At 67.0% G+C, this 40,558-nt stretch carries 41 protein-coding genes, 2 tRNA genes and 3 pseudogenes; 18 read left to right on the top strand and 28 right to left on the bottom strand.

Annotation, left to right across the window (positions count from 1 at the left end):
* Positions 1-120 precede the first annotated feature (120 nt).
* Positions 121-624, top strand: a pseudogene (locus FV242_RS18470) (IS630 family transposase); the annotation flags it as partial.
* Positions 621-872 (top strand): annotated as a pseudogene (locus tag FV242_RS35570) (transposase); the annotation flags it as partial. The pseudogenes FV242_RS18470 and FV242_RS35570, both read left to right, overlap by 4 nt.
* Positions 873-1,017: 145 nt before the next feature.
* Here FV242_RS35570 and FV242_RS18460 read toward each other — a convergent pair.
* The 5 genes from FV242_RS18460 to FV242_RS18440 all read right to left on the bottom strand — a co-directional run bounded on the left by FV242_RS18460 (position 1,018) and on the right by FV242_RS18440 (position 5,073).
* Positions 1,018-1,197 (bottom strand): hypothetical protein, encoded by a 180-nt coding sequence (locus FV242_RS18460; RefSeq protein ID WP_147939929.1) that lies wholly within the window; start codon positions 1,195-1,197, stop codon positions 1,018-1,020.
* A 226-nt stretch (positions 1,198-1,423) separates the two neighbouring features.
* A tRNA-Ile gene (locus FV242_RS18455) sits at positions 1,424-1,499 on the bottom strand.
* 75 nt (positions 1,500-1,574) lie between these two features.
* The gene (locus FV242_RS18450) at positions 1,575-2,099 is read right to left on the bottom strand and encodes a hypothetical protein (protein WP_147939928.1); all 525 of its coding nucleotides are present in this window, start codon (positions 2,097-2,099) and stop codon (positions 1,575-1,577) included.
* Positions 2,100-2,826: 727 nt separating this feature from the next.
* On the bottom strand, positions 2,827-3,642 hold the full coding sequence (locus FV242_RS18445) for a hypothetical protein (protein ID WP_147939927.1): 816 nt from the start codon (positions 3,640-3,642) through the stop codon (positions 2,827-2,829).
* A 777-nt stretch (positions 3,643-4,419) separates the two neighbouring features.
* Positions 4,420-5,073, bottom strand: coding sequence for a protein-L-isoaspartate O-methyltransferase (locus tag FV242_RS18440; protein ID WP_147905978.1), 654 nt, complete (start codon positions 5,071-5,073; stop codon positions 4,420-4,422).
* A gap of 314 nt (positions 5,074-5,387) precedes the next feature.
* On the opposite strand from FV242_RS18440, the gene FV242_RS18435 reads away from it, so the two are divergent.
* Both FV242_RS18435 and FV242_RS18430 read left to right on the top strand, forming a co-directional pair.
* Positions 5,388-6,662: a sorbosone dehydrogenase family protein gene (locus tag FV242_RS18435; protein ID WP_187278476.1), complete on the top strand. Its 1,275-nt coding sequence runs from the start codon at positions 5,388-5,390 to the stop codon at positions 6,660-6,662.
* Positions 6,662-7,270, top strand: a complete 609-nt coding sequence (locus FV242_RS18430) for a c-type cytochrome (protein ID WP_147905977.1) — start codon at positions 6,662-6,664, stop codon at positions 7,268-7,270. The genes FV242_RS18435 and FV242_RS18430 overlap by 1 nt, the downstream gene beginning before the upstream one ends.
* Before the next feature lie 10 nt (positions 7,271-7,280).
* On the opposite strand, the gene FV242_RS18425 is transcribed toward FV242_RS18430, so the two are convergent.
* Positions 7,281-8,057 (bottom strand): MOSC domain-containing protein, encoded by a 777-nt coding sequence (locus FV242_RS18425; RefSeq protein WP_147939926.1) that lies wholly within the window; start codon positions 8,055-8,057, stop codon positions 7,281-7,283.
* A gap of 194 nt (positions 8,058-8,251) precedes the next feature.
* On the opposite strand from FV242_RS18425, the gene clpB reads away from it, so the two are divergent.
* Entirely contained in the window at positions 8,252-10,876 is a 2,625-nt protein-coding gene (clpB, locus tag FV242_RS18420) for an ATP-dependent chaperone ClpB (protein ID WP_147939925.1), read from the top strand.
* 73 nt (positions 10,877-10,949) lie between these two features.
* Here the strand turns inward: clpB and FV242_RS34660 are convergent, their stop codons facing one another.
* From FV242_RS34660 to FV242_RS18410, 3 genes are all read right to left on the bottom strand, one after another.
* A complete protein-coding gene (locus tag FV242_RS34660; RefSeq protein WP_187193544.1) occupies positions 10,950-11,120 on the bottom strand; it encodes a hypothetical protein in 171 nt (56 codons plus the stop codon).
* A gap of 124 nt (positions 11,121-11,244) precedes the next feature.
* Positions 11,245-11,514, bottom strand: coding sequence for a hypothetical protein (locus tag FV242_RS18415; RefSeq protein ID WP_147939924.1), 270 nt, complete (start codon positions 11,512-11,514; stop codon positions 11,245-11,247).
* 170 nt (positions 11,515-11,684) lie between these two features.
* A complete protein-coding gene (locus tag FV242_RS18410; protein ID WP_147939923.1) occupies positions 11,685-12,833 on the bottom strand; it encodes an MFS transporter in 1,149 nt (382 codons plus the stop codon).
* Between the two features lie 51 nt (positions 12,834-12,884).
* Between FV242_RS18410 and FV242_RS18405 the strand changes: the two genes are divergently transcribed.
* Positions 12,885-13,205 carry a helix-turn-helix transcriptional regulator gene (locus FV242_RS18405; RefSeq protein WP_147939922.1) on the top strand — a complete coding sequence of 107 codons (321 nt, stop codon included), beginning with the start codon at positions 12,885-12,887 and terminating at the stop codon, positions 13,203-13,205.
* Positions 13,206-13,335: 130 nt separating this feature from the next.
* Here FV242_RS18405 and FV242_RS18400 read toward each other — a convergent pair whose 3' ends face one another.
* The 4 genes from FV242_RS18400 to FV242_RS18385 all read right to left on the bottom strand — a co-directional run bounded on the left by FV242_RS18400 (position 13,336) and on the right by FV242_RS18385 (position 16,642).
* Positions 13,336-14,229: an inositol monophosphatase family protein gene (locus tag FV242_RS18400; RefSeq protein WP_147939921.1), complete on the bottom strand. Its 894-nt coding sequence runs from the start codon at positions 14,227-14,229 to the stop codon at positions 13,336-13,338.
* Positions 14,226-14,801, bottom strand: a complete 576-nt coding sequence (locus tag FV242_RS18395) for an NUDIX domain-containing protein (RefSeq protein ID WP_147905970.1) — start codon at positions 14,799-14,801, stop codon at positions 14,226-14,228. Before FV242_RS18395 ends, FV242_RS18400 begins: the two co-directional genes overlap by 4 nt.
* 7 nt (positions 14,802-14,808) lie before the next feature.
* Complete coding sequence (locus FV242_RS18390; protein WP_147939920.1) at positions 14,809-15,516, bottom strand: glutathione binding-like protein; 708 nt, start codon at positions 15,514-15,516, stop codon at positions 14,809-14,811.
* A gap of 187 nt (positions 15,517-15,703) precedes the next feature.
* A complete protein-coding gene (locus FV242_RS18385) occupies positions 15,704-16,642 on the bottom strand; it encodes an SMP-30/gluconolactonase/LRE family protein (RefSeq protein WP_147939919.1) in 939 nt (312 codons plus the stop codon).
* Between the two features lie 471 nt (positions 16,643-17,113).
* Here FV242_RS18385 and FV242_RS18380 point away from each other — a divergent pair.
* Together FV242_RS18380 and FV242_RS18375 are read left to right on the top strand one after the other, a co-directional pair.
* Positions 17,114-17,190 (top strand) — tRNA-Pro (locus FV242_RS18380).
* 26 nt (positions 17,191-17,216) lie between these two features.
* Positions 17,217-17,528, top strand: a complete 312-nt coding sequence (locus tag FV242_RS18375) for an ETC complex I subunit (protein ID WP_147905967.1) — start codon at positions 17,217-17,219, stop codon at positions 17,526-17,528.
* 37 nt (positions 17,529-17,565) lie between these two features.
* Here FV242_RS18375 and FV242_RS18370 read toward each other — a convergent pair whose 3' ends face one another.
* Positions 17,566-18,024, bottom strand: coding sequence for a nucleoside deaminase (locus tag FV242_RS18370; RefSeq protein ID WP_147905966.1), 459 nt, complete (start codon positions 18,022-18,024; stop codon positions 17,566-17,568).
* A 51-nt stretch (positions 18,025-18,075) separates the two neighbouring features.
* Positions 18,076-19,143: a spore photoproduct lyase family protein gene (locus tag FV242_RS18365; RefSeq protein WP_147905965.1), complete on the bottom strand. Its 1,068-nt coding sequence runs from the start codon at positions 19,141-19,143 to the stop codon at positions 18,076-18,078.
* A gap of 176 nt (positions 19,144-19,319) precedes the next feature.
* Between FV242_RS18365 and FV242_RS18360 the strand changes: the two genes are divergently transcribed.
* Complete coding sequence (locus FV242_RS18360; RefSeq protein ID WP_147939931.1) at positions 19,320-21,377, top strand: bifunctional diguanylate cyclase/phosphodiesterase; 2,058 nt, start codon at positions 19,320-19,322, stop codon at positions 21,375-21,377.
* 54 nt (positions 21,378-21,431) lie between these two features.
* Here FV242_RS18360 and FV242_RS18355 read toward each other — a convergent pair whose 3' ends face one another.
* From FV242_RS18355 to FV242_RS18345, 3 genes are read right to left on the bottom strand one after another with little or no spacing between them, the layout of a single operon-like run.
* A complete protein-coding gene (locus FV242_RS18355) occupies positions 21,432-22,910 on the bottom strand; it encodes an NAD(P)/FAD-dependent oxidoreductase (RefSeq protein ID WP_147939918.1) in 1,479 nt (492 codons plus the stop codon).
* Positions 22,907-23,815, bottom strand: coding sequence for an alpha/beta hydrolase (locus FV242_RS18350; RefSeq protein WP_147905962.1), 909 nt, complete (start codon positions 23,813-23,815; stop codon positions 22,907-22,909). The genes FV242_RS18355 and FV242_RS18350 overlap by 4 nt, the downstream gene beginning before the upstream one ends.
* A 1-nt stretch (position 23,816) precedes the next feature.
* Positions 23,817-24,668: an SDR family oxidoreductase gene (locus tag FV242_RS18345; RefSeq protein WP_147906011.1), complete on the bottom strand. Its 852-nt coding sequence runs from the start codon at positions 24,666-24,668 to the stop codon at positions 23,817-23,819.
* Positions 24,669-24,773: 105 nt separating this feature from the next.
* On the opposite strand from FV242_RS18345, the gene FV242_RS18340 reads away from it, so the two are divergent.
* Together FV242_RS18340 and FV242_RS18335 are read left to right on the top strand one after the other, a co-directional pair.
* A complete protein-coding gene (locus FV242_RS18340) occupies positions 24,774-25,412 on the top strand; it encodes a TetR/AcrR family transcriptional regulator (protein WP_147939917.1) in 639 nt (212 codons plus the stop codon).
* Positions 25,413-25,469: 57 nt separating this feature from the next.
* Entirely contained in the window at positions 25,470-26,717 is a 1,248-nt protein-coding gene (locus FV242_RS18335; protein WP_147905960.1) for a NupC/NupG family nucleoside CNT transporter, read from the top strand.
* 356 nt (positions 26,718-27,073) lie between these two features.
* Here FV242_RS18335 and FV242_RS18330 read toward each other — a convergent pair whose 3' ends face one another.
* Positions 27,074-27,316 carry a hypothetical protein gene (locus FV242_RS18330; protein ID WP_147939916.1) on the bottom strand — a complete coding sequence of 81 codons (243 nt, stop codon included), beginning with the start codon at positions 27,314-27,316 and terminating at the stop codon, positions 27,074-27,076.
* A gap of 168 nt (positions 27,317-27,484) precedes the next feature.
* Between FV242_RS18330 and flaF the strand changes: the two genes are divergently transcribed.
* The gene (flaF, locus tag FV242_RS18325) at positions 27,485-27,856 is read left to right on the top strand and encodes a flagellar biosynthesis regulator FlaF (protein ID WP_147939915.1); all 372 of its coding nucleotides are present in this window, start codon (positions 27,485-27,487) and stop codon (positions 27,854-27,856) included.
* Positions 27,857-27,887: 31 nt separating this feature from the next.
* Here flaF and FV242_RS18320 read toward each other — a convergent pair whose 3' ends face one another.
* Positions 27,888-28,307, bottom strand: a complete 420-nt coding sequence (locus FV242_RS18320) for a flagellar biosynthesis repressor FlbT (RefSeq protein WP_147939914.1) — start codon at positions 28,305-28,307, stop codon at positions 27,888-27,890.
* Positions 28,308-28,487: 180 nt separating this feature from the next.
* Here FV242_RS18320 and FV242_RS18315 point away from each other — a divergent pair, with 180 nt between their 5' ends.
* Positions 28,488-29,261 (top strand): SDR family NAD(P)-dependent oxidoreductase, encoded by a 774-nt coding sequence (locus FV242_RS18315; RefSeq protein WP_147939913.1) that lies wholly within the window; start codon positions 28,488-28,490, stop codon positions 29,259-29,261.
* A 37-nt stretch (positions 29,262-29,298) separates the two neighbouring features.
* Here the strand turns inward: FV242_RS18315 and FV242_RS18310 are convergent, their stop codons facing one another.
* Together FV242_RS18310 and FV242_RS18305 are read right to left on the bottom strand one after the other, a co-directional pair.
* Positions 29,299-30,225, bottom strand: coding sequence for a DMT family transporter (locus tag FV242_RS18310; protein ID WP_147939912.1), 927 nt, complete (start codon positions 30,223-30,225; stop codon positions 29,299-29,301).
* Positions 30,226-30,549: 324 nt separating this feature from the next.
* Complete coding sequence (locus tag FV242_RS18305) at positions 30,550-31,137, bottom strand: TetR/AcrR family transcriptional regulator (protein ID WP_246692768.1); 588 nt, start codon at positions 31,135-31,137, stop codon at positions 30,550-30,552.
* 268 nt (positions 31,138-31,405) lie between these two features.
* Between FV242_RS18305 and FV242_RS18295 the strand changes: the two genes are divergently transcribed.
* The gene (locus FV242_RS18295; protein ID WP_147939911.1) at positions 31,406-32,428 is read left to right on the top strand and encodes an NADP-dependent oxidoreductase; all 1,023 of its coding nucleotides are present in this window, start codon (positions 31,406-31,408) and stop codon (positions 32,426-32,428) included.
* 77 nt (positions 32,429-32,505) lie between these two features.
* Here the strand turns inward: FV242_RS18295 and FV242_RS18290 are convergent, their stop codons facing one another.
* From FV242_RS18290 to FV242_RS18265, 6 genes are all read right to left on the bottom strand, one after another.
* A complete protein-coding gene (locus tag FV242_RS18290; RefSeq protein WP_147939910.1) occupies positions 32,506-33,204 on the bottom strand; it encodes a ribonuclease activity regulator RraA in 699 nt (232 codons plus the stop codon).
* 174 nt (positions 33,205-33,378) lie between these two features.
* Positions 33,379-33,609, bottom strand: coding sequence for a hypothetical protein (locus FV242_RS18285; RefSeq protein ID WP_147905954.1), 231 nt, complete (start codon positions 33,607-33,609; stop codon positions 33,379-33,381).
* A 266-nt stretch (positions 33,610-33,875) separates the two neighbouring features.
* Positions 33,876-34,127, bottom strand: coding sequence for a molybdopterin converting factor subunit 1 (gene moaD / locus FV242_RS18280; RefSeq protein WP_147853871.1), 252 nt, complete (start codon positions 34,125-34,127; stop codon positions 33,876-33,878).
* A gap of 38 nt (positions 34,128-34,165) precedes the next feature.
* Entirely contained in the window at positions 34,166-34,765 is a 600-nt protein-coding gene (gene pgsA, locus FV242_RS18275; RefSeq protein ID WP_187193748.1) for a CDP-diacylglycerol--glycerol-3-phosphate 3-phosphatidyltransferase, read from the bottom strand.
* A gap of 73 nt (positions 34,766-34,838) precedes the next feature.
* On the bottom strand, positions 34,839-36,905 hold the full coding sequence (uvrC, locus tag FV242_RS18270) for an excinuclease ABC subunit UvrC (RefSeq protein ID WP_147905953.1): 2,067 nt from the start codon (positions 36,903-36,905) through the stop codon (positions 34,839-34,841).
* Positions 36,906-37,150: 245 nt separating this feature from the next.
* Entirely contained in the window at positions 37,151-37,867 is a 717-nt protein-coding gene (locus FV242_RS18265; RefSeq protein ID WP_147905952.1) for a protein phosphatase CheZ, read from the bottom strand.
* A 290-nt stretch (positions 37,868-38,157) separates the two neighbouring features.
* On the opposite strand from FV242_RS18265, the gene FV242_RS18260 reads away from it, so the two are divergent.
* From FV242_RS18260 to FV242_RS18250, 4 genes and pseudogenes are all read left to right on the top strand, one after another.
* On the top strand, positions 38,158-38,922 hold the full coding sequence (locus FV242_RS18260; RefSeq protein WP_147905951.1) for a L,D-transpeptidase: 765 nt from the start codon (positions 38,158-38,160) through the stop codon (positions 38,920-38,922).
* A 444-nt stretch (positions 38,923-39,366) separates the two neighbouring features.
* On the top strand, positions 39,367-39,540 hold the full coding sequence (locus tag FV242_RS34655; RefSeq protein ID WP_187278475.1) for a hypothetical protein: 174 nt from the start codon (positions 39,367-39,369) through the stop codon (positions 39,538-39,540).
* 217 nt (positions 39,541-39,757) lie between these two features.
* Positions 39,758-39,985: pseudogene (locus tag FV242_RS18255) on the top strand (integrase core domain-containing protein); the annotation flags it as partial.
* Positions 39,986-40,199: 214 nt separating this feature from the next.
* Positions 40,200-40,558: hypothetical protein (locus FV242_RS18250; protein WP_147939908.1), on the top strand; the 359-nt coding region annotated here is incomplete at its 3' end.

Raw genomic sequence — 40,558 nt, 5'->3', positions numbered from 1 at the left:
TCGGATCGGCCCCGGCCAGGAGCTGGTCCAGGATCGCGTCAGGGACGTGGGGTGCTTTGCGTCGTGCCATCGGGAACCTCCTTCGGATCCACTATGGCCGCCCCCACACGAAATTCCTGACAGTCCCCCGCTACGACGAAGATGGTCCGCAGCTATGGTCGTGCTCCGTGCGGTCAGCGCTGCCGGATCGCCGTGCCTCACGGGCACTACAAGACCACCACCATCACCGCCGCCCTGCGCGCCACGGGACTGATCGCCAGGAGCGTCTTCGATGGAGCCACGAATGGTATGCGCTTCCGCGCCTACGTCACCGACATCTTGGCTCCGGTGCTGAGGCCCGGTGACACCGTCATCCTCGACAATCTGAACGCCCACAAGGTCGCCGGGGTGCGCGAGGCCATCGAGGCGGTCGGCGCACGGGTTCTCTACCTCCCGCCCTACAGTCCCGACTTCAATCCGATCGAGCAGGTCTTTGCCAAGGTCAAAGCCCTCCTCCGGACGGCTGCAGCACGGACCGCCGCCGACCTGACCATCGCCATCGAGGACGCGTTCGCCGCCGTTCGACCGGATGAGTGCCGAAACTACCTCACTGCAGCTGGATACGATGCCTATGAGCCAACCTGAAAGGGCACGGCTCTAGCGCCACGGATCTCGACCCTTGGATCGCGAAAACGAGAGTTTGCGGCGCTCCTGCTATCGCGACCTTCGCCTCGGGACTGGACGGTGACGCAACCGCGGTTAAGGCTGCCCTGACCGAGCCCCGGAGCAGCGGTCAGGCCGAAGGCCAAATCAACCGGCTCAAGCTGATCAAGCGCCAAAGCTACGGCCGGGCAGGTCTCGTTCTCCTCCAGCGCCGCATGGTCCTCGCCACCCGATTCACGCAAAGTGAGGAAGAGCCACAGAAACGGGGCAATCCCAATTCAGTTGCCCAATGGGTCACATCCCAACGACGTTCCGCAATCAAACAGATAGGCAACTCAGACGCGAATGCTTTGCATCTCTGGCTGCACAATCGTCCTATTGCCGGTTCAGAGAAAAAATCGAAGTTCCCAACGCCGTCACTAATCCGCTAAGCACTAGTAACATCAGCACGGCGTCCCGCACGTCGTGGCCATACTCGCCGCCCTGACGGATCGCATAGACGCTCAAGGCCAGCGCAAACGACACCAGGAGCACAATGATGAGGTCTGGCAGCATCAATGCCTCCTGATCGCCACACAACGGCGATCCGGACCGGCAGTTGCGGTTAGTACCGCTCCCTCGCGGTAGGCGAATTACGCGCAGACGTGAAAGGCTGTGCGGACTGGATAGGGCCATCCGGCCGAACAGAGCGCTACCCAACTTCTTCGAACCTAAAAGCAGCTTGGTAGTCACAGTGCCCTTAATCGACGGCGCCTCTTCCATGAGGCGGCGGATGACACGATGGTGGGCCCGGCAGGACTCGAACCTGCAACCAGACCGTTATGAGCGGTCGGCTCTAACCATTGAGCTACAGGCCCTGCGCCCGCATAGCCCTCGCAGGCCTGCGGTTGCAATCTGTGTCCCATCTGCAAGCGGCGTAGCGGAGGGCGATCCTATTCGGCCGCCTCCGTCTTACCGGTACCCTCCTGATCGTCCTCAGCCTCGCCCTCGGCCTGATCGTCCGAGCCTTGGTTCTCCATGGTCGCAGCAGGAGCGCCGGCACGGTAGATATCGCCATGGCGTTCGAGTTCGCCGCTCGTCGACATCACACTGAGGTATGTGGCCAGGGTGTTGGCCGCTACGTCGGTCAGGCGCTCCGTGATCTGGGCGTGCGTCAGGCCATCGGTGCCGGCATCCTCCAGGAGCGCCTTGAGTCGACCCTTGGCAGAGTTCGCCCGGGGGCCTCGGGGTCCGCGGCCAGCGCGAGGCTGATCATCGATGTTGGACGCACGGCGGCGCTTCGGCTGATCGTCAGCCAGCTCAATCATCGCCGTGCCTTCAACGATCGACGCCAGCGACCGCTCGGCCATGCGGAGCTTCGCCAACTCGCCGCTCACCCGCTCGTACTCAGCCTCAAGGGTCTCGCGCTGATGCCTCACGTTGGCCAGGGCCCTTGCGAGCGTGTCGTCATTTGCCATTGGTCGATCGACTTCTTCGGTTTTGGGGTGTGGGCTTACAGGCGTAGTCGCTAAGCGTATCATTTGGCCATCTCATGATCGTTGCGATGACGGAAGCTCGCGCCTGCAGCCTGCAGAGCCTGCATGAAAGTGTTGAGCTGGGCAATCGTGACTGTCGGGTCGGCGAGGCTGCTCTCGGCCCGCGCCACAACGCTCACAGCACCTTGGCGTGCTGAGCCAGATCTCTGGGCGCCCAGCGACGGGAGAGCCTGTCTGTCGTCATGCGTTTTAAGCCGTTGAAAGTCGGATCAAGAGTGAGACTTTCTCAGGGATCATCGACATGCAAGTCGCGATCGACGTCCTTTGCTCGGCACCGTTGACCGCTTCGAGGCTCTATGTATCAAACCTTCTCCGCAAGTCTCAATGCCGGTGACCGAGCAGCGCAGACGTCCATCGATGTCAATGTTCTCCAGCCTGATCGCCGTCACAGCACCATCAATCCACCGCCAGCTCCTATGGTTATGCTGTTAGCCATAATAACTGGGTGACCTACGCGGGCTATTTAGATTGGCAGGCTTAGCAATGCATTAATTTGAGAGATAACCGAGTAATAACTTTGAGGCGGGGTTTGCCTGATGCAGAGGGCAATGAGCGTCCGATAAAACTAGGAATGAGGTTTCTTGATCAGAAATAACCAGCAATCAGTATTGGCGACAAATTAGTGCAAATAATAAATTCTGAGATCAACTTATTTTCCCAACAGAGCGATAGTTTTCTCGCGTGACTTGTGAACTGCAATGAATGTATGAATTCCATTGGGCAGGCTATTGTAATTGATCGGCTGTTCAAAATTAATGCATCGATTAGAGATGGTGCTTAGCGCGAAGTCATGTTTCGATAGGGCGTCAACTATTTTTCTCAGACTGTCGGAATGATTCGACGTCGATAAGTAATATTTTAGTTGTACTATATGAATATCACCGGCGGCGAGTTTGCCCTGGAAGCCCTCTAAAACAAGATTGTTTTCGTGGCCGGTATTTAGATTTAAAATATCGATTGATTTGATCGAGTTTTTCTCACAGTAAGCATCTCCTGACAATTCTTTGACGATTGTTTTTTCCCATTTGCCGCCACGGGGCACATTTCCATGAATTAGCAACGATGCTTGAGGATAAATAGGGTCGTATTCTAGCAAACGGGATCCGTCTTTATTCGATAGACCGAACTCGTTTAGTATAAATCGGTCGGACAACGATCTGGCGCTAAGATATTTATTCAATAAAGGATTTACTTCAAAAGAATGTATTTTCGCCATTGTAAATTTATTTAGACATACGGCAGCATATTCGCCGTCATTTGCGCCGACATCAAGGATCGTATGTACTTCAAGCTGAGCAATTTTATCTAGCAAATTCAGTTCTTCGGAGGAAACGGACTGGCATTTCAAACCGCTGCGTCTAATTTTTAAAAACGGAGCCCACCGAGCAACAAAATTATCAAAAATGGTCCCGTCTTGCTGAGCCGCCTGATTCATGTTCGCTCCTGCTTCCTGCAGCGTAGTCATGTAAACTCACTGTAGATCGAACTCATTTTAGCATATTTCCGGCCTGACACAAACTGACGTTCCGAAAGTTTTGTAGGGCTTGGTCTCTCCTTGCGACATCGGTTCGATGGTGGTTTTATAGTGATTCAAAAATTTATGCAGGTGATTAAATTTAAGGAATTTACGATCCGGTAGTTGTATGCTGCTCAATCGACGCAATCTTATAAGTCTAGAAACCGTTCAAAGGCTGTGTTTTATCAACATAAATATTATCACACGATTTTGTCACTGACCTTGATCGAGATGGAGGCTGGCCGGTTAATGCAGGCTCTGTGGCCTGTTTGTATGCAAAATGTAAGTTTGAAGAACCTGTTTTCGACCTGTTCGGTGCGAGCAGATCGCTGGTCGCGGTAGGCGTAAGTGACTGCAAGACCACTCAAAATGCCCCCCCGGGGCCCATTTTCTAGTCTTTTCTGGCGTGTATTTTTGTGAAAACAGAACATCTGGACAATCGCCGTAGCAACGATGGTCTCATTGTTCCGGATGGTCCTGTGTAAGTCGATCGAGCGGGCGCCGCGAAATAAAATTACTGCAATCAAATGGTGATCTCTAATTAATGACATCAACCAGCGGTTGCGACCTCCGGCCAGCGTTTTAAAACTTCACAAAATATTTTCGCGACTTTCTTCATATCGAACGTCCGGAGCCTAGCGTCCGGACCGAAGGTGGTCTTACCTATATCACCACGCGCCGCATCAGGTGGCGCTTCCCAATTCGTGGGACGTGTGGCGAGTTTACCTAAAACGCGAACCCGACTTCGGCCGCGAAGGCGTCGAGGAGCGGCAGCGAGGCGTCGAACAGCGGGCGGGAGCCGAAAGCGTCGCCGGCGCGCACGAACAGGGTCGCCTTGGCGTTGCGATGGGGGCCGAACACGCAGGCCAAGCGGCCGTCGTCCTTGAGCTGGTCGAGCAGCGCCTGCGGCCTGACCTCGACGCGGCCGTTGATCAGGATGACGTCGAACGGGGCCTGCTTGGGGGCGCCGGCCTCCAGCGGACCCTCGATCACCCGGGCCGAGGTTCCGAGTTTGCCACGGACCGCCTCGGCGAAACCGGGCGCCGATTCCAGAGCGGTCACATCCGCGCCGAGTTCCGCCATCACGGCGGCAGCGTAACCGGTGCCGCTGCCGACATCGAGGGCGCTGGCGCCGGGCCGGATCTTAAGGGCCTGGATCAGTCGGGCAAGTACCATCGGCGCCGGCAGGCAACGGGCCTCGCCGTTGGCCCCGGCGAGATTCAGGGTCTGATCGATGTAGGCGAACGGCTCGCGGCCTTTCGGCACGAAGGTCTCGCGCGGCACCGTGTCGAACGCGTCGAGCACCGCGTTGTCGTTCACGTCGAAGGTCCGCAACTGGCAGTCGACCATCATCCGCCGCGCCTGCGCGTAATCGATCATCGATACGTGTCCTCGAACCGGATCGGAATGCTGCCCCGGCCGGGCCGCGGCGGACGCCGGGGGCCCCGGCCAAGCGCGAGCGTTCCGGACGCGCGCGTTTTCGGAGATCACCCGCCAAAAGGCAAGGTTCTCTCGGACGGGCACGTCGCCGACACGCCTGCCCACCGGCGAAGCGGATAGCGGAGCGCGGGTGACGACCGCATCCCGCTGTCGCGCGAGGGTTGTCCGCGGGCTCGCCTTGCACGGCTAGACGTTGAATAATGAGTACAGACCGGACCGGGCGATCCAAGACGCCGGCCGTATCGGGAGACACCATGATTCCAGCCAGCAAGCCGATCCTGAGCCGCGGGCTCGCCACCGCGCTCGCCTGCCTGGGCCTCGGGACCCTCGCTCCGGGCGGATCGCGCGCTCAGGAGACGCCGGCCAGCTCGGCGCCCCCGGCCACCGTGCAGGTCGACCGCGGCTCGGCGCTCTACGGACGCCCCGAAGGCGGGGACGCGGCCAAGCTCGCCCCGGTAGCGGGGCCACCCCTGGCCACCGCCGCCGCCAAGCTGCCACTCGACAAGCTGAAGGTGCCGGAGGGCTTCAAGGTCGAGGTCTATGCCAGCGGCCTCGCCAACGCGCGCTCGATGACGCAGGCGCCGGACGGCACGCTGTTCATCGGCACCCGCACGGTCGGCAAGGTCTACGCGGTGCTGCCGCAGGCCGGGCCGGACGGCAAGCGCGTGGTGAAGACCATCGCGTCCGGCCTCCACCGTCCGAACGGCGTCGCGTTCCACGACGGCGCCCTGTACGTGGCCGAGCTGTCCAAGATCTGGCGCTACGACGACATCGCCAAGCACCTCGACGGCGCCGAGAAGCCGACCCTCGTCTACGACGACCTGCCGAAGGACGAGGCCCATGGCTGGAAGTTCATCGCCATCGGTCCGGACAACAAGCTCTACGTCCCGGTCGGCGCGCCCGGCAACATCGTGATGCCCCCGGACACGCACGCCCAGATCCGGCGCATCGATCTCGATGGCAAGAACGCCGAGGTGGTCGCCCGCGGGGTGCGCAACACGGTGGGCTTCGACTGGAACCCGAAGACCAAGCAGCTCTGGTTCACCGACAATGGCCGCGACTGGGTCTCTGAGGACATCCCGAACGACGAGCTGAACGTGCTGACCGAACCCGGCAAGCAGCATTTCGGCTACCCGTTCTGCCACCAGGGCACGTTCACCGATCCCGAATACGGCTGGGGCCATTCCTGCTCGGAATTCACGGCCCCGGCGGGCCTGCTCGGGCCGCACACGGCCTCGCTCGGCATGCGGTTCTACACCGGCGCGCAGTTCCCGGAGGCTTACAAGGATGCGGTCTTCATCGCCCGGCACGGGTCCTGGAACCGCACGACGAAGCTCGGGGGCGACGTGGTGATGGCGAAGCTCGGCCCGGACGGCAAGGTCGCATCCGTCGAGCCGTTCCTGACCGGCTTCCTGCAGGACAACAAGTATGCCGGGCGCCCGGCGGACGTGCTGGTCGCCAAGGACGGGTCGCTGCTCGTCTCGGACGATTACAACGGCGCGATCTACCGCGTCAGCTACGGCCAGTGATGCGCGGTCCGTCGAGGATCGGGGTTGTCCGGGGGCTCGCGCTGCCCCTCGGCGCCCTGCTGGCGGGGGCGGCTCTGGCCGCGCCCCAGTCGACCGTACCCCAGTCGGCCGTGCCGGAGCGGCTGGCCCCGTGCGTGGCCTGCCACGGGAGCGGCACCTCCGAGACCGAGGGTGTACCCTCGCTCGGCGGACAGCAGGCGGATTATGTCGTGACGCAGCTGTTCCAGTTCCGGGAGAAGCAGCGTGAGGCCCCGCCGATGAACGACGTCGCCGCCGGCTTCTCCGACGACGACCTGCGCGCCTATGCCGATGCGGTCGCGACCCTGCCGCCCCCCGCGTGGTCGGGGCCGGCTGCGGACCCGGCCCTGGTGGCACGCGCGCAGGCGCTGGTCTCCAAGCACCAGTGCAATTCCTGCCACGGCGCCGACTTGGCCGGCCGGGATGCGATTCCCCGAATCCGGGCGCAGCGGGAAGAGGTCCTCGCGCAGGCGCTCGCGGCCTACAAGTCGAACGCCCGGCCGGGCTACGACCCCGCGATGAACGAAGTCGCGCAGGGCCTGAGCGAGGCCGACATCAAGGATCTGGCGGCCTACGTGGCCCGGCTGTAGGCAGCGCAGCTCAACCGACGGTGCGCAGCGTATCGCCCACGGCCAGCGCTCCGCCGGCGATCACCTCGGCGTAGACGCCGAGGTCGCGGTGGCCGAGCCGTGCGTCGAGAGTCCAGGGGATGTCGAGGTCGCGCACGCCGCTCACCGGATCGACGTTGGTGGCGGCGCAGCGCACCGTGCGCTTGGTCACCTTGAGCCGCAATCCGCTCGGGGCCTCGATCACCCGCCCGACCATGTCGAGCTCGGCGAACGGCGCCAGCCCATCGACCAGCAGGTTGCCACGGAACCGCAGCGGATCGACCGGCGCGCCGAGATAGTCTTCGACGGCCGTCACGCTCGCCCGGTTGATCAGCGAGACGTAGCCGGTGGGCGAATCGGTGAACCGGTATTGCGGCGGCGCCGCGAGCACCTTCGGTTCACCCCGCAGGCTCTCCGGGAGGTAGCGCCGCATCAGGTCGGCCAGCCCGTCGCGACCGGCCTCCGTGTCGAGCCGGAAGGCCAGCGTTTCGCCGGCATGCTCCACCGTGAGGGTCGCGGTGGCGTCGTCGTAACGGGTGCGCAGGCGGGCCAGCGCCTCGTCGCGCATCAGCATCAGGTACTTGGTCTTGGGCTGGTGCCGCGGCGCCACCGGGTTGAAGCCCGAAGGCCCGTTCTCGATGGCATAGAGCCGGTCCCCCGGGAAGAAGCCGCTGGTCTCCAGCTCCGCCCGTTCCAAGGGCTCGGGACTCAGCCCCTTCACGGGGTAGCGGTAGAGGCCGAGGAGGCCGATGTCGTGCGCGGCTTGCATGGCGCGAAGGTGGCTTGGAAAAGCTGTGCCGCGCAAGTGCCGAAGCCCTTGTGGTGCGCAAATACAACACCACATCCGGATCACCGGCGGCTTTCGGCGCCGGGGTCCCTCGCGGCAGAGTGCCGGGGGGCGACGTTTCGGCAGGGCCGCGCCATCTCGGGCGGCGGATGCCGGCACGGGAGGGTGAGACACGCATGAATTTCGAACTCTACACCGAGCGCGCCCGCGGCTTCGTCCAGGCGGCTCAGAACCTCGCGATGCGCGAGGGCCATCCGCAGCTTCAGCCGGGGCACCTGCTCAAGGTGCTGCTCGACGATCCCGAGGGCCTGTGCGCCGGTCTGATCGACCGCGCGGGCGGGCAGTCGCGGGTCGCGCTGGCGCAGACCGAGCAGTGGCTCGCCAAGCAGCCGAAGGTTTCCGGCAATGCGTCGGCCCCGCAGGCGACGCGCGAGCTGATGCGCCTGTTCGACACCGCCGAGACCGCCGCCAAGAAGGCCGGCGATTCCTTCGTCACGGTGGAGCGCCTGCTTCTCGCCCTGGCGGTGGAGAAGGAGTCCGAGGCCGGCCGCGCGCTGCAGGCGGCGGGCGTGACGCCCGCGTCGCTGAACGGAGCGATCAATGCGCTCCGCAAGGGCCGCACCGCCGACAACGCTTCGGCCGAGAACGCCTACGACGCGCTGAAGAAATATGCCCGCGACCTCACCGAGGCCGCCCGGGACGGCAAGCTCGACCCGGTGATCGGCCGCGACGAGGAGATCCGGCGGACCATCCAGGTCCTGTCGCGGCGCACCAAGAACAACCCCGTCCTGATCGGCGAGCCTGGCGTCGGCAAGACCGCGATCGTGGAGGGCCTGGCCCTGCGCATCATCAACGGCGACGTGCCGGAATCGCTTAAGGACAAGAGCCTGCTGGCCCTCGACATGGGCTCCCTGATCGCCGGCGCGAAGTATCGCGGCGAGTTCGAGGAGCGGCTGAAGGGCGTGCTCTCCGAGGTCACGGCGGCCGAGGGCGGCATCATCCTGTTCATCGACGAGATGCACACGCTGGTCGGCGCCGGGAAGGCGGACGGGGCGATGGACGCCTCGAACCTGCTGAAGCCGGCGCTCGCCCGCGGCGAACTGCACTGCGTCGGCGCGACCACGCTGGACGAGTACCGCAAGCACGTGGAGAAAGACGCGGCCCTGGCCCGGCGCTTCCAGCCGGTCTTCGTGTCGGAGCCCACCGTGGAGGACACGGTGTCGATCCTGCGCGGGCTGAAGGAGAAGTACGAGCAGCACCACGGCGTGCGCATCCAGGATTCGGCCCTGGTGGCGGCCGCGACGCTCTCGAACCGCTACATCACCGACCGGTTCCTGCCCGACAAGGCGATCGACCTGATCGACGAGGCTGGCTCGCGCCTGCGCATGCAGGTCGATTCGAAGCCCGAGGAACTCGATTCGGTCGACCGCGAGATCGTACGGCTGAAGATCGAGGCCGAGGCGCTCAAGAAGGAGACCGATTCCGCCTCCCGCGACCGGCTGGTCCGGCTGGAGCGGGAGCTGGCCGACCTGGAGGAGCGTTCGGCGTCGATCACGGCCCGGTGGAAGGCCGAGAAGGACAAGCTCGGCACGGCCGCCGGCCTGAAGAAGAAACTCGACGAGGCCCGCAACGAGCTGGCCGCGGCCCAGCGCCAGGGCCAGTACCAGCGCGCCGGCGAACTCGCCTACGGCGTGATTCCCGGCCTGGAGAAGCAGCTCGCCGAGATCGAGGAGAAGGCCGAGGGCGGTCGCGACGGCATGATGGAGGAGGCGGTGACGCCCGCTCACGTCGCCGGGGTTGTGTCGCGCTGGACCGGCGTACCGGTGGACAAGATGCTGGAGGGCGAGCGCGAGAAGCTGCTCGACATGGAGGACGCGCTCGCCAAGCGCGTCGTCGGCCAGCGCGAGGCGGTGGAGGCGGTCTCGACCGCGGTCCGGCGTGCGCGGGCGGGGCTTCAGGACCCGAACCGGCCGATCGGCTCGTTCATGTTCCTCGGCCCCACGGGCGTCGGCAAGACCGAGTTGACCAAGGCGCTCGCCGGCTTCCTGTTCGACGACGACACGGCGCTCGTGCGCATCGACATGTCCGAGTACATGGAGAAGCACGCGGTGGCCCGCCTGATCGGCGCGCCTCCGGGCTATGTCGGCTACGAGGAGGGCGGGGCGCTCACCGAGGCGGTCCGGCGGCGGCCCTATCAGGTCGTGCTGTTCGACGAAGTCGAGAAGGCGCATCCGGACGTGTTCAACGTCCTGCTGCAGGTTCTCGACGACGGCCGGCTCACGGACGGGCAGGGGCGGACGGTCGACTTCCGCAACACGCTTCTGATCATGACCTCGAATCTCGGGTCCGAGTACCTGGTGAACCAGCCCGCGGGCGAGGACACCGATGCGGTCCGCGACGAGGTGATGAACGTGGTGCGGGGCCACTTCCGGCCGGAATTCCTGAACCGGGTCGACGAGATCATCCTGTTCCACCGCTTGGCGCGGTCGGAGATGGGGGCGATCGTGGAGATCCAGCTCGGGCGCCTGGCGAAGCTCCTGGAGGATCGCAAGATCGTCCTCGACCTCGACGAGGAGGCCAAGATCTGGCTCGCCGACAAGGGCTACGACCCCGCCTACGGCGCGCGCCCGCTCAAGCGGGTGATCCAGAAGAACGTCCAGGATCCGCTGGCCGAGCTGGTGCTCTCGGGCAAGATCCACGACGGCGAGACGGTGTCGGTCCGCTCGGGTCCGATGGGCCTGATGATTGGCGACGTCACGGTCGGCGCCGAGCGCCGGCCCGCGAACGTGGCCCTGAACTGAGCGCTGCGGTTTGCGAGTAAGGCGGCGCGCCGGATGACGGCGCGCCGCCTCTTTTTGCGATTGCGGCGTCGCCTTAGTGTCCGAACCAGCGCAGCAGGCCGCTCGCGACGAATACCGCGATCAGAGCCAAGAACAGCTGCGGGCTCGTCGGCATCGATGCCACACGCCCCTTGATCTCGGCGGTATCGGCCAGGATCCTCTTCAGGTTGGCCCTGATTTCGAGCCGCTTAATGCGTGTTTCCATGTGTTGGGATGTCCCGCCTGGGCCGCCCGGAGGCGTGCCCGAGCCATGGCTGTTGCGGCTATCGCGTCTCGCAGCTTGCCAGCGCATTTGCGCGCGCCAAAGGGCCGATTGGGCCATGGTCCGTCTATGTTGTGAGATTGGCGCTCAGCGTATCGAGGAATGTGGCGGCTTCCTCAATGCTCCTGCTAGCTTGCGCGAGGTGCTTGCGCTTGAAGCCGCCACAATCATCCGCTTCGACGGCATCGTTCACAGCGTAAACCGCGGTCAAGCACTGGCCGAGCGAGGCGACCATCTCATCGGTCTGGCACGCATCAAGCGGAATGGTTTCCCGACGCTCGACCTTATCGGTCCAGCTGCTGTTCGAATACCGGACTATCTCGTCTTCGGATGTCATGTGTAAGAGTTCCGGAACCCGTGCTGACGACTGTGTCGAACGGTGAACATCGAGTCGATGCCAGCATGATGGCAGCTCTTTCAACGGCGCGCATGTCAAAACGCCCAGCATAAGACTTCTATCCTCGAAATCCGGGCCCGTCTCGAGAATTGATCGAATAGTGGCCGCTATCAGCCCCCCGCAACACGCCGAGCGTGAGCCAGGATGACCACCTGCAGCGCAAGCCCTCCAGCCGCGACCGCGGCGGCCGCCACCGGCAAGGCGGAGATTCCCGCCAGCGTGACCACCACGCCCCCGAGCGCCGCGCCCGCCGCGCCGCCGAGATAGTTCGCGGAGCTGTTCAGCGCGACCGAGACGCTGCCATGCTCCGGCCGGAGGTGGAGCAGGGCATGCTGCTGCGGCGCCTGCGAGGCCCAGCCCATCGCGCCCCAGAGCAGCACCGGCAGGTAGCCGAGAAGCGAGACGCCCAGCAGGCCGGGAAGCCATGCGAGCGCCAGCGTCAGGGCGGCCAGGATGACCGCCATGATCCGCCGGGGATCGCGGGTCCGGTCGATCAGCGGCCCGACCGAAAAACTACCCACCATCCCGCCGATGCCCCAGGCCCAGAAATGAGAGGCCGCTGCGCCACCCAGCCCGGCCCGCTCCAGAAGGGATGCCAAGTAGGTGTAGAGACCGAGGCTGGCGATTGCCGTTAGGAACGTGACCGCCACCGTCGCGACGATGGCTGAGTCGGTCAGCAAGGCCGCACGCGCGCGCCAGGACGGCGGCTCCGCGGCGATGATGTCGGGCAGGCGCGCCAGGATGCCGGCAGTCGCTGCCGCACCCAGGATCGTCACCATCCAGAGCGCGCCCTGCCAGCCGAGCCTGTCGGCGATCCACAACCCGGCCGGAACGCCGATCACCGTCCCGGTGCTCATGCCGCCCAGCGTCAGCGCCAGCGCGCGCCCTTTGCGGCCCGGATCCACCAGGGCCGCCGCCGATGTGATCGCGACCGGAGCGTAGAGGCCGGCCGCGAGGCCGGCGAGCGCCCGGGCGAGGAGCAGCCCGAACAGGCCGGTCGCGAGGGCGCTCAACAGGTTCGCTAGAGTGAAGATCGCAAGCGCCACGCCGAGCACGCGCCGCACCGGCCGTCCGGCGAGCAGACCTGCGCAGATCGGCGCCGCCAGGGCGTAAGCCAACGTGAAGACCGTGACAGCCTGTCCGGCTTCGCCGGCGCTAATGTCGAACGTGGCTCCGATCTTCGGGAGCAGCCCCGCGACCACGTACGCATCCAAGCCCAGGGCGAACATCCCGAGCGCCAGAATCGCGATTGGCTTCACGTCTCGCCGCCTATTTACGATCTACGACGAAAATCGTACATATAAGGCGCCATGAGTGCCCGCAAGTTCTTTCACCCCGACCGCGCCGAGCTGACCCTGCATCGGGTGCTGTTCGCGCTAAGCGATCCGACCCGCCTCGCGGTCGTGTCGGACCTCCTAATGGCCGGCGAGCGCGCGTCCGGCGACCTCCTGGCCGAAAGCGTGCCGCGATCGACCATGACGCACCATCTCAAGATCCTGCGCGAGGCCGGCGTGACGCGCACCCGGCCCGAAGGGATGCGCTGCCTGATCTCGCTGCGCCGTGAGGACGTCGGCGCCCGCTTCCCCGGCCTCCTCGACGCCATCATGGCCCATGGCGAGGCCGAAGCGTGAGGGCGTCGCCGGCTGCGTCCAGGAAGAATGCGTTTCCGACGGGCATACCCCTCGGCGGGAGCCGGCGCTGAGCCCCGATTCCTGTGGGCCTTGCCAGACAGTAGGGCCTCCCAACCCGTTGGGTTGGTGGCTAGGCCCGGCGGATCGCCCCCGCCAGGTCGGCCGCCTGGTCCCGATCCCGGCAGACCAGCCAGAGGTCGTCGTGGGCGGACAGCTCCGCGTCGAACAGGTCGATGAAGGCGGCCGGCGGGGCGGCGAGGTCGGGCCAGTGGTAGAGGCCGAATCCCAGGGCCTCGAACAGCGGCAGGATCGGCGCCAGGTCCCACAGCTTGTTGTTGCTCAAGGTCGCGTCGAGCCGACCCGTGGCGAGGAGCGCTGCGTCCGAGATCGTGCCGCCCTCGCTCCAGGGAAACCAGCCGCGCCCGTAATCCACGGTGTAGCGCTGGGCGGTGACCGCGAGCCAGCCGACATGGCCGGTCCGGCGGGGGGAGGGGGCCAACGGGCGCAGCGCCTCCGTCCGGCGCCCGCCCCGGGTCGGCGCCCAGAACGCCTGACCCTCGGAGGCGGCGAACAAGATGCCCTCGGCGGTCTCCGCATTCTCCGTGCGGGCGGGGGCGGAGCGATTCTCGTTCCAGGCTGGCAGGTTCATCACGCCCGCGCGGGGCCAGCCCGACCGGCAGGCCGCCGCCATCACGCCCCAGCCCGACAGGCCGCCCGCGAACGGCCGTGTGCCGTCGATCGGGTCGCCCACGAAGGTCCAGGCCTCGCGCGCCAGCATCGCCTTGGCGGCCGCGTGGCCGAGGTCGTCGGCGGTCTCTTCCTCGATCAGGTCGGGGCCGAACCGCGCGTGCAGCAGGCGGCTCACGGCGAGGTCCGCCTCGGTTAGCGCCTGGCCGAGGTCGGGCCCCTTGTTGGTCATCGCGAGACCCTCCGCGCGCATCGCGAGCGCCAGCGGCGCGGCCTCCTCGGTGAAGGCGAGCAGTGCGGCGAGGACATCGCCGGCCGGGGCGTCGGGTGCGATCATGCGGCGAACAACGCGGGCTGGCGCAGCATCAGCGCCTGGACCAGGACCAGGGTCTTGAGATCGGACAGCCGCCCGGCGCGGACCCGCTCCGCGAGTTCGGCCAGAGGCACCTCCAGCACCTCGACCTGCTCGCCCTCGCCGGGCAATCCGCCCCCCGGGCCGACGCGGTCGGCCTGATGGTAGGGGGCGAGGTAGAGCCACAGGCGCTCCGAGGAAACGCTCGGCATGCTGTAGGCATGGGTGACACGCTCGAGACGTTCGAGCTGCACGCCCGCCTCCTCCATCGCCTCGCGGATCGCGGTCGCCTCCGGCTCGCCGCCGTCGAGGCCCCCGGCCGGCGCCTCGTCGAGGGCGGGCGGCTCGCCCCAGAAGGCCGGGCCGACCCGGCTCTGCCGGACCAGCAGGGCCACCCGCCGCTCGGGATCGTAGGGCAGCACGCAGGCCGCCTCGCCGTGGTCCTCCAGGGCCCGCGGCACCGTGCTGCCGTCGGGCTGGGTCAGCGTGGCGATGCCGAAGGTGTTCCAGCCCCGGTGGATCACCCGCAGGGGCAGGGCGGTCTGCGTGCCGGTCATGAGCGGGTCAGCGCTGGGTGGTGGCGGCGGTCTGGCCGAACATCACCTTCTTGGCGTCCTCGCTCATGGTCTTGCCGTGGTCGGGGTTGATCTCCGGCGCTCGGGCGTAGGCAGCCTGGGTCGCGGGCCGCTCCGCGATGGCCGTGAACCAGCGCTTGAGGTTGGGATGCTGGTCGAGGTCCTGGCCCTGCTTCTCCCACGGCACGATCCACGGGTAGCAGGCCATGTCGGCGATCGAGTAATCCGAGCCCGCGACGAAGGTGCGATCGGCCAGCCGCCGGTCGAGCACGCCGTAGAGCCGGTTGGTCTCGTTGACGTAGCGCTTGATCGCGTAATCGATCTTCTCGGGGGCGTATTGCGAGAAGTGATGGTTCTGGCCCAGCATCGGCCCGAGCCCGCCCATCTGCCAGAACAGCCATTGCAGGACCTCGGCCCGGCCACGCGGATCGCTCGGGATGAAGCGGCCGGCTTTCTCGGCGAGATACAACAGGATCGCGCCCGATTCGAACAGGGAAACCGGAGCGCCGCCGCCGGCCGGCTCGTGATCCACGATCGCCGGCATGCGGTTGTTTGGGGCGATCTTGAGGAAATCCGGATTGAATTGTTCGCCCTTGCCGATGTTGATCGCCTTGATCTGGTAAGGAATACCCGCCTCTTCGAGGAACATCGTGACCTTATGGCCGTTCGGCGTCGGCCAATAGTACAGATCGATCATCGGATTATGTCCCGCTGACGCGTCGTCCTGGGCGATGGGTGCCGGCTTTCGGAAAGGATGACGCAAAAACAAAGCTCTGGGGCCGCCTCGTGGATCGGGTGTCCAAGAGGAGGCTCCGAGCCCCCGGCGGTTGGGAGGTGGGTCTCTGGAGCGTTCCGGTCAAGCATCGTCCGGAGCGATCGCGGCCTCATCCGCCGGGGCAGCCCTGCGTGTCCACGTAGAGGGCGTAGAGCGACTGGCTCGCCGCCATGAACAGGCGGTTCCGGTGCCGGCCGCCGAAGCACAGATTGGCGCAGCGCTCCGGCAGGTGGATGCGGCCGATCAGGCAGCCCTCCGGGTTGAACACCATGACGCCGTCGAGGGCGTCGTCACCCATGCCCCAGCCGCACCAGAGATTGCCGTCCTGATCGCAGCGGATCCCGTCCGGCGTGCCAGGCCCGGCATCGATCAGCACCCGGCGATCGCGCAGGGTCCGGCCGCCGACCACGTCGAAGGCGACGATGCGCCGGGTCGGCTCGCCGCGGGATTCCACGAGGTAGAGCCGCGATTGATCCGGTGAGAAGCACAGGCCGTTCGGACCGGCGATGTCGTGCGCGACCACGTCCAGGGCGCCGGTCTCCGCGTCCAGCCGGTAGACGTTCTGGGGGAGCTCGGATTCGGCGCGCTCGCCCTCGTAGTAGCCCGAAATCCCGAAGGTCGGATCCGTGAACCACACCGCGCCGTCGCGCGCGGTGACGAGGTCGTTCGGTGCGTTGAGGCGCCGGCCCTCGAAGGCGTCGGCCAGCACGGTGAGCGACCCGTCATACTCGGTCCGCACCACCCGGCGGCCGCCATGCTCACAAGTGACGAGCCGCCCCTGGCGGTCTCGGGTGTTGCCGTTGGCGAAACCCGACGGCCTGCGGAACGTGCCGACGGCGCCGGTCTCCTCGTCCCAGCGCAGGATCCGGTTGTTCGGGATATCGCTCCACAGGAGATAGCGCCCATCCCCGAACCAGACCGGCCCCTCGCTCCAGCGGCAGCCGGTGGTGAGGCGCTCGACCGCCGCGCTGAACACCCGGTAGCGGGCGAACGAGGCGTCGAGGATCTCGACCGCCGGGTCGGGGTAGCGCGCGCTTGGCGTCCACACGGGATTGGGCTCCTGGCACCGGCGCGCCGATCCGGGCGCGGGCCAACCGCGATATAGGAACGACGGGGCGATGCCAGTGGCGGAGAGCGGCGCCGCGCCGGGTTCGTCAGGCGATCGCCGGCTGCTCACCCCGTACGCATCGCAGAGGATGCCGGTCGAATAGAATCGTGGGCCGGGGCATCGTCTCAGCGGGAGCGACGAGAACCAAGATCCCCCACCGCCAATCTCCGCGCCGCGTCTCCACCGCCCCCCAATGGAATGCAGTTCGGTTCGTCGGTGCGAGAATCAGCCCTCGCCGTCCTGAGGAAGACCGTACGCGCCGCTCAATTGTCTGACAAGTGGGGTGTCGACGCTTGGTCCTGCTTTCGATAAATGGCGGGTCAATCCCGGCTCGGGATGGCCCCTGTGGCCCGCTGCCCCGTTGCGCCCGGACCAGCGAAACGCTACGGATCTGTACCCGTAACGGGGTGTCGGGGTGTGGCGCAGTCTGGTAGCGCACCTGGTTTGGGACCAGGGGGTCGTAGGTTCGAATCCTATCGCCCCGACCATTCGATCAGGAGCTTGTCGAGTTCAGATGCCGAGCGCCCGCATCTTCCGCCCCTCCCGGGACGCCACGCAGTCGGGCCAGGCCCGCACGAAGCAGTGGCTTCTCGAGTTCGACCAGACCAGCCCGCGCGAGATCGATCCGCTGATGGGCTGGAACGGATCGGCCGACATGATGCAGCAGGTACGCCTGGAGTTCGACACGGAGGAGGAGGCGGTCGCCTACGCCAAGCGCGAGGGCATCGCCTACCGGGTCGAACAGCCGGCCAAGCCGGTGTTCCGCAAGGGCCTGTCCTACTCGGATAACTTCAAGTTCAACCGCACGGCGCCCTGGACCCACTGAGGCGCTTCAGCGCGCCCGCGGGCGGGGTCGCGGGCTGTCACGAACCGCGGCGCGCTTTCCACGCCGCGTAGGGCGCTTCGCCCGCCGGCCGGATCTGGCTGAGTCGCATCGGCTGTTCGTCCAGGGGGCGGCACAGTTCCGCGTAGATGCTCGCGCTGCCGGCTCCGTGCTCCTCCGCTTCCTCCGCCGAGAAGGCGAAGTAGCCTTCGCGGAAGCCGGCGAGCCGCATCGCCGCATGGCACATCGGGCAGGGGCGCCCGCTCGCGTACATCACGCAATCGGAGAGGTCGCGCCGCGCCAGCATTTGGCTGGCCTCGCGCAGCGCCACCATCTCGGCATGCCCGGTCGGGTCGTTGGTGGCGTGCACGGTGTTGGCAGCCCGGACCAGGACGGCGCCGTCGCGCACGATCACCGCGCCGTACGGAGATCCGCCGGCCAGAACGTTCGCCTCGGCCAGCGCGACCGCTTCGCGGATATAGCTCTCGTGCTCCGACATCCCTGCGCCTCTGCGTGAACCCGCGCGCCAACGCGCCGCCGGGCCGGGAGTTCAGAACGCGTAGCGCACGGTGCAATAGGGCAGGGATTCGGCCAGCAGGGCCTTGAACCGGGCGAGCCAGCGGCCTTTCCAGCCGGTCCGGTAGCGCAGGTTGGTGCCGCCGCCCTCCGAGACCTTCGCTTCCTGGATATCCGGCCGCCACAGCAGATCCTCCGCCTTGGGGTGCCAGCCGAGATTTACGTCGTGCAGCCCCGCATTGTGGGTCAGCATGATGATCTCGCACTTAAGCTGCGCCTTGGCGGCGTCCGAGAGCGTGGCGTCGATCTCGGCGAACAGCGCCCGCCAATCCGCCTCCCAGCCCTCGTAGAGGATCACCGGCGAGAAATTGGCGTGGACCTCGTAGCCGGCGGCCACGAAGTCGTCGATCGCGGCGATGCGCTCCGGGATCGGCGTCGTGCGCACGTCGACGATCTTGGCGATCCGGGCAGGCATCAGCGAGAAACGGATCCGCGTCTTGCCTTGCGGGTCGTAGGCCAGGAGATCGCGGTTGACCGCCTTGGTGGCAAACGACGCCTTGGCGTTCGGCAAGGTGCGGAACCGCTCGATGAAGGTGCGGACGCCGCTGCTCACCGCCGCGTCCACCGACAGGTCGCCGTTCTCGCCGATGTCGTAGATCCAGTGCGCCGGGTCGATTGTGTCGGGGGCCGGCAGGGGGCCCTGCCGGTCCGCGTGCCGGGCGATCGCCGCGCAGGCCTGGTCGATGTTCACGAACAGCGAGATCGGGTTCGAGAAGCCCTTGCGCCGCGGCACGTAGCAATAGGCGCAGGCCATGGCGCATCCGTTCGAGGTCGAGGGCGCGATGAAGTGGGCGCTGCGGCCGTTCGGCCGCATGGTCAGGCCCTTCTTCACGCCGAGCACCAGGGTCGAGCGCTTGATCCGGACCCAGTCCTCCACCGATCCCGCGTTCCCGTGGAGCGCCGGGATATTCCAGTGCGACGGCACGGGGATGCGCTCGGCGTCGGGGAAGCGCGTCAGGATCTCCCTGCCGATCGGGTAATCGCCCACCGTGGGCTCGTGGTAGATCGTCCGGATGTCGAGGAGGTCGCTGGTGAGGGCCATGCTGCGTCCGGGGCCCGGCTGCGGCCCGACCCGCGATATGGCGCGTGACGGCGGGACCGGAATAGCTTGCGACGTGCGGTCCCAATGGTCCGCGGCGGTCGATTCCATGGACGCGTGATCTCAACACTCTCTTACGACTCTTGATTGATTATCCCATGCCTCTGATTGGACGCATGATGACAATTCACGACCTGGAGGAAGCGGCCCCAGGGACGGCAGTCTCCGGCGATCCGGGGCGGCTGCAGGCGCTGGTCCGCCGGGATCAGCTCGAGGCGGTGCGCGGCAGCGTCCTCACCGCGATTCCGGTCAACATGCTGCTCGGGCTCGCCAGCGTGCTGGTGGCGTTCCAGGGCGGCAACGGCCGCGCCGGGGTGGTCTGGTACGCGGCCTCGACTGCGGCCAATATCCTGCGCATCGGCCTGTGCCGGTCGTCGTGTCCGGGGCTCGCCCTAACCGCCGAGATGCCGCCGGACATGGCCAGGGCCGCCTCGCGCTCGGTCGAGGGACACCTGCGCGCCTGCACCGTCGCGGCCTTCCTGTCGGGGCTGGTCTGGGCGTTCCAGCCGCTGCTCTGCGCGGGCTACACCTCGGCGCAGGCCCTGTTCTACCTCACCATCACCTGCGGCATCACCGCCGGCGCCGTCACCCACGGGACGGCCTATGCCCGCATCCCGTTCAGCTTCATCCTGCTGCCGCTGCTGTCGGTGGCGTTCTGCCTGTTCGGCGGCGGCGGGTTCGACCGCTGCTGCCTGGCGGCCTGCGTGCTGCTCTATCTCGCCGCCCTGTCCCGCACCGCGTTCCAGAGCGAGGCGGGTTACCGCGAGGCGAGCCGGCTGAAGAACGACGCCACCGCGCTGGCCCGCTCCCGCGCCGAGGCGCAGGCCAGCGCCACCGCGCTGGTTGAGGAGATGCGCTGGCGCGCGACCCACGACGACCTCACCGGCCTGCTCAACCGGGCCGGCTTCATCCAGCAGGCCGAGGACCGCCTCGGGACGCACGCGGATACCGGTTCGACCGGCGCGGCCGGGCTCCGCTTCGGCGCCGGCACCGCCTGCCTGCTGCTCGACCTCGACGGCTTCAAGTCGGTCAACGACGTCTACGGCCACCAGACCGGCGATCGGGTGCTGGTCGAGGTCGCGCGGCGGGTGCGCGCCGCCCTGCCGCCGGGCGGCCTCGCCGCGCGGCTCGGTGGGGATGAGTTCGCGGTGCTGTACGATCCCGTCGCCGCAAACATGCCCTACGCGGATCTCGCCGCCGGCCTCATCGCGGCGGTCGCCCAGCCGTTCGACGGCTTCGACGAGGGGCGGCTCGGGGTCAGCATCGGCGTCCACGCCCAACCCGAACCCGACCTGATGGCGATGCTCAGCTGCGCCGACGAGGCGCTGTACGCCTCGAAGGCCGCGGGCCGGAACCGCTTCCGGCTGTTCGACGCCGGCCTGCGTGACTGCCTGGAGATGCGGCGCGAGCTGGAGCGCGACCTGTCGCACGCGCTGGTCGAGAACGCCCTCGAGGTCTGGTTCCAGCCGATCTACGCTCTGGACGCCCGGACGCTGGTCGGGCTCGAGGCGCTGGTGCGCTGGCACCACCCCCGCCTCGGCTGGATCGCGCCCCCCGACCTGATCGCCGCCGCCGGCATGGCCGGGCTGACCGAGTCGCTCCTGCGCTTCATCCTCGATCAGGTCTGCCGGATGATGGAGATCCTGCGTGCCCGGGGCCTCGGCACCGTCCGGGTGGCGATGAACGTCTCGCCTCGGGAGATGGCGCAGATCCCGGTGGACGAGATCGTCATCGCGCGCCTCGTCGCCCTCGATCTGCCGGCTGCCCTCCTGGAGATCGAGATCACCGAGGAGACCGCCCTCGATCTCGGCGCGGTCCAGGGCAAGCTTCAGGCGCTCTCGCGCGCCGGCATCCGGGTGGCGCTCGACGATTTCGGCATCGGCTACTCGTCGCTGTCGTCGCTCCGGCAGCTCCGGGCCGACCGGATCAAGATCGACCGCAGCTTCGTCACCGGCCTCAGCACCTGCGACGACAAGCGCGGGCTGGTCCTGGCGGTGCTCGGCCTCGGCACCCTGCTCGGGCTGGAGGTCGTGGCCGAGGGGGTTGAGTCGCAGGACGACCTGCAGATGCTGCAATCGATGGGCTGCCCGTTCCTGCAGGGCTACCATCTCGGGCGGCCGATGCCGGTGCAGACCCTGGAGGCGACCCTGTTCCCCGACCGGACACAGGCAGCCTGATCGCGGAGCTGGCCCGGACGGCGGCGACTGCTGCGCAGAGCATCCCTGTCCGGCTCACCCCAGCCGGTAATCCGCCATGCGGGCGCGCCGGGCGCTGCGGCGGTAGGCCATCACCGAATCGGGCCACAGGGTTGTGTTGCGCCCCTCGGCGTCGAGGTACCAGCTCCGGCAGCCACCCGTCTGCCAGATGCTGTCGGCCAGCCGGGTCTGGATCCGGTCGAGGAACCGCGCCTGCGCCTCCGGGCGGACCTCGATCGCCCGGGCGCCCTTGCGCAGGGCCTCCAGGCAGTCGAGGACGTGCCGCGCCTGAACCTCGATCATGGAGATGATCGAGTTGTGGCCCAGCCCGGTGTTGGGACCGAGCAGCATGAAATAATTCGGGAATCCCGCGACCGTGATGCCCTGGTAGGCGCCCATCCCGTCCGCCCAGGCATCCGTGAGCCTAAGGCCATCGCGCCCGACGAGGTCCATCCGGGTGAAGCTCCCGGTGACGTCGAAGCCGGTGGCGTAGACGATCACGTCGAGGGCGTGCGCGTGGCCGTCGGCGGTGGTCACGCCGCCTTCCGTGATCCGGGCGATGTCGCCGGTCTCCAGCGTCACGTTCGGGCGCTGGAGCGCGGGGTAGTACTCGTCGGAGATCAGCACGCGCTTGCAGCCGAGGCGGTAGTTCGGCGTCAGCTTCGCCCGCAACGCCCGGTCGGGCACCGCCTTGGCGAGATGGTGGCGGGCGAGTCCCTCGGCCTGCTTCGTCAGCTTGGACACCTTGGTGAAGCCGAACAGCGCGCGCAGCTCGTGCAGCCAGAACAGCCGCGCCCGCTCGAGCTGCCGGAGGAACGGAAGCCGCCGGTAGCGCGCTTGGGTGGCCTCCGGGATGGCGTGGTCGTGCTTGGCCATGATCCAGGGCGGCGTCCGCTGGAACAGAGTCAGGTGCGCGGCACGCTTGGCGAGTTCCGGCACGACCTGGACCGCGCTCGCCCCGGTGCCGATCACGCCGACGCGCTTGCCCGCGAGATCGACGGCATGATCCCAGGCCGCCGTGTGGAAGGCCGGCCCCGTGAACGCGTCCCGGCCGGGGAGGTCGGGATAGGCCGGATGGTGCAGGCCGCCCATGGCGGAGACGATCGCGCGCGCCGTCAGCGGGCCGCGGTCGGTCTTGACGTGCCAGACGGCGCGGGCCTCGTCCCAGGTCGCTCCGGTGAACGCGGTGCCGAGCTGGATCAGCGGCATCAGCCCGTGGCGCTCGGCGGTGTCGCGCAGGTAGCCCTGGATCTCCGGTTGCGGGGCATACATCCGCGACCAGTCCGCCTTCGGGGCGAACGACAGGGAGTAGAGATGTGAGGGCACGTCGCAGGCCGCGCCCGGGTAGGTGTTCTCCCGCCAGGTCCCGCCGATGTCGGCGGCCTTCTCGATTACCCGCAGAGGGCCGATCCCGGCCTGCCGGCAGCGGATCGCCATGGCGAGGCCGGAGAAGCCGGCCCCGACGATCAGGACTTCGAGGGTCTCCGGGACGGAGGCGGTCGCGGGTGCCGTCATCGCGAAGCTCCCACGGGCGCGGTAGCGCTCCGGCGTGCGTGGGCCATCAGGAAGGCGGTGGCCTCGTCGAGGGAGGTGCGCGCCTCCGGCAGCATGTGGGCGGCGAACTGCCAGGCATGGGCCACGACCGGGAAGAGCTTCAGCTCGGTCACGACCCCGGCCGCCCGGGCCTTCTCGGCCATGCGAACCGAATCATCGCGCAGGACCTCGCGCTCGCCCACGTGGAAAAGGAGGGGTGGGTAGCCGGTCGGGTCGGCGTTGATCGGCGAGATCCGCGGATCGGCCGGGTCTGCGCTCCCGAGATACATCGTGCGGATCACCGCGAGCGCCCCGGGGTCGAACATCGCGTCGCGCCACGCGTTCGTGCGCCGCGAGCCGTCCTCGGAGACGAAGTCGGTGGCCGGCGAGAACAGCGCAGCGGCCCAGGGCATCGGCAGGCCCCGCGCCCGCGCTTCGCCGATCAGCACAAGGGCCATGTTGGCGCCGGCCGACTCGCCGGCGACGCAGGCCGGGCCGTCGGCGCTGAACGCCTGCCAGACCGCCGTCACGTCCTCGATCGCGGCCGGGAATGGGTGCTCGGGGGCGAGGCGGTAATCGGGGACGAAGATGGTGAAGCCGCGGTTGGCCAATGCGCCGGTCACCGGCCGGTGGGTGCGCGGCGAGCAGGCGATGAAGCCGCCGCCATGGAGGTAGAGCATCCGCTGCCCGGGCCCGGATTTCGGCCGGACCCATTCCCCCCGCACCCCGCCGACCGTGCCCGGCTCGTAGGTGACGCCCTTCGGATCGGGGAAGGCCGGCGCCTCGAAGATTTGGCGGAACGCGGCGGCGTTCCGGGCCTTCGACAGGGGGCCGCGCACCTTGGTGCGCACGACCCAGGTGCCGATATACGCGCGCAGGCTCGCCATCTCAGACCTTCCCGCCGGACAGGCGCACGATCGTCTTCCAGTAGCCCACCGGCATCAGCCGCTGGATCAGGGCGGCGCTCTTCGCGTCCTTGCCGATCAGGATGCGGGGGCGGCGCCGCTCGATCCCCTGGATGATCGCGGCCGCGGCCTCCTCCGGCGAGAGCGTCAGCAGCTTGCCGAACGCCTCCCGGGCCTTCTCGTCCTCGACGCGGGCGCGCTCGGCGGCGTCCGGGTCTGTGGGTGGACGCGTGCCCCGGGCGCTGCGGGCGATGGCGGTGGCGACGCCGCCCGGATGGACGACCGTCACCCCGAGCCCGCTGCCGGCATATTCGTGCCGCAGGGCCTCGGTGAAGCCCCGGACCCCGAACTTGCTCGTCGCGTAGGCGACCTGGCCCGGCGGGGCGATCAGCCCGAACAGGCTCGACAGGTTGACGATCTGGGCCGCTGGCCGAGCCCTCAGCATCGGCAGGAAGGCGTGGCACATCCGCACGACGGCGCGCAGGTTGATGTCCATCAGCCAGTCGAAATCTTCGAGATGCGTCTCGTCGAATCGGCCGCCGAGCGCCACGCCGGCATTGTTGATCAGCACGTCGAGGCGGCCGAACCGGTCGGCGGCCCAGTCCGGGAGTTTCGTGATCGCCTCCGCGTCGGCGAGGTCGAGGGCCAGCGTTTCCACCGTGGCGCCGGCCGCCCGGGCCTTGGCGGCCACCGCGTGCAGGCCCGGCGCGTCGCGGTCCACCAGCAGGAGGCCGCAGCCCTTGGCGGCCAATCCCAGCGCAAGGGCGGCGCCGATGCCGCTCGCGGCCCCGGTGAGGAGCACGACCGCGCCGGCGAGTCGGAATGTCTGGGCCAAGCTGCGCCCCCCTTGGGTCACCCGGTAGGCCGGGATCGGCGGTTCGGGATAGCCCCGGCGCCGGGCATTGTCTAGGGTGAGCACCCTAGGCCGGGAGGGGCAGGTATGGCGCGGTGCCGCGACAGCAGGGTACAGGACGCCGGAGCCGGCCGGGGGGCCGGGACGCGCGACAGGATCCTGGCGCAGAGCCTCGCGCTGTTCAACGAGCGCGGTCTCGGTCGGGTGACCACCGCGGAGATCGCCGCGGCGTGCGGCATCCGAGAGGGAAACCTCCAGTACCATTTCCCGCGCAAGAGCGGCCTCGTGGAGGCTCTTTTCGCGGTCTTCGAGGCCGAGGCCGAGGCGGTGGCCGGGCGCCTGCCCGCCGATCCCGCCACTTTGGACGCGTTGCTGTCCTATCAGCGCGGCTGGTTCGACCTGATCTGGCGCTATCGCTGCGTCTACCGCGACGGCATCGCCATGGTGGAGATCGCTCCGGCCCTGCGCCCGCGTGTCCATGCCCTGCGGGGGCGGACCCAGGCGCTGGCCCGCGGCGTGTTCGAGGCGGCGGTGCGTGCCGGGCGGCTGCGGATCGCGCCGGAGGCGCTCGGGCGGCTCATCGACAACGCCTGGATCGTATCGAGCCACTGGATGAGCCATCGGCTCCAGGGCGGCACCACGCTGTCCCAGGCCGACCTCGACTGGGGCTTCGCGCAGGTCCGCGACCTGTTCACCCCCTACCTGGTCGCGGATCCGCAGGGCTGAGAGGCGTCTGGCCCGAACCTTCCATCTGCGCGGCCACGCTCGAACCCGGAGGACGCGATGCTCGACCGACTGATCCATGCCGGCCTCTCGATCCTGCTGCTCCTGGCGGTCGGCGCCCTTTTCTCGACGAACCGGCGGGCGATCCGGCCCCGGATCGTGCTCAGCGCCCTGGCCCTTCAGGTGAGCTTCGGGGCGCTGGTCCTGTTCCTGCCAGCCGGGCAGGCCGCGCTGAGGACCGCCGCCGACATCGTCGTCACCGGTCTTTCTTACGGCGACCGCGGCACGGCGTTCCTGTTCGGCGGTCTGGTGGAGCCGAAGATGTTCGAGCTGTTCGGTGGCTCGGGCTTCATCCTGGCCCTGCGGGTGCTGCCGCAGATCCTGTACGTCTCGGCCCTGATCGGGGTGCTGTACCATCTCGGCGTGATGCAGGCCCTGGCCCGCGGCCTCGGCGCCGGGCTGCGGCGGATCCTCGGCACCTCGCCGATCGAGTCGTTCTCGGCGGTGATCACCATCGCGATCGGGCAGAGCGAGATCGCGGTGGCGTTGCGCCCATTCCTGCCGTTGCTTACGGGCGCCGAACTGTTCGCCGTGATGTCGAGCGGCGCGTCCTCGACGGCGGGGTCGATCCTGGCCGGCTACGCGGCGCTCGGCGTGCCGATGACCTACCTGCTCGCGGCCTCCGTGATGGCGATTCCGGGCGGCCTGCTCTACGCCAAGATCCTGATGCCCTCGACCGAGCCGACCCGGATCGCCACAACCCGGGTGGAGTTCGGCGAGTCCCGGGCCGCCAACATCATCGAGGCCGCGGCGGACGGCACACAGAAGGGCCTCGTCGTCGCGGTCTCGGTGGGCGCCATGCTGATCGCCTTCGTTGGGCTGATCGCCCTGGCGAACGGGGTCGTCGGCTATGCCGGCGGCCTCGCAGGTTATCCGGGGACCTCGATCGAGGGCGTGCTCGGCTGGGCGCTCGCCCCTCTGGCCTGGCTGCTCGGGGTGCCCTGGGCGCACGCGGCGCTCGTCGGCGGCGCGATCGGCCAGAAGATCGCCTTCAACGAGTTCCTGGCCTACGCGACCCTGTCGCCGACCCTCGGCGCCGGCACGCTCGACCCGCGCTCCCAGGCGATCGTCTGCTTCGCCCTCTGTGGATTCGCCAACCTCGCCTCGATCGCGATCCAGCTGGCGAGCTTCTCCAGCCTGGTCCCGGAGCGGCGCTCCGAAGTCGCCCGCTACGGATTGCGGGCGATCCTCGCCGGGACGCTGGCGAACCTCACGAGCGCGGCGATCGCCGGGTTGTTCGTGGGGTGAGGACAGAAGACGAATGATGACGGCGTCGTGCATCGATTCTGTGGACGGAATTTTACCGTCTCATCTCTTGCTTAACGATTGACGAAACGGATATTCATGAGCATATCTGCGCATAAATGATCGCTAAAAAATAAATAATTACAATTTATTTCGCAGATTTACTGATCAAATCATCGCAGAATTGATTTTAACAGATATAACTTTGCGTTCAATACGAATATATAGACCAAAAACGTGATCTTCGCGATATCAATCGACACATCCATCAGGTGGCTGATCGATCTGTTTCCGCACGCGGTGAGCACGGTCATAATGATCTGTAACCGCCTGCATGAAAACGATAATTGGTTTCCAGCCTACGGCGCGACCGACCAGAACCGTTGACGGTTGAACAACATGTCCCGCGTCCCGACCGTCGGCCCCTCGGCCGGCTTGGCGCAATCGGGCTCGCGCGGTTTGGAGACCGCCGCCAGGGTCGCGACGACGGGGGCCGGCTTCAGCCCGAGCCGCGCCTGGACCTCCGGCTGACGGGCCGCCGCGATGGTGAGCACGGCGGCGATCAGGCCGCCGGCGACGGTTCCGAGGAAGAAATTCAGCATTTCTGAAGCGATCCGGTGACCGGTTTGGTGGGGCCACAGTCTCTGGTCACTGTCCAACCCGGCGGGAACATGGCGGACCTGCCGCTCACGCGGCCTTAACACTTGATCTGCGACAGCTACACGCAAGCCCGCCGGTGTGGCAGGTGCGATGACGGGGCTGGACCGCCTATGAACTACGCCGCCAACGCCTATGCCCGGACATCCCGGTCCGCCCTAACCCCGCGCGAAGCCGAATCCGCCGTCCTGCTCAAGGCGGCCCAACAGCTGATCGGCGCCAGCCAGGGAATCGCCGACGGTGACACCAAGCGCCTCAACGAGGCCCTGTCGTTCAACCAGCGCGTCTGGACCATCCTGGCCGCCGAGGCGACCGCCGACGAGAACCCGCTGCCGGCCGATATCAAGCAGGGCATCGGCAACCTGGGCGTGTTCGTGCTGCGCAGCTGCGTCGACACGATGATCGAGCCGACCCCGGAGAAGATCGCCACCCTCGTGGGGATCAACAACGAGATCGCCGCCGGCCTCCAGGGCAACCCACGCTGAAGTCGGACTCAGTTGAAGGGGGCGGGCGCGCTCAGGCGGCCGTGTCGGGCTCTGGCCGCGCGACCGTCGCGGCCTGGGCCAGCGCCGCGCTCTCCCACTCGACGAGCTTCCGGCCCAGCTTGATCGCCGGGTAGAACGAGCCCGCCTCGACCGCCTCCGCGATGGCGGCGACCTGGGGCGCGGCTGCCGGCGCAAGGCGGATCAGCTCCCCGGCCTGACGGAAGAACAGGTCGATGCTCGCGGCCGGGTCGTCCGCCAGGTAGATCACCGTCAGGGTCAGGTGGATCTGCTTGCAGGCCGTGTCGGCCTCGCTCTCCGTGATGATCTCGCTCTCGCGCAGGAACTTGCACTGCGTCTCGATCAGGAAAGTCGAGCGTCGGTCGCCGTTGCGAATCAGCGCGCCGTTGATGATCAGCCGCTCGAGCGGTTTCAGTTCCAAGCGCAGGGGCATCGCGTGTTCCGTTCTAGAAGACGCGCCGATTTGATTCCGCATGCGTTAACGTTTGGACAACGGCTGCCGTTCGGCGAACGGTCGCGGTGGGCTTGTCGTGACGGTGCAGAGCGTGGACTCTTCGAAGATCGTTCGCAGACTCGGTGAGTCTGCGAGACGTCAGCCTTCGGAGAATTGCCGATGACCTCCTCTGCCACGCGTGCCATCTACCCGTCGCTTCGCGGAAAACGCGTGCTTGTGACGGGCGGCGCCTCGGGAATCGGCGAAGGTTTGGTCGAAGCCTTCGTCGCCCAGGCCGCCCGCGTCGCGTTCTGCGACATAGCCGACGAGCCCGCACACGCCCTGGTCGCGCGGCTCGCACCTGGGGCCGAACACCCGCCTGTCTACCGCCGCTGCGACCTCACCGATGTCGAGGCTGTCCGCTCCCTGGTGGCGGAGGCCGAAACGGCGTTCGGCGGCCTCGACGTGCTGGTCAACAACGCTGGCAACGACGACCGCCACAAGCTCGCGGACGTGACGCCCGCCTACTGGGACGACCGGATGGCGGTGAACCTGCGGCACATGTTTTTCGCCGCGCAGGCCGCCGTACCCGCGATGCGCCGGGCAGGCGGCGGCGTGATCCTGAACTTCGGCTCGATCAGCTGGCACCTCGGGCTCAACGACATGCCGCTCTACCAGACCGCAAAGGCGGCCATCGAGGGCATGACACGGGCGCTGGCCCGGGATCTCGGCCGCGACGGCATCCGGGTCTCCGCGATCGTGCCCGGCAATGTCCAGACACCCCGCCAGGAGCGCTGGTACACCCCGGACGGCGAGGCCGAGATCGTCGCGTCGCAGTGCTTGGACGGCCGGATCCAACCCTCCGACGTCGCCGCCCTGGTGCTGTTCCTCGCCTCCGACGATGCCCGGATGTGCACGGGCCACAATTACTTCATCGACGCGGGCTGGCGCTGAGGCTCGAGCGAGAGCGTTGAGACCGGCTCTCAGCGCATCATCCCGCGGCTGCGCGAACGCGGCGCAGGAGGCGCCCGTCGATGGCCGCGAGGCCGCATCCGATCAGGGCCATCCCGAGATAGTGCCGTGGTTCCAGGCGTTCGCCCAGGACCAGCGCCCCCAGGAGGATTGCCGAAACCGGAACCAGGAAGGTGACCAGCGACAGGTTGGTCGCCCCGGCGCTGGCCAGGATCCGGAAATAGAGGACGTAGGCGAGCGCGGTCGACAGCGTGGCGGTGCCGAGGATTGCTGCCGAGACGAATGGACCGGGGACCGGCAATGTCCACGGCCGGTCGATCACCAGCGCGACGGGCAACACCAGCAGTGCGGCCGCCGTGAGCTGTCCGGCAGCGACGGCGAGCGGCGGGATACCCATCCGCTTGAAGCGTCGTCCGAACACCCCCGCGCAGGCATACGACAGGGCGGCCCCGAGGATCGCGACCTGGGCCAGAAGGCTGGCGTCGAATCCCGCGAAAGCCGCGGGCCCGACCATCGTGGCGACCCCTGCCAGGCCCACCGGCACACCGGAGAACCGGTTGCCGGTCATCCGCTCGTCTGTGGTGAGCCGATGGGCGACGATGACGGTGAAGAGCGGCGTCGTGGCGTTCAGGATGGCGGCGAAGCCGGACGCGATGTGCGTCTGACCCCAGACGATGAGGCTGAAGGGAACGACGTTGTTCAGCAGGCCCATCCCGAGGAAGGCGGCCCAGACCGCGCAGCCACCGGGCAGGCGCAACCCTGCAAACGGTAGAACCATGTTGAGGATCAGCGCTGCGATCCCGACGCGCAGGACGACGAAGGTCAGCGGCGGCAATTCGGTGAGTGCGATACCGGTGAAGAAGAAGGAACCGCCCCACAACACGGAGAGTCCGATCAGCATCGCCCATTCGGGCGCGGACATCGATCGTTTTCCTGCGTGCGGCATGGTGGATCTCCAAGCATCGACCCGCACGTGAAGTCACATTTCGACGGAATGCATCACGGTTCTTGCTGCTGAACCAGGCGATCGATCTTGTTTAGGCAATATAAATTTACATAATTAAGACCATCATGGACATAGGGAATTACGTTTCTGGCATGTGATCTGGATTTTTAATACTGCTATGGGCGGAAGTTATCGGTGTCTTACAAGGGCGCGTAAAAGATCGCTCCGTCATCCGGCTCATAGGTGTCCTTACGGGACCCAGCGGTAGCCGAACGGAGCGTCGATCCCCGCCGAGACACTCATCGCAGACACACAAAATCCCGATCAGGCTGGCGCGAGGCCGACGACCCGGAAGCAATGGTCCACCAGCTGGGAGGCGATCGCGTCCGCCCGCCCAGTCCTGGCGGCGCCCAGGACGACACCATGGAGCGCGTTGAACAGGAACGCGGCCGTGAAGCGCACATCCGCGATCGCCCAGGCTTTCGCGGCGCTGCCATCGCGGAGCAATCCCGCGAGATGATCGATCAGGATGTTGTCGGTCAGACCGTCCTGGCTGGGCGGCGGCACATCGGTGAACACGATCTCGTGCAGGCGCTCGGATGCGGCGTACCCCCTGCTGCAGGCGATGACCCAAGCGGCCAGCCGGCCAGTCCAATCCCCATCGGCCTGGCGTTCGACCTCTGCCGTGATGGCTTGGAGCAAGGTGTCGACGAACCGTTGGCGCAGACCTCCGGCCACGGCCTCCTTGGTGGCGAAGTGCAGGTAGAAGCTGCCCTTCGCCATGCCCGCGAGGGTTGTGATCTGCTCGATGGTGGTGGACGCAAATCCCTGGTCGATGAACAGGCTCCCGGCCGCGTTCATCAGATCCTCACGCCGCTCTTCGGGCGGCCTGGTCCGGGGCTTGGTCTTCATCGACACGGAAGCGGTCTCGGGGATGGAGGGCGCTCACGTCTGCCTGACGGGTTATCGCGAGGATGGAAAGAGCCACCACCGGATGTAGGCGTCGTCCTAATTGACTGACCACCAGTCAACAGCTAGTGAGGCAGCACGCTGCAGACCGGCACGCTGCAGACCGGCACGCTGCAGACCGGCACGCTGCAGACCGGCACGCTGCAGACCGGCACGCTGCTGACCGGCACGCGTGGACCCGGCATCCGCGTATCGCGCCCGGGGACATGCCATGGACAGGACAATCGATCGGTGCCGCGAAGTCCGACTGCGGACGTATCCCGGCGAGATGATCCAGCCGGGCGATCTGGCCGTCGTGGAAACGGCCCTGCCGGACATCGGTCCCAACGACCTTGTGGTCCGCAATTGCTGGTTCCGGATCTCCATTTCGACCCGGCTCATGGCTAACCCGGATGCGCAGGCGGTCGAGGGCATTCCGTTTCCCGCGCTGAAGCCCGGCGATACGCTCGCGGACGGCGCAATCGGCGAGGTCATCGCCAGCCCGCCCGGGAGCGGGTTTGCGGTCGGCACGTACGTCTCGCATCCCCTCGGGTGGCGGGACTACGCGGTCGTCGATGCCGGGCGGTGCGTCGCCCTCGGTCCGGCACCGACCGAGCCGGCGGCGTATCTCGGCCATGGCTGGACGGCCTACGCGGCCCTGACACGGGGCGTCACAGTCCGCCCGGGCGACACGGTGTTCGTGTCGAGCGGTGCGGGTGCGATCGGATCGATGGCCGGCCAGATCGCCCGCAAGCTCGGCGCGACGCGGGTGATCGGCAGCACCAGCACCCAGGGCAAAGCCGATTGGATGACGGCCGAGCTCGGCTATGACGCGGTGATCCTGCGCCACGCGGGTCCCATCGCGGATCAGCTGAGAGCGGCGGCGCCGGACGGCGTGGACGTGTTCGTCGACATGGTCGGCGGCGAGCAGCTGGCAACTGCCGCACGGGCCGCGCGCGACGGTGCGCGGTTCGTCCTGCTCGGCGCTTTGACCGCCGAGCTGAACGCTGCAGGTGCCAGCATCCGCGCGCCGGTGGAGCTGGACACGTTCCAGCTGATCCTCAGGGGCGTCACCCTGCGAGGCTACAGTGCCGATCGCGACAGCGCGGCGGCGTTCCCGGACTGGATCGCCTGGCAGCGCGACGCCGGGCTCCATTTCGCCGGCACGACGGTGACCGGGCTGGAGCAGGCGCCGCGCGCCTTGCACGACGCCTGCGAAGGCCGGCTCAAGGGGATCGTTCTGGTGGAGCTGTGACCGGGAGACCGCGCCCCCGTCTCGGGGCGTCCCCCGATGCCATGGGGCGGGAGGCGCGGTCGGTCGTCAGCCGGCAATCAGCCCTTGCTGGCCTCGTAGCGTGCCTTGTTCTCGGCATTTGGCGGGTAGAGGCCCGGAAGCGCGGCGCCCTTGCCGACCTCCTCCATCAGCCAGCCCTCGAACCGCTCCTGTTCGGGGGCGAGTTCCAGCACCGTCTCGATGAGCGCGGCCGGGATCAGCACGGCGCCGTCCTCATCCACCACGATCACGTCATCGGGGAACACGGCGACGCCGCCACAGGCGATCGGCTGCTGCCAGGCCACGAAGGTCAGGCCGGCCACGGAGGGCGGAGCCGCTGCGCCCTGGCACCAGACCGGCAATCCGGTCCCCAGGACGCCCGCGACGTCGCGCACCACACCGTCGGTGACCAGGGCGGCCACGCCCTTCTTGGCCATGCGAGCGCACAGGATGTCGCCGAAGATGCCGGCGTCGGTCACGCCCAACGCATCCACCACCGCGATGCAGCCCGCGGGCATCGCCTCGATCGCCGCCCGTGTGGAGGTCGGGGACGACCACGATTCCGGCGTGGCGAGATCCTCGCGGGCCGGGACGAACCGCAGCGTGAAGGCCCGGCCGACGATCCGGGGCTGGCCGGGCCGCAGCGGCCGGGTGCCACGCAGCCAGACGTTGCGAAGACCCTTCTTCAGCAGGATCGTCGTGATGGTGGCGGTGGTGACCTTCGAGAGCACCTCGACGACCTGAGCGTCGCTCGACATCCGCATATCCTTCTCGGCTGGGGCGACCCGTGTCGGTCCCCGCCGAGGAGCTGTACCCGATCATGATCCGATCGGGTACAGCTCTAAGTTACTGTTCCGCTGCGTTCTTTCCGAACACGCGACCCGATGGCGAAGCCAACCCTCAGGTTGGGGGCGCCCAGGTCGGGATTCGAATCAATCGCAGGACTCCTTCTTCACGGTCTTGGAATCACCCATGTCGTTCTCCTTGCGCACCGTCTTGGTGACGCAGCCGTCGCCGTGATCGTGAACGGTCACGGACTTGGACTCGGAGGCCGGACGATCGACCACGACGGCGGGCCGGTCGCGCTCGATCACGGTGGTCTGGGCTTGGGCGGCGGCGCCGAGGCTGAACAGGGCGGCGGTGGCGAGGAACATCTGGCGCATACGAAAACTCCGGTCCCGATATCGGTCCCGAGTAACGGCGTCTCCAGCTTGAGCGTTCCGCAATTTGTGGTGGACGGGTCAGCCCTTGCCGCAGCGGCCGAACGTCGGCGATCCGACGGGCGGACGAGGCCGGAAAGCGGGCCGAACCCGTAAGCGAACGCGGCTCGGCCCACGCGTCGTTCGGCTTGAAACGCAGCCGGAGCGACGCCCTCAAAAAACCCCGGGACGCGCACGCATTCAAGACCGGTGGACTACGTGCCGGGCGCTCAGCCGCCGGTCATCGGCGGGAAGAACGCGATCTCGGCGGCACCGGCGATCTGAGCGTCCGGCTTGGCATGGGTCCGGTCGATGGCCGCCCGGACCACCCCCGGATCTTCGAACGCATAGGCGTATTCTTCGCCGCGGCCACGCAGCCAGGCGACCAGATCGGTGACGGTGGCGACCTCAGGCGGCGGCGCCAGCTCCTCCTCGGCGCGGCCGATTCGCTCGCGGACCCAGGCGAAATAGACGAGCTTCATCGCAACACCGTGCCGGAAGGGGATCGGCGACCGTGCGTTCAGCGCGGGTCGTCGATCACATGCTTGATCCCGGCCCTCATATAGTCCCAGCCGGTCCAGAGCGTGAGGGCGGCCGCGATCCAGAGAAGCGCGAGGCCGATCGGCTCCGTACCGGGCAGGACCCGCTCGCCCGCGGGCCCGGCCACCAGGAAGCCGAGCGCCACGAGCTGCACCGTGGTCTTCCACTTGGCGATCTTGCTGACCGGAACCCCGACCTTCAGCTCGGCGAGGTACTCGCGCAGGCCGGAGACCAGCACCTCCCGGCACAGGATCACGATCGCCGCCCAGACCGACGAGCCGACGATGGTATGGTCGGCAGCCAGCATCAGCAGGCAGGCCGAGACCAGCAGCTTGTCAGCGATCGGATCGAGCATCCGGCCGAGCGCGGAACTCTGGTGGTAGGTCCGCGCGACATAGCCATCGAGATAGTCGGTGATCGCCGCCGCCACGAAGACGCCGAGCGCGGTCCAACGCGCGGTGTGCGAGTCGGGCCAGAACAGCAACGCGACCATCACCGGCACCGCGACGAGGCGCCCGTAGGTCAGGCAATTCGCGAGCGTCCAGGCTGGGGACCGTCGTCGGGGAAGGACGGTGTTCATCGCCGGGGTGAAATCAGAGCCGGGCCCGGGCGTCAACGTCTCGGCCGCGGGCACGGCCGTGACGGCGGGATCCTCAGGCGCCGGCATGGAAGAAATCATAGACGGCGCGCGCGGTGGCGGCGTTCACCCCGGGGGTCTTGGCCAGGTCCTCGAACGCGGCGCGCTCGATCGCCTTCACGGTTCCGAAATGATGCAGCAGCGCGCGTTTGCGGCTGGGGCCGATGCCGGCAATCTCGTCCAAGGGATTCTTCACCATCTCACGCTTGCGCTTGGCCCTGTGGCTGCCGATGGCGAAGCGGTGGGCCTCGTCTCGCAGCCGCTGTACGAAGTAGAGCGTCGGGTCGCGCGGCGGAAGCTTGAACGGCGGCCGGCCGGGCACGAAAAACGTCTCGCGCCCTGCATCGCGGTCGCGCCCCTTGGCGATGCCGATCAGCGGGACATCCGTCACGCCGATCTCGTCGAGCGCTGTGCGGGCGGCGTCGAGCTGACCCTTGCCGCCGTCGATGAGCACCAGATCCGGCCAGGCGGGAAACACCTCGCCATCCTCCGCGGGCACGGGGGGAAGCTCCGGAACGCCGTCCTCGGCGCCTGCCGCCGCAGCCTCGCGCTCGGTGCGCGGCGCCTCCTTGACCAGGCGCTTGAACCGCCGCTGCAGGACCTCCCGCATCATGCCGTAATCGTCCCCCGGGGTGAGTTCCTCCGACTTGATGTTGAACGTGCGGTAATGCGTCTTCATGAACCCAGTCGGCCCGGCGACGATCATCCCGCCCACCGCATTCGTACCCATGATGTGGGAGTTGTCGTAGACCTCGATCCGCCGCGGCGTCCGGTCCATGCCGAACGCCTGCCCCAGGGCGGTGAGCAGCTTGCCCTGCGAGGCGGTGTCGGCCAGCCGCCGGGCGAGCGCCTCCTTGGCGTTGCGCTGGGCGTACTCGACGAGGTTCCTCCGCTCGCTGCGGCTCGGCCGGTGGATCTCGACGCGATAATCGACCCGACTCGAAAGCGCGGCCGCGACCAGCTCGGCATCCTCGATCGGGTGGCTGGTCAGCACCGTGCGGGGCGCGGGCTTGTCGTCGTAGAACTGGCTGATGAACGAGCCGAGCACCTCCTCGGGGGTCATGGTCCGGTCGGCCTTCGGGAAGTAGGCGCGGTTGCCCCAGTTCTGGAAGTTGCGGAAGAAGAACACCTCGATGCAGAACTGGCCCGCCTGCTCGTCAAGGGCGAAGACATCGGCTTCCTCGACGCCCTGGGTGTTGACCCCCTGCACCCCCTGGATCGCCGAGAGCGCGGCGATCCGGTCCCGGTAACGGGCAGCGCGCTCGAATTCCAAAGCCTCGGACGCCTCCTGCATCTCCGCGCGCATCCGGTCCTTCACGGCGTTGGACTTGCCCGCCAGGAACGCCCGGGCCGCATCCGCCATGGCGGCGTAGTCGTCGGTGCCGATCTCCCCGGTACAGGGGCCGGAGCAGCGCTTGATCTGATAGAGCAGGCAGGGCCGGCTGCGGTTCTCGTAGTAGCTGTCCGTGCAGGTGCGCAGCAGGAAGGCACGCTGCAGCGCGTTGACCGTCCGGTTGACCGCCCAGACGCTTGCGAACGGGCCGTAGTAATTGCCCTTCCGTCGCCGCGCGCCGCGGTGCTTCACGATCTGCGGCGCAGGGCCGTCGGAGGTGACCAGGATGTACGGGAACGACTTGTCGTCCCGCATCAGGACGTTGAAGCGCGGCTTCAGCTGCTTGATCAGGTTGGCTTCGAGGAGCAGCGCCTCGGTCTCGGTGGCGGTGGTGACGAACTCCATCGCCGCCGTCTGAGAGATCATCCGGGCGATGCGGTTCGAGTGCGCCTGACCCCGCGCGTAGGAGCCGACCCGCGCCTTCAGGTTCTTGGCCTTGCCGACGTAGAGGACGTCGCCCCGGTGGTCGAACATCCGGTAGACGCCGGGCGAGTGCGGCAGCGTCGACCAGAACCGGCGGATCACCTCGGTGCCGGCCTGGACCGCGCCCGGGTCGAAATCGAAATCGATCTCGGGCGCATCCTCGGCGGACAGCGCGGCCTCGGACTCGCCGGCACTCTCCTCGCGCTCGGCGTCGCGGCCGTCGTCGAAGGTGTCGGGGGGCAGGTCTGAGAGGGCTCTGCGGTTCATACCGCAGATCTAAGCGTTCCCGGCGCCGAGCGGCACCGGGTCCGGCGACAAAATTGCCGCGCCTGGAGCCTCGTGCCGAACCGTGGCCGCCGGCTTCCGGAAAACGACGCGGCGGATCGAGGAGGCCGCGTCGTGCCGGTTCCGGTATCCGGCACGACGCGCCACTGAATCCGCGATCCAGCGCGCTGGCCGACGCCGTGCCGGTATCAATCTCGGCGGCGAGCGTTCAAGGCCGCCCGGCCGTCTCAGTCGAACAGCGAGTCGATGTCGTTCTGGTCGACATGCCCCGGATCGTCGTCGAGCTTCGGCCCGTTGAGCAGGCTGCTCTCGTCGTCCATCGCGGTCGAGACCGGCATGACGGTGATGAGATCGCGGAAGCTGTCGAGCTGCGTCCAGGCGGCGATCAGCCGGTCGAGGTGCTCCTCGATGAACTTCATCACGCCGACGATCTTGTTGATCCGCTGGCCTGTCAGATCCTGGAAGTTGCAGGCCTCGTAAGCCGAGATCACCCGCTCCTGGATGATGTCGACGTGCTGCTTCATGCCCGGCGGCAGGTTCGCCGTGTAGAGCATGCCGGCATTCGCCTCGATCTCCTCGACCGCGTTGAGCAGCTGCGTCGTGGCGCGCTCGGTCGATTCGACCACCGCGTCGAGTTCGTCGGCCGCCCGGCGCATGCCCTTGCCGCTGTTCTCCGAGCGGTGGAGCGTCGCCAGCTCGGACTTGGTCCGGGTGATCGCCTCCTTCATCAGGTCGAGTTCGGACCGCATCGCCAGGGCGTCGTGCAGCTCGCGGCGGCACGTCTCGATCGTCTCGTCGGCACTCATCTGGGTGATGCGGCGCAGATCCATGATCGCGCTCAGGATCTCGTCCAGCCGCTCGTTCGAGACGCCTGGATCGGGAGCGATGGGTAAAACCGCGGGAAGCCCGAGGCTGTCTTCGATGCGATAGCGCTTCTGGGTCATCGGCGGGGCGTGAGCCTTCAGGATCGGTCGTTCGAACTGTCTACCACAATCAGTTAGCGGACTGTGACTGCCAAGCTTGCCGGCCGGCGATTCCTGTCCGGCGCCCCCGTTCGACCTATCGAAGGTTGTGAGCCGGAGCGATTTACTAGCGATTCACGCTAATCTCGCCCGGCCGGGGAGGGCGCCGGGCCGGCGGGCCGATTCACCATGTTGATTCACCGGAACGCGTCGATGCGGGTGGATCATAGCGCGAATCGGGGCCGTCAGCCCTCCTGCAGGAAGCATCCACGATGCGTGGTTCGGTTCGTCTGGCTCTCTGTGCGGTCCTGGCGACCGCGACGCTGTCCGCCCCGGTTTCCGCGCAGCAGTCACGCTACGCCGAAGGCGGCGGGTATGGCGGCGGCCTGATCGAGTACCTCATGACCGGGCAGGCCGGGGGAGGGGGCCGGAGCCGTCCGCAACGCGATGCGGCTCCGCAGCGTGTCGCGGCCTATTCCGGCGAGCTGCTGCCCGCCGAACCGGAGCCTCTGCAGGACGTGCCGCGGCAGGTCCTGCCCCCGCAGGCCTATGGCGCACCACAGGCGGATCCGGGCCGCATCGCGCGAGAGGTCGGCCCGGAATACCGGCGCCAGGAGGTCGCTTTCACTGGGTCGCAGCGGCCCGGGACGATCGTAATCGATACGACCAGTCGGCACCTCTACCTCGTCCAGCAAGGGCAGCGGGCGCTGCGCTACGGGATTGGTGTGGGGCGACCGGGCTTTGCTTGGAGCGGCCTCAAGACCGTCAGCCGCAAGGCCGAGTGGCCGGACTGGACGCCGCCGGCGGAGATGCTCGCCCGCCGTCCCGACCTGCCACGGCACATGGCGGGCGGCCCGGAGAACCCGCTGGGCGCGCGGGCGCTCTATCTCGGCTCCTCGCTCTACCGCATCCACGGCACCAACGAGCCAGGCACGATCGGCCAATCGGTCTCCTCGGGCTGCATCCGCATGATGAACGAGGATGTCATGGATCTCTACGATCGGGTGCCGGTGGGGACTCGGGTGGAGGTTCTGTGATGGGTTGCAAGCGCGGGAATACTGTTAAGAAGAGCAAAAAAACTCGTCTGCACTGATCGACTGAGTTTGTTGGTTCTCTCGAGGCTTTAGAAAACGAGAATGAGATGGCGTGAGGAACTGCTAGGGTCGAGGCGATCTGCAATGTACTGCTTATCGCGTCGTCGGCGTACCGTGCCCAGGCCGCATGGTGTGCCGGTTCCGGCAGGCTACCGGCATAGGCCAGACGTGAAACGGCTCTGACGGTCCATATCCAGCGCATGATGCTCCACGCCTTGGACCCCGGCCCTGCACGCGCGTCGGTCCATCCAGGGCGGGGGCCTCGTACATTACAGCGAAAGGGGCTCGGGATTCCTTGCGCTGAGCTACACCGAGCGGCTCGCCAAGGCCGGTGTCGAGCCGTCCGTCGGCGCCGCCGCCGATAGCTACGACAACGCGCCGACAGAGATGATCGACGGGCCGTTCAAGGTCGAGGTGAGCCTTCGGCGTAAGCGGTGGCAGTCATCCGAGGTCATTGAGATCGACACCTGCGAACGGGTCGACTGGTGCGATACCCGCCGTCGGCTCGAACCCATCGGCAGTTTCCCTCCCGACGAGGCGGTAGCGCGCCACGAGGCCTAGGTCGGGCTGCCAATCTCGGCCGCCTGGCCCAGACCAAATGGCCCCCGAAAAACCCGGCGCGGTGCACCTGTACGCTTTGGGTGGACGGCTACAACTGCAGCCGCCAGCCTGAGCCCCCAACACGGCGCCACGCCCTACGACGTCATCCGCCAAACTTGGACGAAAGAGCCCAAACGCTTCAGGCTTGATCCGCCACACCATATCGCGGAACCAGACATTCTTTCGATCGGGAAAGCCGAACGACAACGCTTACATCGCGCGGATCGACGGTCGGCTCGGGGCGGAATTGCTGAACGCCTTATGGATTATGTCGCCAGCCGACGCCCGGGAGCGCATCGGTGAACGGAGGCACTACGTCAGCGAAGACCGGCCGCACACGGCCCTCGGCGCAATGACGTTCCGAGCGTTCGCCGTTGAAGTTGTCTCAGCCCGAAAATCTGAATAAGTCGCAAACCACAGGCGAAGCCATTTTTGCTCCTGTGATGCATAAATCTTAGCGGCGGTACGGCCCATTGAGCTGAAAACTGATTATCCGTACCGATAATTACCAGGATTGCGGAATATGTCGCGGATGCAAAAACGTAAACGCTCCTGATATCGGCGTTGAAAGTCGGATTCTAAGCTATACTTTAGTCAAGCAATGTGCGTAGAATATAAAGATGATCGATCTGATTTCAAATAACATAATAATCGGTTTCGAATTTTTGATTACAATCATCGCAGGCTTGACCGCAGGCCTTATGATCGGCAGACCTGTCGACGATGTAATCGAGCTGCTTCCTGCGGCGATGAAGCAGGCCTGGAAAGAGGCCGAAGATGGATCGCCTCGTGACGATGCCTCCGGGGCCGGCTCTCTTGCCGCCCGGGGCGACATCCTGGGGCAGCAAGGGCCGTCGTGGGGCCGAGTCCAAGGTGTTGGAGCGCCGGTCTCCGGTCAAACCGTCGACGCGGCCCCGGGACACGAACCAGCCGTCATTTCGCCGGGGGACGGACGGGCCGATCCGGCACGGGTGGGGGG

Origin of the sequence: Methylobacterium sp. WL64 (assembly GCF_008039945.1) — a bacterium.
Classification (GTDB): Bacteria; Pseudomonadota; Alphaproteobacteria; order Rhizobiales; family Beijerinckiaceae; genus Methylobacterium.
This window is presented reverse-complemented; position numbering and strand designations above follow the sequence as displayed.

Bases quoted from the DNA above. Each gene is read 5' to 3' on its own strand.
- FV242_RS18460 (WP_147939929.1), bottom strand. From the start codon at position 1,197: ATGCTGCCAGACCTCATCATTGTGCTCCTGGTGTCGTTTGCGCTGGCC.
- FV242_RS18450 (WP_147939928.1), bottom strand. From the start codon at position 2,099: ATGGCAAATGACGACACGCTCGCAAGGGCCCTGGCCAACGTGAGGCAT.
- FV242_RS18445 (WP_147939927.1), bottom strand. From the start codon at position 3,642: ATGACTACGCTGCAGGAAGCAGGAGCGAACATGAATCAGGCGGCTCAG.
- FV242_RS18440 (WP_147905978.1), bottom strand. From the start codon at position 5,073: ATGATCGATTACGCGCAGGCGCGGCGGATGATGGTCGACTGCCAGTTG.
- FV242_RS18435 (WP_187278476.1), top strand. From the start codon at position 5,388: ATGATTCCAGCCAGCAAGCCGATCCTGAGCCGCGGGCTCGCCACCGCG.
- FV242_RS18430 (WP_147905977.1), top strand. From the start codon at position 6,662: ATGCGCGGTCCGTCGAGGATCGGGGTTGTCCGGGGGCTCGCGCTGCCC.
- FV242_RS18425 (WP_147939926.1), bottom strand. From the start codon at position 8,057: ATGCAAGCCGCGCACGACATCGGCCTCCTCGGCCTCTACCGCTACCCC.
- clpB (WP_147939925.1), top strand. From the start codon at position 8,252: ATGAATTTCGAACTCTACACCGAGCGCGCCCGCGGCTTCGTCCAGGCG.
- FV242_RS34660 (WP_187193544.1), bottom strand. From the start codon at position 11,120: ATGGAAACACGCATTAAGCGGCTCGAAATCAGGGCCAACCTGAAGAGG.
- FV242_RS18415 (WP_147939924.1), bottom strand. From the start codon at position 11,514: ATGACATCCGAAGACGAGATAGTCCGGTATTCGAACAGCAGCTGGACC.
- FV242_RS18405 (WP_147939922.1), top strand. From the start codon at position 12,885: ATGAGTGCCCGCAAGTTCTTTCACCCCGACCGCGCCGAGCTGACCCTG.
- FV242_RS18400 (WP_147939921.1), bottom strand. From the start codon at position 14,229: ATGATCGCACCCGACGCCCCGGCCGGCGATGTCCTCGCCGCACTGCTC.
- FV242_RS18395 (WP_147905970.1), bottom strand. From the start codon at position 14,801: ATGACCGGCACGCAGACCGCCCTGCCCCTGCGGGTGATCCACCGGGGC.
- FV242_RS18390 (WP_147939920.1), bottom strand. From the start codon at position 15,516: ATGATCGATCTGTACTATTGGCCGACGCCGAACGGCCATAAGGTCACG.
- FV242_RS18375 (WP_147905967.1), top strand. From the start codon at position 17,217: ATGCCGAGCGCCCGCATCTTCCGCCCCTCCCGGGACGCCACGCAGTCG.
- FV242_RS18370 (WP_147905966.1), bottom strand. From the start codon at position 18,024: ATGTCGGAGCACGAGAGCTATATCCGCGAAGCGGTCGCGCTGGCCGAG.
- FV242_RS18365 (WP_147905965.1), bottom strand. From the start codon at position 19,143: ATGGCCCTCACCAGCGACCTCCTCGACATCCGGACGATCTACCACGAG.
- FV242_RS18360 (WP_147939931.1), top strand. From the start codon at position 19,320: ATGACAATTCACGACCTGGAGGAAGCGGCCCCAGGGACGGCAGTCTCC.
- FV242_RS18355 (WP_147939918.1), bottom strand. From the start codon at position 22,910: ATGACGGCACCCGCGACCGCCTCCGTCCCGGAGACCCTCGAAGTCCTG.
- FV242_RS18350 (WP_147905962.1), bottom strand. From the start codon at position 23,815: ATGGCGAGCCTGCGCGCGTATATCGGCACCTGGGTCGTGCGCACCAAG.
- FV242_RS18340 (WP_147939917.1), top strand. From the start codon at position 24,774: ATGGCGCGGTGCCGCGACAGCAGGGTACAGGACGCCGGAGCCGGCCGG.
- FV242_RS18335 (WP_147905960.1), top strand. From the start codon at position 25,470: ATGCTCGACCGACTGATCCATGCCGGCCTCTCGATCCTGCTGCTCCTG.
- FV242_RS18330 (WP_147939916.1), bottom strand. From the start codon at position 27,316: ATGCTGAATTTCTTCCTCGGAACCGTCGCCGGCGGCCTGATCGCCGCC.
- flaF (WP_147939915.1), top strand. From the start codon at position 27,485: ATGAACTACGCCGCCAACGCCTATGCCCGGACATCCCGGTCCGCCCTA.
- FV242_RS18320 (WP_147939914.1), bottom strand. From the start codon at position 28,307: ATGCCCCTGCGCTTGGAACTGAAACCGCTCGAGCGGCTGATCATCAAC.
- FV242_RS18315 (WP_147939913.1), top strand. From the start codon at position 28,488: ATGACCTCCTCTGCCACGCGTGCCATCTACCCGTCGCTTCGCGGAAAA.
- FV242_RS18310 (WP_147939912.1), bottom strand. From the start codon at position 30,225: ATGCCGCACGCAGGAAAACGATCGATGTCCGCGCCCGAATGGGCGATG.
- FV242_RS18305 (WP_246692768.1), bottom strand. From the start codon at position 31,137: ATGAAGACCAAGCCCCGGACCAGGCCGCCCGAAGAGCGGCGTGAGGAT.
- FV242_RS18295 (WP_147939911.1), top strand. From the start codon at position 31,406: ATGGACAGGACAATCGATCGGTGCCGCGAAGTCCGACTGCGGACGTAT.
- FV242_RS18290 (WP_147939910.1), bottom strand. From the start codon at position 33,204: ATGTCGAGCGACGCTCAGGTCGTCGAGGTGCTCTCGAAGGTCACCACC.
- FV242_RS18285 (WP_147905954.1), bottom strand. From the start codon at position 33,609: ATGCGCCAGATGTTCCTCGCCACCGCCGCCCTGTTCAGCCTCGGCGCC.
- moaD (WP_147853871.1), bottom strand. From the start codon at position 34,127: ATGAAGCTCGTCTATTTCGCCTGGGTCCGCGAGCGAATCGGCCGCGCC.
- pgsA (WP_187193748.1), bottom strand. From the start codon at position 34,765: ATGAACACCGTCCTTCCCCGACGACGGTCCCCAGCCTGGACGCTCGCG.
- uvrC (WP_147905953.1), bottom strand. From the start codon at position 36,905: ATGAACCGCAGAGCCCTCTCAGACCTGCCCCCCGACACCTTCGACGAC.
- FV242_RS18265 (WP_147905952.1), bottom strand. From the start codon at position 37,867: ATGACCCAGAAGCGCTATCGCATCGAAGACAGCCTCGGGCTTCCCGCG.
- FV242_RS18260 (WP_147905951.1), top strand. From the start codon at position 38,158: ATGCGTGGTTCGGTTCGTCTGGCTCTCTGTGCGGTCCTGGCGACCGCG.
- FV242_RS34655 (WP_187278475.1), top strand. From the start codon at position 39,367: ATGATCGACGGGCCGTTCAAGGTCGAGGTGAGCCTTCGGCGTAAGCGG.